The 56738-nt window shown below is 70.9% G+C and carries 54 protein-coding genes (1 of these 54 running past the window's edge); 36 read left to right on the top strand and 18 right to left on the bottom strand.

Features of this window, described 5'->3' with window-relative positions; genetic code table 11:
* The 6 genes from HG542_RS26450 to HG542_RS26425 form a co-directional block, all read left to right on the top strand.
* Window positions 1–770 carry the 3' portion of a redox-sensing transcriptional repressor Rex gene (locus HG542_RS26450; protein ID WP_171085661.1) on the top strand. It extends 10 nt beyond the left edge of the window, so the window shows 770 of its 780 coding nt (coding positions 11–780); its start codon lies beyond the left edge, outside the window; its stop codon occupies window positions 768–770.
* Window positions 767–2185, top strand: a complete 1419-nt coding sequence (locus HG542_RS26445) for a glutamyl-tRNA reductase (RefSeq protein WP_171085658.1) — start codon at window positions 767–769, stop codon at window positions 2183–2185. Before HG542_RS26450 ends, HG542_RS26445 begins: the two co-directional genes overlap by 4 nt.
* The gene (gene hemC / locus HG542_RS26440; protein ID WP_171085656.1) at window positions 2182–3147 is read left to right on the top strand and encodes a hydroxymethylbilane synthase; all 966 of its coding nucleotides are present in this window, start codon (window positions 2182–2184) and stop codon (window positions 3145–3147) included. Before HG542_RS26445 ends, hemC begins: the two co-directional genes overlap by 4 nt.
* Window positions 3144–4793: a bifunctional uroporphyrinogen-III C-methyltransferase/uroporphyrinogen-III synthase gene (locus tag HG542_RS26435; RefSeq protein ID WP_171085654.1), complete on the top strand. Its 1650-nt coding sequence runs from the start codon at window positions 3144–3146 to the stop codon at window positions 4791–4793. Before hemC ends, HG542_RS26435 begins: the two co-directional genes overlap by 4 nt.
* Entirely contained in the window at window positions 4790–5794 is a 1005-nt protein-coding gene (gene hemB / locus HG542_RS26430; RefSeq protein ID WP_171085652.1) for a porphobilinogen synthase, read from the top strand. Before HG542_RS26435 ends, hemB begins: the two co-directional genes overlap by 4 nt.
* A gap of 138 nt (window positions 5795–5932) precedes the next feature.
* Window positions 5933–6418, top strand: coding sequence for an ATP-binding protein (locus HG542_RS26425; protein ID WP_171085650.1), 486 nt, complete (start codon window positions 5933–5935; stop codon window positions 6416–6418).
* A 21-nt stretch (window positions 6419–6439) separates the two neighbouring features.
* Here the strand turns inward: HG542_RS26425 and argS are convergent, their stop codons facing one another.
* Complete coding sequence (gene argS, locus HG542_RS26420; protein ID WP_171085649.1) at window positions 6440–8197, bottom strand: arginine--tRNA ligase; 1758 nt, start codon at window positions 8195–8197, stop codon at window positions 6440–6442.
* Between the two features lie 161 nt (window positions 8198–8358).
* On the opposite strand from argS, the gene lysS reads away from it, so the two are divergent.
* The gene (lysS, locus tag HG542_RS26415) at window positions 8359–10095 is read left to right on the top strand and encodes a lysine--tRNA ligase (protein WP_171085647.1); all 1737 of its coding nucleotides are present in this window, start codon (window positions 8359–8361) and stop codon (window positions 10093–10095) included.
* A 63-nt stretch (window positions 10096–10158) separates the two neighbouring features.
* Here lysS and HG542_RS26410 read toward each other — a convergent pair whose 3' ends face one another.
* Complete coding sequence (locus HG542_RS26410) at window positions 10159–10878, bottom strand: hypothetical protein (RefSeq protein WP_171085645.1); 720 nt, start codon at window positions 10876–10878, stop codon at window positions 10159–10161.
* A 141-nt stretch (window positions 10879–11019) separates the two neighbouring features.
* Window positions 11020–11871 carry a hypothetical protein gene (locus HG542_RS26405; protein WP_171085643.1) on the bottom strand — a complete coding sequence of 284 codons (852 nt, stop codon included), beginning with the start codon at window positions 11869–11871 and terminating at the stop codon, window positions 11020–11022.
* Between the two features lie 159 nt (window positions 11872–12030).
* Here HG542_RS26405 and HG542_RS26400 point away from each other — a divergent pair, with 159 nt between their 5' ends.
* Window positions 12031–13224 carry an RtcB family protein gene (locus HG542_RS26400; protein ID WP_171085641.1) on the top strand — a complete coding sequence of 398 codons (1194 nt, stop codon included), beginning with the start codon at window positions 12031–12033 and terminating at the stop codon, window positions 13222–13224.
* Between the two features lie 161 nt (window positions 13225–13385).
* Window positions 13386–14819, top strand: a complete 1434-nt coding sequence (locus tag HG542_RS26395; protein ID WP_171085639.1) for an alkaline phosphatase family protein — start codon at window positions 13386–13388, stop codon at window positions 14817–14819.
* A gap of 10 nt (window positions 14820–14829) precedes the next feature.
* Here HG542_RS26395 and HG542_RS26390 read toward each other — a convergent pair whose 3' ends face one another.
* The 8 genes from HG542_RS26390 to hemL form a co-directional block, all read right to left on the bottom strand.
* Window positions 14830–15351, bottom strand: a complete 522-nt coding sequence (locus HG542_RS26390) for an SRPBCC domain-containing protein (protein WP_171085637.1) — start codon at window positions 15349–15351, stop codon at window positions 14830–14832.
* Window positions 15352–15387: 36 nt separating this feature from the next.
* A complete protein-coding gene (gene ccsB / locus HG542_RS26385; protein WP_171085635.1) occupies window positions 15388–16476 on the bottom strand; it encodes a c-type cytochrome biogenesis protein CcsB in 1089 nt (362 codons plus the stop codon).
* A complete protein-coding gene (gene resB / locus HG542_RS26380; RefSeq protein ID WP_229922869.1) occupies window positions 16473–18290 on the bottom strand; it encodes a cytochrome c biogenesis protein ResB in 1818 nt (605 codons plus the stop codon). The genes ccsB and resB overlap by 4 nt, the downstream gene beginning before the upstream one ends.
* A 23-nt stretch (window positions 18291–18313) precedes the next feature.
* A complete protein-coding gene (locus tag HG542_RS26375) occupies window positions 18314–19096 on the bottom strand; it encodes a cytochrome c biogenesis CcdA family protein (protein ID WP_373313213.1) in 783 nt (260 codons plus the stop codon).
* A gap of 4 nt (window positions 19097–19100) precedes the next feature.
* A complete protein-coding gene (locus tag HG542_RS26370; RefSeq protein ID WP_171085633.1) occupies window positions 19101–19727 on the bottom strand; it encodes a TlpA family protein disulfide reductase in 627 nt (208 codons plus the stop codon).
* Window positions 19728–19783: 56 nt separating this feature from the next.
* Window positions 19784–20977 carry a polysaccharide deacetylase family protein gene (locus tag HG542_RS26365; RefSeq protein WP_171085632.1) on the bottom strand — a complete coding sequence of 398 codons (1194 nt, stop codon included), beginning with the start codon at window positions 20975–20977 and terminating at the stop codon, window positions 19784–19786.
* A 151-nt stretch (window positions 20978–21128) separates the two neighbouring features.
* Window positions 21129–21776: a histidine phosphatase family protein gene (locus tag HG542_RS26360; protein ID WP_171085684.1), complete on the bottom strand. Its 648-nt coding sequence runs from the start codon at window positions 21774–21776 to the stop codon at window positions 21129–21131.
* 29 nt (window positions 21777–21805) lie between these two features.
* Window positions 21806–23137 carry a glutamate-1-semialdehyde 2,1-aminomutase gene (gene hemL, locus HG542_RS26355; RefSeq protein ID WP_171085630.1) on the bottom strand — a complete coding sequence of 444 codons (1332 nt, stop codon included), beginning with the start codon at window positions 23135–23137 and terminating at the stop codon, window positions 21806–21808.
* Window positions 23138–23264: 127 nt separating this feature from the next.
* Here hemL and HG542_RS26350 point away from each other — a divergent pair, with 127 nt between their 5' ends.
* Genes HG542_RS26350 through HG542_RS26335 form a run of 4 tightly spaced genes read left to right on the top strand, consistent with a single transcriptional unit; the run spans window position 23265 to window position 25488 of the window.
* On the top strand, window positions 23265–23873 hold the full coding sequence (locus tag HG542_RS26350; RefSeq protein ID WP_171085628.1) for a hypothetical protein: 609 nt from the start codon (window positions 23265–23267) through the stop codon (window positions 23871–23873).
* Window positions 23874–23923: 50 nt separating this feature from the next.
* Window positions 23924–24259 carry a YnfA family protein gene (locus tag HG542_RS26345; protein ID WP_171085626.1) on the top strand — a complete coding sequence of 112 codons (336 nt, stop codon included), beginning with the start codon at window positions 23924–23926 and terminating at the stop codon, window positions 24257–24259.
* Between the two features lie 59 nt (window positions 24260–24318).
* Window positions 24319–25062: an SDR family NAD(P)-dependent oxidoreductase gene (locus tag HG542_RS26340; RefSeq protein ID WP_373313212.1), complete on the top strand. Its 744-nt coding sequence runs from the start codon at window positions 24319–24321 to the stop codon at window positions 25060–25062.
* Window positions 25063–25101: 39 nt separating this feature from the next.
* Window positions 25102–25488, top strand: coding sequence for a VOC family protein (locus tag HG542_RS26335; RefSeq protein WP_171085623.1), 387 nt, complete (start codon window positions 25102–25104; stop codon window positions 25486–25488).
* A 10-nt stretch (window positions 25489–25498) separates the two neighbouring features.
* Here the strand turns inward: HG542_RS26335 and HG542_RS26330 are convergent, their stop codons facing one another.
* The gene (locus tag HG542_RS26330; RefSeq protein ID WP_171085621.1) at window positions 25499–25774 is read right to left on the bottom strand and encodes a PLD nuclease N-terminal domain-containing protein; all 276 of its coding nucleotides are present in this window, start codon (window positions 25772–25774) and stop codon (window positions 25499–25501) included.
* Between the two features lie 88 nt (window positions 25775–25862).
* Here HG542_RS26330 and HG542_RS26325 point away from each other — a divergent pair, with 88 nt between their 5' ends.
* The 3 genes from HG542_RS26325 to HG542_RS26315 all read left to right on the top strand — a co-directional run bounded on the left by HG542_RS26325 (window position 25863) and on the right by HG542_RS26315 (window position 29036).
* Window positions 25863–27314: a menaquinone biosynthesis decarboxylase gene (locus HG542_RS26325; protein ID WP_171085619.1), complete on the top strand. Its 1452-nt coding sequence runs from the start codon at window positions 25863–25865 to the stop codon at window positions 27312–27314.
* A gap of 79 nt (window positions 27315–27393) precedes the next feature.
* The gene (gene mqnP, locus HG542_RS26320; RefSeq protein ID WP_171085617.1) at window positions 27394–28296 is read left to right on the top strand and encodes a menaquinone biosynthesis prenyltransferase MqnP; all 903 of its coding nucleotides are present in this window, start codon (window positions 27394–27396) and stop codon (window positions 28294–28296) included.
* A 44-nt stretch (window positions 28297–28340) separates the two neighbouring features.
* A complete protein-coding gene (locus tag HG542_RS26315) occupies window positions 28341–29036 on the top strand; it encodes a UbiX family flavin prenyltransferase (protein WP_171085615.1) in 696 nt (231 codons plus the stop codon).
* Here HG542_RS26315 and HG542_RS26310 read toward each other — a convergent pair.
* Window positions 29033–29170, bottom strand: a complete 138-nt coding sequence (locus tag HG542_RS26310; protein WP_171085614.1) for a hypothetical protein — start codon at window positions 29168–29170, stop codon at window positions 29033–29035. The two genes, HG542_RS26315 and HG542_RS26310, sit on opposite strands and share 4 nt — an antisense overlap.
* Window positions 29171–29302: 132 nt before the next feature.
* Here HG542_RS26310 and HG542_RS26305 point away from each other — a divergent pair, with 132 nt between their 5' ends.
* From HG542_RS26305 to HG542_RS26280, 6 genes are all read left to right on the top strand, one after another.
* A complete protein-coding gene (locus HG542_RS26305) occupies window positions 29303–29758 on the top strand; it encodes an Lrp/AsnC family transcriptional regulator (protein ID WP_171085612.1) in 456 nt (151 codons plus the stop codon).
* A gap of 70 nt (window positions 29759–29828) precedes the next feature.
* Window positions 29829–30992: an aminofutalosine synthase MqnE gene (gene mqnE, locus HG542_RS26300; protein ID WP_171085611.1), complete on the top strand. Its 1164-nt coding sequence runs from the start codon at window positions 29829–29831 to the stop codon at window positions 30990–30992.
* A gap of 61 nt (window positions 30993–31053) precedes the next feature.
* Window positions 31054–31341: a DUF4229 domain-containing protein gene (locus tag HG542_RS26295; RefSeq protein WP_171085610.1), complete on the top strand. Its 288-nt coding sequence runs from the start codon at window positions 31054–31056 to the stop codon at window positions 31339–31341.
* Between the two features lie 169 nt (window positions 31342–31510).
* Window positions 31511–32818 carry a dicarboxylate/amino acid:cation symporter gene (locus tag HG542_RS26290; protein ID WP_171085609.1) on the top strand — a complete coding sequence of 436 codons (1308 nt, stop codon included), beginning with the start codon at window positions 31511–31513 and terminating at the stop codon, window positions 32816–32818.
* A 145-nt stretch (window positions 32819–32963) separates the two neighbouring features.
* A complete protein-coding gene (locus HG542_RS26285) occupies window positions 32964–33593 on the top strand; it encodes a TetR/AcrR family transcriptional regulator (protein WP_171085682.1) in 630 nt (209 codons plus the stop codon).
* A gap of 108 nt (window positions 33594–33701) precedes the next feature.
* A complete protein-coding gene (locus HG542_RS26280; protein ID WP_171085608.1) occupies window positions 33702–35606 on the top strand; it encodes an AMP-dependent synthetase/ligase in 1905 nt (634 codons plus the stop codon).
* Window positions 35607–35756: 150 nt separating this feature from the next.
* Here HG542_RS26280 and HG542_RS26275 read toward each other — a convergent pair whose 3' ends face one another.
* The 3 genes from HG542_RS26275 to HG542_RS26265 all read right to left on the bottom strand — a co-directional run bounded on the left by HG542_RS26275 (window position 35757) and on the right by HG542_RS26265 (window position 38579).
* The gene (locus tag HG542_RS26275) at window positions 35757–36923 is read right to left on the bottom strand and encodes a lipase family protein (RefSeq protein WP_171085607.1); all 1167 of its coding nucleotides are present in this window, start codon (window positions 36921–36923) and stop codon (window positions 35757–35759) included.
* Window positions 36924–37009: 86 nt separating this feature from the next.
* Window positions 37010–38035, bottom strand: a complete 1026-nt coding sequence (locus HG542_RS26270) for an AraC family transcriptional regulator (RefSeq protein ID WP_171085606.1) — start codon at window positions 38033–38035, stop codon at window positions 37010–37012.
* 337 nt (window positions 38036–38372) lie between these two features.
* Complete coding sequence (locus tag HG542_RS26265) at window positions 38373–38579, bottom strand: cold-shock protein (protein ID WP_171085604.1); 207 nt, start codon at window positions 38577–38579, stop codon at window positions 38373–38375.
* 311 nt (window positions 38580–38890) lie between these two features.
* Here HG542_RS26265 and HG542_RS26260 point away from each other — a divergent pair, with 311 nt between their 5' ends.
* The gene (locus HG542_RS26260) at window positions 38891–39763 is read left to right on the top strand and encodes a menaquinone biosynthetic enzyme MqnA/MqnD family protein (protein WP_171085680.1); all 873 of its coding nucleotides are present in this window, start codon (window positions 38891–38893) and stop codon (window positions 39761–39763) included.
* Between the two features lie 68 nt (window positions 39764–39831).
* Here HG542_RS26260 and HG542_RS26255 read toward each other — a convergent pair whose 3' ends face one another.
* Window positions 39832–40932, bottom strand: coding sequence for an alpha/beta hydrolase (locus HG542_RS26255; protein ID WP_171085602.1), 1101 nt, complete (start codon window positions 40930–40932; stop codon window positions 39832–39834).
* A 285-nt stretch (window positions 40933–41217) separates the two neighbouring features.
* Here HG542_RS26255 and mqnC point away from each other — a divergent pair, with 285 nt between their 5' ends.
* The 6 genes from mqnC (at window position 41218) to HG542_RS26225 (ending at window position 48457) form a co-directional block, all read left to right on the top strand.
* Window positions 41218–42414, top strand: coding sequence for a cyclic dehypoxanthinyl futalosine synthase (gene mqnC, locus HG542_RS26250; RefSeq protein ID WP_171085600.1), 1197 nt, complete (start codon window positions 41218–41220; stop codon window positions 42412–42414).
* Window positions 42415–42428: 14 nt separating this feature from the next.
* Entirely contained in the window at window positions 42429–43070 is a 642-nt protein-coding gene (locus HG542_RS26245) for an amidohydrolase family protein (RefSeq protein WP_171085598.1), read from the top strand.
* 373 nt (window positions 43071–43443) lie between these two features.
* Complete coding sequence (locus HG542_RS26240; protein ID WP_171085596.1) at window positions 43444–44139, top strand: demethylmenaquinone methyltransferase; 696 nt, start codon at window positions 43444–43446, stop codon at window positions 44137–44139.
* A gap of 104 nt (window positions 44140–44243) precedes the next feature.
* Window positions 44244–46232, top strand: coding sequence for a serine/threonine kinase C-terminal domain-containing protein (locus HG542_RS26235; RefSeq protein ID WP_171085594.1), 1989 nt, complete (start codon window positions 44244–44246; stop codon window positions 46230–46232).
* 76 nt (window positions 46233–46308) lie between these two features.
* The gene (locus HG542_RS26230; RefSeq protein WP_171085592.1) at window positions 46309–47592 is read left to right on the top strand and encodes a geranylgeranyl reductase family protein; all 1284 of its coding nucleotides are present in this window, start codon (window positions 46309–46311) and stop codon (window positions 47590–47592) included.
* A gap of 259 nt (window positions 47593–47851) precedes the next feature.
* Window positions 47852–48457: a hypothetical protein gene (locus HG542_RS26225; RefSeq protein ID WP_171085590.1), complete on the top strand. Its 606-nt coding sequence runs from the start codon at window positions 47852–47854 to the stop codon at window positions 48455–48457.
* Window positions 48458–48526: 69 nt separating this feature from the next.
* Here HG542_RS26225 and HG542_RS26220 read toward each other — a convergent pair whose 3' ends face one another.
* Complete coding sequence (locus HG542_RS26220; protein WP_171085589.1) at window positions 48527–49321, bottom strand: C40 family peptidase; 795 nt, start codon at window positions 49319–49321, stop codon at window positions 48527–48529.
* 730 nt (window positions 49322–50051) lie between these two features.
* On the opposite strand from HG542_RS26220, the gene HG542_RS26215 reads away from it, so the two are divergent.
* The 7 genes from HG542_RS26215 to HG542_RS26185 form a co-directional block, all read left to right on the top strand.
* Window positions 50052–50411, top strand: a complete 360-nt coding sequence (locus HG542_RS26215; protein ID WP_171085587.1) for an NADH-quinone oxidoreductase subunit A — start codon at window positions 50052–50054, stop codon at window positions 50409–50411.
* Window positions 50412–50421: 10 nt separating this feature from the next.
* On the top strand, window positions 50422–50976 hold the full coding sequence (locus HG542_RS26210; RefSeq protein WP_171085585.1) for a NuoB/complex I 20 kDa subunit family protein: 555 nt from the start codon (window positions 50422–50424) through the stop codon (window positions 50974–50976).
* A 23-nt stretch (window positions 50977–50999) separates the two neighbouring features.
* Window positions 51000–51701 carry an NADH-quinone oxidoreductase subunit C gene (locus HG542_RS26205; RefSeq protein ID WP_171085679.1) on the top strand — a complete coding sequence of 234 codons (702 nt, stop codon included), beginning with the start codon at window positions 51000–51002 and terminating at the stop codon, window positions 51699–51701.
* Entirely contained in the window at window positions 51701–53020 is a 1320-nt protein-coding gene (locus HG542_RS26200) for an NADH-quinone oxidoreductase subunit D (RefSeq protein WP_171085583.1), read from the top strand. Before HG542_RS26205 ends, HG542_RS26200 begins: the two co-directional genes overlap by 1 nt.
* Window positions 53021–53162: 142 nt before the next feature.
* On the top strand, window positions 53163–53888 hold the full coding sequence (nuoE, locus tag HG542_RS26195; RefSeq protein WP_171085677.1) for an NADH-quinone oxidoreductase subunit NuoE: 726 nt from the start codon (window positions 53163–53165) through the stop codon (window positions 53886–53888).
* Window positions 53885–55237 (top strand): NADH-quinone oxidoreductase subunit NuoF, encoded by a 1353-nt coding sequence (nuoF, locus tag HG542_RS26190; protein ID WP_171085581.1) that lies wholly within the window; start codon window positions 53885–53887, stop codon window positions 55235–55237. Before nuoE ends, nuoF begins: the two co-directional genes overlap by 4 nt.
* The coding region (locus tag HG542_RS26185) for an NADH-quinone oxidoreductase subunit G (RefSeq protein WP_171085579.1) at window positions 55234–56738 on the top strand (1505 nt) is incomplete at its 3' end. The genes nuoF and HG542_RS26185, both read left to right, overlap by 4 nt.

The following is a 56738-nucleotide window of genomic DNA, read 5'->3' as shown; positions in this document are numbered from 1 at the left end:
GCCGAACTCACCGACCGGCGACCCGAAGCCGAGGGATTCCCGAGGCCACCGTCGCCCGGCTACCGCTGTATCTGCGTGCGCTGACCGCGCTCTCCGAGCGCTCGGTCCCCACGGTCTCCTCCGAGGAGCTCGCGGCCGCGGCGGGCGTCAATTCCGCCAAGCTCCGCAAGGACTTCAGCTACCTCGGCTCCTACGGCACCCGCGGTGTCGGCTACGACGTCGAGTACCTCGTCTACCAGATCTCCCGCGAGCTCGGCCTCACCCAGGACTGGCCGGTCGTCATCGTCGGCATCGGCAACCTCGGCGCCGCCCTGGCCAACTACGGCGGCTTCGCCTCCCGCGGCTTCCGCGTCGCGGCCCTGATCGACGCCGACCCCGCCATGGCCGGCCGGCCGGTCGCCGGGCTGCCCGTGCGGCACACCGACGAACTCGAGTCGATCATCCGGGACAACGGCGTCTCCATCGGCGTCATCGCGACCCCCGCCGGTGCCGCGCAGCAGGTCTGCGACCGGCTCGTGGCGGCCGGGGTCACCTCGATCCTCAACTTCGCGCCCACCGTGCTGGCCGTGCCGGAGGGCGTGGACGTCCGCAAGGTCGACCTGTCGATCGAGCTGCAGATCCTCGCCTTCCACGAGCAGCGCAAGGCCGGCGAGGAGACCACCGCGCCGTCCGGTGCCGGGGCCGCCGCCGCGGCGGCCGTGGCCGCGCGCCCTGCCGCGGGCGGCAGAAAGGGACCGGAGGGGGACGTCCCCGCCGTGATGCCGGCATGAGCCTCCTGGTCGTCGGACTGAGCCACCGCAGCGCGCCCGTGAGCGTGCTGGAGCGGGCCGCGCTCGCGCGCGAGACGCAGGCGCGTCTGGTGCACGACACGCTGGCCGCCGAGCCCGCCACCGAGGCGGCCGTGCTCGCCACCTGCAACCGCATCGAGCTCTACGCCGACGTGGACAAGTTCCACGCCGGTGTGGCCGAGCTGTCCACGCTGCTCGCCCGGCACTCGGGCGTCGGCCTGGAGGAGCTCACCCCGTACCTGTACGTGCACTACGAGGACCGGGCCGTCCACCACCTCTTCTCGGTGGCGTGCGGGCTGGACTCGATGGTCGTCGGCGAGGGCCAGATCCTCGGCCAGATCAAGGACGCACTCGCCCTCGGCCAGGAGCTGCACACCGCCGGGCGGCTGCTGAACGACCTGTTCCAGCAGGCGCTGCGGGTGGGCAAGCGGGCCCACAGCGAGACGGGCATCGACAAGGCGGGCCAGTCCCTGGTCACCTTCGGCCTGGAGCGGCTCGCCCGCGACGTGCCGGTGGCCGACTGGGTCGCGGGCAGGCGCGCCCTGGTCATCGGCGCCGGCTCGATGTCCTCGCTCGCCGCCGCCACGCTCGCGCGCGCGGGCGTGGCCCATGTCGCCATCGCCAACCGCACGCTGGAGCGCGCCGAGCGACTCGCGCAGATCCTCACCGAACCGGGCGCCTCCGGCGGTTCCGGGGGCCTCACGGCCTCGGCAGTGGGGATGGCCGCCGTGGCCGGCGAACTGGCGCTCGCGGACATCGTGGTGAGCTGCACGGGTGCAACGGGCCTGGTGCTGACGGCGGACGACGTCCGGGACGCGCTGGCGGCCCGCGGGGCCGCAGACGCCTCCGCCGACGCGGAGGATCCGGGCCCGTCGGCCGCCCGCCAGGGCGACGGCACTGCTCTCGCCCTCCTCGACCTCGCCATGCCCCGCGACATCGACGCCGCCGTGCACCGCATCGGCGGCGCCCGGCTCGTCGACATCGAGACCCTGGCCGAGGCCTCCGCGGACGCGCCCATGGCCGCCGACGTCGACCAGGTGCGCGGCATCGTCTCCGACGAGGTCGCCGCCTTCGGCGCCGCGCAGCGGGCCGCGCACATCACGCCGACCGTGGTCGCCCTGCGCACCATGGCCGCCGGTGTCGTGGCCGGCGAGATGGCACGGCTCGACGGGCGGCTGCCCGGCCTGGACGACAAGCAGCGCGCGGAGATCACGCAGACCGTGCGCCGCGTCGTCGACAAGCTCCTCCACGCGCCCACCGTGCGGGTCAAGGAGCTCGCCTCCACCCCCGGCGGCGCCGGCTACGCCGACGCGCTGCGGGAACTCTTCGACCTCGATCCGCAGGCCGTGGCTGCCGTCAGCCGCGCCGACACGCGGACCTCACGGGAGCCGTCATGAACGACACCACCACACCGCTGCGCCTCGGCACCCGCCGCAGCAAGCTGGCCATGGCCCAGTCGGGGCAGGTCGCCGAGGCCGTGCAGCAGCTCACCGGCCGCCCCGTCGAGCTGGTCGAGATCACCACGTACGGCGACGTCTCGCGCGAGCACCTCGCGCAGATCGGCGGCACCGGCGTCTTCGTCTCCGCGCTGCGCGACGCGCTGCTCGCGGGCGAGATCGACTTCGCCGTGCACTCGCTGAAGGACCTGCCCACGCAGCAGCCGGACGACCTCGCGCTCGCCGCGATCCCGGCCCGGGTGGACCCGCGCGACGTGCTGGTGGCCCGGGACGGCCTCACCTTCGAGGAACTCCCGGACGGAGCGCGCATCGGCACCGGCTCGCCGCGCCGCATGGCGCAGCTCAACGCCTGGGCGCGCACGCTGGGCCGGCGGATCGAGACCGTGCCGATCCGCGGCAACATCGACACCCGGCTCGGCTATGTCGCCAAGGGCGAGCTGGACGCCGTCGTGCTCGCCGCCGCCGGGCTCACCCGGATCGGCAGGATCGACGAGGCCACCCAGTTCCTGGAGCCCGACGCAGTTTTGCCCGCCCCCGGCCAGGGGGCCCTGGCGATCGAGTGCGCCGCGACCAACGCACCCCTCGCCGCGACGCTCGCCGAGCTCGACGACCCGTACACGCGGGCCGCCGTGACCGCCGAGCGTTCCCTGCTCGCCGCCCTGGAGGCCGGCTGCAGTGCACCCGTGGGTGCACTGGCCGACCTTCTGGCCGTCGGGCAGGTTGTCACCGAAATGCGCCTGCGCGGCATCGTCGGCACCACCGACGGTTCCACGCTGGTGCAGCTGTCCACCACCGGTCCCGTGCCGGCGTCCAGCGAAGAGGCAGTTGCCATGGGGCAGTTGCTCGCCGCGGAGATGCTCGACAAGGGTGCGGCCGGTCTTATGGGGGAGCGAGCACTTTGAACCCCACCGCCCCGAACCACCCCACGCACGGGCACGTCACCTTCCTCGGTGCCGGACCCGGAGACCCGGGACTGCTGACGCTGCGCGCCGTGGAGGCGCTGGCGGCAGCGGACGTCCTGATCGCCGATCCGCAGGTGCTCGACGTGGTGCGCACGCATGCGCGCGCCCATGTGGACATGCCTGCGCAGACGGTTACTGACGAGGCATCAAAAACCGCGGACATCCCTGTACTCAGGGACACGGCCAATCTTGTCATGACGGCCGCGCGCAGCGGCAAGCGGGTCGTCCGTGCGGTTCTCGGCGACCCCGGGCTCGACGGCAACGCCGCCGACGAGATGCTGGCCTGCGCCGACAACGGCATCACCTTCGAGGTGGTGCCGGGCGTCGCCACGGCCGTCGGCGTGCCCGCGTACGCCGGTGTGCCGCTGCGCGACGGGCAGGGCGGCGACGTCCGGTTCGTCGACGCCCGCACCGCCACCGCCACCTGCTGGAGCGAGGTCGGCGCGAGCGAGACCACCGCGGTCGTCTCCACCACGCTCGACGCGGTCGTCGCGGCCGCCGGCGAGCTGGTCTCCGCCGGACGCAAGCCGGATACGCCGCTGAGCGTCACCGTCGCCGGCACCACCACCCGCCAGCGCACCTGGACCGCCACCCTCGGCACGGTCGCCCAGGTGCTCAAGGCCGCCAAGGTGCTGCCCTCGCCGGACGGCGGGCAGCCCGTCATAGCCGTGGTCGGCGAGCGCAGCGCGGCCGAACAGCGCGACCGGCTCTCGTGGTTCGAGTCCAAGCCGCTCTTCGGCTGGAACGTTCTCGTCCCGCGTACCAAGGAGCAGGCCGCCTCGCTCTCCGACCAGCTCCGCTCGTACGGCGCCGTGCCGCAGGAGGTGCCGACGATCGCCGTCGAACCGCCGCGCACCCCGCAGCAGATGGAGCGCGCGGTCAAGGGCCTGGTCACCGGCCGCTACGAGTGGATCGCCTTCACGTCCGTCAACGCCGTCAAGGCGGTGCGCGAGAAGTTCGAGGAGTACGGGCTCGACGCGCGCGCCTTCGCCGGCATCAAGGTCGCGGCCGTCGGCGAGCAGACCGCCAGGTCGCTGATCGAGTTCGGCGTCAAGCCGGACCTGGTGCCCAGCGGCGAGCAGTCGGCCGCCGGCCTGCTGGAGGACTGGCCGCCCTACGACCCGGTCTTCGACCCGATCGACCGCGTCTTCCTGCCGCGCGCCGACATCGCCACCGAGACCCTGGTGGCCGGCCTGATCGAGCTCGGCTGGGAGGTCGACGACGTCACGGCCTACCGGACCGTGCGCGCCTCGCCGCCGCCGGCCGAGACCCGCGAGGCGATCAAGGGCGGCGGTTTCGACGCCGTGCTGTTCACCTCGTCCTCCACCGTGCGGAACCTGGTCGGCATCGCCGGCAAGCCGCACAATGTCACCGTCATCGCCTGCATCGGACCGGCCACCGCGAAGACCGCGGAGGAACACGGCCTGCGGGTGGACGTGCTGTCGCCCGAGCCCTCGGTGCACAAACTCGCCGAGGCGCTCGCGGAGTTCGGCGCGGCCCGGCGCGACGCGGCCCTGGAGGCCGGCGACCCGGTCACCCGCCCGAGCGAGCGACGGCCCGGATCGCGCAGAAGGGCACGGAGTTGAGCACGACGTACGGAACCTTCCCCGGATCGCGGCCGCGGCGGCTGCGCACCACGCCCGCCATGCGGCGCATGGTCGCGGAGCACCGGCTGCACCCGGCCGACCTGATCCTTCCCGCCTTCGTGCGGGAGGGCATCTCCCAGCCGGTGCCGATCTCCGCCATGCCGGGGGTCGTCCAGCACACCCGCGACACGCTGCGCAAGGCCGCGGCCGAGGCGCTGGAGGCGGGCGTCGCCGGGATCATGCTCTTCGGCGTGCCCGAGGACGCGAAGAAGGACGCCCTCGGCACCGCCGGGACGGACCCCGACGGCATCCTCCAGGTCGCCATCCGCGACGTGAAGGCCGAGGTCGGCGACGAGCTCGTCATCATGTCCGACCTCTGCCTGGACGAGTACACCGACCACGGCCACTGCGGCGTGCTCGACGAGCAGGGCCGCGTGGACAACGACGCGACGCTCGAGCGCTACGCCGAGATGGCGCAGGTCCAGGCCGACGCGGGCGTCCATGTGGTGGGCCCCAGCGGCATGATGGACGGCCAGGTCGGCGTCATCCGCGACGCCCTCGACCAGACCGGGCACGAGGACGTCTCCGTCCTCGCCTACACGGCCAAGTACGCGTCCGCGTTCTACGGGCCCTTCCGCGAGGCCGTCGGCTCGTCCCTCAAGGGCGACCGCAAGACCTACCAGCAGGACCCGGCGAACGCCCGCGAGTCGCTCCGCGAGCTGGAGCTGGACCTCGCCGAGGGCGCCGACATGGTGATGGTCAAGCCGGCGCTGCCGTATCTGGACGTGCTCCAGCGGGTCGCGGACGCCGTGGACGTGCCGGTGGCGGCGTACCAGATCTCCGGCGAGTACGCGATGATCGAGGCCGCCGCCGCCAACGGGTGGATCGAGCGCGACCGCGCGATCCTGGAGGCCCTCACCGGCATCAAACGGGCCGGCGCGAACATGATCCTGACGTACTGGGCGACCGAGGTCGCCCAGGGGCTGAAGCAGGGCCTGTAGCAGGAGCCGTGGGGGATGGCGGGCCGAAAGTGCCCGTCACCCACACAGGTTGAGTCTCCGGGAATCGGGCTTGATCCGGCGTTCGCAAACCAACATGACTACTGTGCGTGTCAGGATGCTTACGCTACGGAGGCGTGCATGAGTCATGATCCCGAACTCACGGATGACTGGGAGTACACGCTCCAGGTCCCTCCCGACCCCATGGCGCCATGCATCGCACGGCGCACCCTGCGCACCATCTTCGAGGAACACGGATTCCTCGAACTGGCCGACACCGCCGAGCTGCTGACCTCCGAGCTCGTCACCAACGCCTACCGCTACAGCGACGGCCCCGCCTCCGTCCGCGTCAAACGCGAGGGCGACCGCGTACGCGTCGCCGTCTGGGACACCAACCCCCGCCTCCCCGCACTCGACACCGTCTCCCTCCCCGACGCCGAGACCGAGGCCGAACAGGGCCGCGGACTCGGGCTGGTGCAGTGGTGCGCCGACAGCTGGGGCGGATTTGCCCTCCGCGACCAGCCCCAGGGGCTCGTCGGCAAGCTCATCTGGTTCGAACTCGGAGCCGAAGTGGACGCCGGTGTGCGACAGGGCCCCTCCCGATCCGGGAAGGGCCCTGTCGTATAAGGAAGTTGAGCAGCGGTTCGCCTACAGGCGCTCGGGCGTCCGCAGGCCCAGCAGCGCCATACCCTGCCGCAGGGTGCGCGCCGTCAGGTCGCACAGGAACAGCCGGTTCTCCACGAGCTCCGCCGACTCCGCCTTCAGCACCGGGCACTGGTCGTAGAACGTCGTGTACGCCGACGCCAACTGGTACAGATACGCGGCCAGCTTGTGCGGCTCGTACGTCTCCGCGACACCGGTCAGGGTCTCCGCGAACTCGTCCAGGTGCAGCGCCAGCGCCCGCTCCGCCGGGGCCAGCGCCAGCTCCGGGTGCGCCTTCGGGGCGACCTCGCCCGCCTTGCGCAGGATCGACTGGATACGGGCGTACGCGTACTGGAGGTAGACGCTGGTGTCACCGTTGAGCGAGACCATCTGGTCCAGGTCGAACTTGTAGTCGCGGATCGCCGACGTCGACAGGTCCGCGTACTTCACCGCACCGATGCCCACCTGCGCGGCACGCTCGGCGATCTCCTCCTCGGACAGGTCCTGCGCCTTCTCGCGCACCACCGCCGCCGCACGCTCCACGGCCTCGTCCAGCAGGTCCTCCAGACGCACCGTCTCGCCCTCGCGGGTCTTGAACGGCTTGCCGTCCTTGCCCAGCACCGTGCCGAACGCCAGCTGCACGGCCTTCACTTCACCGTTCAGCCAGCCCGCCCGGCGGGCCGTCTCGAAGACCATCTTGAAGTGCAGCGACTGCCGTGCGTCCACCACGTAGACCAACGTGTCCGCGCCCAGCTCCTGAACCCGGTTGCGGATCGCCGACAGGTCCGTCGCCGCATAGCCGAAACCGCCGTCCGACTTCTGCACGATCAGCGGCACCGGGTTGCCGTCCGGGCCCTTGACGTCCTCGAAGAACACGCACAGCGCACCCTCCGAACGCACCGCCACGCCGGACTCCTCCAGCAGCCGGCACGTCTCCGCCAGCATGTGGTTGTAGCCGGACTCGCCGACCACATCCGCATCCTCGATCTTCATGTCCAGCTTGTCGAAGACCGAGTAGAAGTAGAGCTTCGACTCGTCGACGAACCGCTGCCACAGCGCGAGGGTCTCCTCGTCACCCGCCTGCAGAGCCACCACCCGGCGGCGCGCACGCTCCTTGAAGTCCGCATCCGCGTCGAACAGCGCACGCGAGGCCTTGTACAGACGGTTGAGGTTCGACATCGCCTCCTCGCCCGCGGCCTCCCGGCCCTCGTGGTCCAGCTCGTGCGGGTGCTCCAGCAGGTACTGGATGAGCATGCCGAACTGGGTGCCCCAGTCGCCGATGTGATGGCGGCTGACCACCTTCTCGCCCGCGAACTCCAGGATCTTCACGACCGCATCGCCGATCACCGCCGACCGCAGATGACCGACGTGCATCTCCTTCGCCACGTTCGGCTGCGCCCAGTCGATGACCGTCGTGCCCGGCTTCTCCTTCACCGGCACGCCCAGCCGCGCGTCCGCGACCCGCGCCGCCAGCGTCTCGACGATCGCCCGGTCCGAGAGCGTGATGTTCAGGAAGCCCGGACCCGAGACCTCGATCTCCTGGATCAGATCACCCGCCGGCAGACCTTCGACGACCTTCGCCGCCAGCTCCCGCGGGTTGCCCTTGAGCTTCTTCGCCAGCGCCAGCATGCCGTTGGCCTGGAAATCCGCCCGGTCGCTTCGTCGCAGCAGCGGGTCGGCGGAACCGGCCTCCGGCAGAGCGGCCGAGAGGGCGTCCGAGATGCGCTGCTGGAGCGTGGAAGCGAGAGAGGGAACCGAAGCCATGGGATGGGTGCCATTCCGGTAGACGGCATTGTGGTGATGGCACCGAGTATCCCATGCGCCCACCACGCCACCCCGGGAATTCCCGGCCCCCCGGGCAACCCCGGAACCCGTGCCGCCGTCTGGGACAATGGTCATGCCAGGACCGTCAGGAAGGAAGTGCCGTGGCTCAGGTGCAGAGCAATGAGGCCGACTGGGTCTCCCGATTCGCCGACGAGGTCATCGCCGAAGCGGAGCGCCGTGCCCCCGGCAAACCGATCGTCGTCGCCTCGGGCCTGTCGCCCTCCGGCCCGATCCACCTGGGCAACCTGCGCGAGGTCATGACCCCGCACCTGGTCGCCGACGAGATCCGCCGCCGCGGCCACCAGGTCCGTCACCTCATCTCCTGGGACGACTACGACCGCTACCGCAAGGTCCCGGCCGGCGTCCCCGGCATCGACGAGTCCTGGGCCGCCCACATCGGCAAGCCGCTCACCTCGGTGCCCGCCCCGGCCGGCTCCGAGTACCCCAACTGGGCCGAGCACTTCAAGGCCGCCATGGTCGCCTCGCTCGCCGAGCTCGGCATCGAGTACGACCCCATCAGCCAGACCGAGCAGTACACCTCGGGCGTCTACCGCGAGCAGATCCTGCACGCGATGAAGCACCGCGCCGACATCGACGCGATCCTCGACCAGTACCGGACCAAGGACAAGGCCACCGGGAAGCCGAAGCAGCAGCAGCAGAAGCCCGTCGACGAGGCCGAGCTGGAGGCCGCCGAGGGCTCCGGCGCCGCCGCCGAGGACGACGGCAGCGCGGGCACCGCGGGCTACTTCCCGTACAAGCCCTACTGCGGCGCCTGCGAGCGCGACCTCACCACCGTCACCGGCTACGACGACGAGACCACCGAACTCGCCTACACCTGCGTGTGCGGCCACTCCGAGACCGTCCTGCTCAGCGAGTTCAACCGCGGCAAGCTGGTCTGGAAGGTCGACTGGCCCATGCGCTGGGCCTACGAGGGCGTCGTCTTCGAGCCCTCCGGCGTCGACCACTCCTCGCCCGGCTCCTCCTTCGTCGTCGGCGGCCAGATCGTCCGCAAGGTCTTCGGCGGCGAACAGCCCATCGGCCCCATGTACGCCTTCGTCGGCATCAGCGGCATGGCCAAGATGTCCTCCTCCAAGGGCGGCGTCCCCACCCCCGGCGACGCACTGAAGATCATGGAAGCGCCGCTGCTGCGCTGGCTCTACGCCCGCCGCAAGCCCAACCAGTCCTTCAAGATCGCCTTCGACCAGGAGATCCAGCGGCTCTACGACGAGTGGGACAAGCTGGAGAGCAAGGTCGCCGACGGCACCGTCCTCCCCGCCGACGCCGCCGCCCACAGCCGCGCCGTCCGCACCGCCGCCGGCGAGCTGCCGCGCACCCCGCGCCCGCTCCCGTACCGCACGCTCGCCTCCGTCGCCGACATCACCGCCGGCCACGACGAGCAGACGCTGCGCATCCTCAGCGACCTCGACCCCGGGAACCCGGTCACCACTCTCGACGAGGTCCGCCCCCGGCTCGACCGCGCCGAGCACTGGATCAACACCCAGGTCCCGGCCGAATCCCGCACCATCGTCCGCGAGGAGCCCGACACCGAGCTCCTCGCCTCCCTCGACGACCAGGCCCGCGAATCGCTGCGGCTGCTGCTGGAGGGCCTCGACGACCACTGGTCGCTCGACGGGCTCACCACGCTCGTCTACGGCGTGCCCAAGGTCCAGGCCGGCCTGGAGCCCGACGCCAAGCCCACCCCCGAGCTCAAGGTCGCCCAGCGGTCCTTCTTCGCCCTGCTCTACCACCTGCTGGTGAGCCGGGACACCGGCCCGCGCCTGCCCACCCTGCTGCTCGCCGTGGGCGCCGACCGCGTGCGCAAGCTGCTCGCCGCGTAAGGCCGCCGCTCAGGCAACGGAGAAGGGCCGCCCCGAGGGGCGGCCCTTCTCCGTTGTCGCCTGCTACTTCTTGTTGGCGTTGCCCACCGCTGTCACGACCTGCTTGGCCGCGTCCTGGGCGTTCTTCGTCATGTCGCCGGCGTCCGGCGTCTTCGCGCCCTCGTAGCCCGCCCCGCTGTACTTCAGGGTGATGACGACGTTGGCCGTACGGGTCACCACCGTCTCGTTCTGGAAGTCGTTGTCGTCCTTCTTCGTCTGCGACGAGACGGTGGTGGCCTCGTCGCCGATGCCGGACGTCTTCTCCGACTTCGCGTCCTTGGCGCCGTCCGCCGTGGTCGCCGCCGTCGCCTGCTTCGCGGCGAAGTCCGCGGCACGCTTCTCGCCCGTGCCGAGGGTGGGGTCCGAGGCGAATCGCTTCAGCGAGACCGTCAGCGAACGGAACTGCTGGTTCTTGACGTCCTCGGAGTTCAGGCCGCTCCAGAAGCAGCTCGCCGAGTCGTTGACGTCACTGGAGGGCAGCGCCTTGCCCTCCTTCTTGTCCGCCTTCGGCACCAGGTTGTCGATGGCCTTCTCGTCGAGGGTCTTGCAGACCTCCGGCAGCTTGGCGAACGTCGCCGCCTTCACCGTCGGCGTGGCGTTGGGCGTCGCCGACTGGGACGGCTTGCCCGATTCCTTCTTCTCGCCACCGCCCCCGCCCGACGAGCAGCCGGTGGCGACGAGCATCACCGGTACTGCGGCGCAGGCGAGAATTCGGGCGAGTCGCGGGGCTGTACGTCGGTGCATGGGTCCTTCGCTCATTCGGTGGGAAGTTGTCGCGTGGAGTTGTCGCGTGGGAGATGTCGCGCTACGCGGCACGGTACGCGGCCCGCGCCCGGCACAGGCCCGATCGGGGCGGTACTCGCCGGGGCGGTGCGCCGAAGTGCGCTAATTGCCGAAGTGCCCCGCGTCGAGCTCGCGGGCCAGGCCGTGGGCCTTGCCCTGCAGGTCCTGGGCGGACGGCACGTGCTGCTTGTCCGTCGACCACTGGTCGTACGCGATCGTCACCAGCACATTGGACGACCGGAAGACGACCGTCACATCGCGGTGCACGCCCGAGGCCGCGGTGGCCAGCCGGTCGTCGATGAACGCGTCGTCCCCGAGATCGTCGAGCGTCCGGGGGGCCAGGGCCGGATCCGCGGAGGGGGAGGCGGAGGCCGAGGCCGAGGGGGACGCGGCGGGGGACGCCGACAGCTGCGGGCCGGGCGCGTTGCCGCTGCTCGCGCTTGTGCTCGGGGAGGGGGCGGAGGCGCTCGCGGAGGGCGAACCGGAGGCCGCCGGGATGTGCGCGGCGCCCGCCTGGCGCGCGTAGAGCTCCTGGGCGCGGGCCTCGTCGCTCACGCCCGGCTGGTACGACACCACGCGCTCGAAGTCGACCGACAGGTGCCGGGCGCCGTCCGGCGACTCCACCTTCCAGCGGCAGCCGACGCGGCGGTCGGTGTCGTAGGTGATCGTGGGCTGGCCCTTGTAGAGCTTGTCGGCGCCGGCATCGTCGTCGTCGGTCGCGGCCGCGCCGTCCGGCAGCATCCGGCGCAGCGTGTCCCGCCCGACGTAACTGCACGGCTCGGGGAGGCTGTGGTACTTGCCCGGCTGCCCGGCGGGCGCCGAGGCCCCCGAGTGACCCGGCCTGGCGTCGTCGGCCCCGCCCGTGGCACCCGACCGCGAGCTGCACCCCGCGAGCCCGGCCGCGAGCACGATCGCGGCCAGTGCGGCTGCCGGTGCATACGCCCTGTGCTGCACTGTCCGTGGCTCCCTTCGCCGAAAACTGGTTGCCCCCGCACGGCGGCGGCCGGGAACAATGTCTACCGCACGGGCCGCCGCGCCCGCCGGTTCGCTGTCGCGGATGAGCGGTTGGTCCGTCTTTTGCTTTATCGCCATTTTCGGGGGAATGAGGAAGGTATGTCGTACACCGAGGTGCCCGGCGCCCGGGTGCCCATCCGCATGTGGGCGGATCCCGCCACGGTCGAGCCGGTCGCCATGCAGCAGCTGCGCAACGTCTCCACCCTGCCGTGGATCGAGGGCCTGGCCGTCATGCCCGACGTCCACTTCGGCAAGGGGGCGACGGTCGGCTCCGTGATCGCCATGCGCGGAGCGGTGTGCCCGGCTGCGGTCGGCGTGGACATCGGCTGCGGCATGTCCGCGGTGAAGACGTCGCTGACGGCGAACGATCTCCCGGGCGACCTCTCCCGACTCCGGTCGCGGATCGAGGAGGCGATCCCGGTCGGCTTCGCGATGCACGACGACCCGGTCGACCCGCGCCGGCTGCACGGTCTGCCGACGGCGGGGTGGGACGACTTCTGGGGGCGGTTCGACGGGGTCGCGGAGGCGGTCAAGTTCCGTCAGGGGCGGGCGCTGAAGCAGATGGGGACGCTTGGCGGAGGAAATCACTTCTGCGAATTTTGCATCGATGGCCAGGGGTCGGTCTGGCTCATGCTGCACTCCGGCTCCCGGAACATCGGCAAGGAGCTGGCCGAGTATCACATTGGGCGGGCTCGGAAGCTGTCGCACAACCAGAATCTGGTTGATCGTGACCTCGCCGTCTTCCTGGCGGGCACCCCGGAGATGGCGGCCTACCGGCACGACCTGTTCTGGGCGCAGGAGTACGCGCGGCACAACCGCGAGATCATGATGGCCCTGTACAAGGATGTGGTCCGCAGGGAGTTCGCGAAGGCGAAGGTTACCTTCGAGCCGGTCATCTCCTGCCACCACAACTACGTGGCCGAGGAGACATACGAGGGTGTCGACCTGCTCGTGACCCGCAAGGGCGCGATTCGTGCGGGTGGCGGCGAGTACGGCATCATCCCGGGCTCGATGGGCACCGGCTCGTACATCGTGCGCGGCCTGGGCAACGAGGCGTCGTTCAACTCCGCGTCGCACGGCGCCGGTCGGCGGATGAGCCGCAATGCGGCGAAGAAGCGATTCTCCGAGCAGGACCTGGCGGAGCAGACGCGGGGCGTCGAGTGCCGCAAGGACCGCGGCGTGGTCGACGAGATCCCGGCTGCGTACAAGCCCATCGAGCAGGTCATGGAGCAGCAGCGGGACCTCGTCGAGGTCGTGGCGAAGCTCAAGCAGGTTGTGTGCGTGAAGGGTTGACGGACCCGGGCGGCCGGAAGGCTGCCCGGACGGCCAACACCTGCCCCGTTACGGTCAGTTGACACAACGTTCACTCCATCCCCCCTCCCCCCGACGCATACGCGCCCCCAGAGTCGGAATGGTCACTCTGTGGCTTCACCCGACTCCAGGGAGGGACGATCATGTCTGATCTGACCCGGCGCAGACTTCTCGGAACGGCGGCGGGCGTGGCCGGTGGCGGGGCGGCGGTGGCGTTGTTGCCGCCCAGTGTGCAGCGGGCCGTGGCGGCGGGGGCCGTTGCGGGCGGTTCGCTCAGGGACGTGAAGCATGTGGTCCTGCTGATGCAGGAGAACCGTTCGTTCGACCACTACTTCGGCACCCTCAAGGGCGTCCGCGGCTTCGCCGATCCGCATGCGCTGAAGCTGCCGAACGGGCGCAGTGTGTTCCATCAGCCCGACAAGGAGAATCCCAAGGGGTACCTGCTGCCCTTCCATCTCGACACGCGCAAGACGAGCGCGCAGGCGATCCCGTCCACGAGCCACGAGTGGGGTGTGCAGCACGAGGCGTGGAACGGCGGGAGGATGGACCGGTGGTTGCCGGCGCACCGCAGACCCGATGCGGACGGGAAGGACGCCCCGTATGTGATGGGGTACCACACGCGCGAGGACATCCCCTTCCAGTTCGCGCTCGCCGAGACGTTCACCGTCTGCGACAACTACTTCTGTTCGGTCTTCGGGCCGACCTGGCCGAACCGGCTGTACTGGATGACGGGCACGATCGATCCGGGCGGGACCCGGGGCGGTCCCGTCGTCGACAACACCGCGCCGTCGCCGTACCGCTGGACCACGTACGCGGAGCGGCTGCAGGCGGCGGGGGTCAGCTGGCGGGTGTACCAGCAGGAGGACAACTACGGCACGAACATGCTGGAGGAGTTCCGGCAGTTCAAGCACCTGAAGCCGGGCAATCCGCTGTACGAGCGGGGGGTGCGCAAGACGCCGGAGGGGACGTTCGAGGCGGATGCCCGTAACGACCGGCTGCCGACCGTGTCCTGGATCCTGCCCACGGGGCACCAGTCCGAGCACCCGGACTACCTGCCGGCGGCGGGTGCGGACTTCGTGGCGAAGAAGATCGAGGCCATCGCCGAGAATCCGGAGGTGTGGCGGAAGACGGTCTTCATCCTCAACTACGACGAGAACGACGGGCTGTTCGACCATGTGCCGCCGCCGGTGCCGCCGAAGGGGACGAAGGACGAGTATGTGAAGGGGCTGCCGATCGGCGGTGGGTTCCGGGTGCCGTGTCTGATCGTCTCGCCGTGGACGGTGGGCGGCTGGGCGGCGGGCGAGGCCTTCGACCACACCTCGACGCTGCGGTTCCTGGAGCGGGTGACGGGGGTGCGCGAGCCGAACATCAGCGCCTGGCGGCGGCGGACCTTCGGGGATCTGACGTCGGCGTTCGGGTTCGGGGCGCCGGCCGGGAAGGCGCCGGGCATTCCGGGCGACACCGCGGAGCAGTTGCGGCAGGCGGAGTGGGAGGTCTCGCATCTGCCGAAGCCGAAGCTGCCGGGGGCCGATCAGCACGAGCCGCGGCAGGAGCCGGGGACCCGGCCGCGGAGGTGAGGAACCCCGCTCAGCGGTCCCGCTGTTCGTAGTCCCGGCGGAGTTCCTTCCAGCGGTTCAGGGTCCAGCGGGACCAGTCGGCGGGGTGGCCCGCCAGCGCCTGCAGCAGGTATTCGAAGTGGTGGTGCCAGCCCGCGAGGCAGTCGAGGCGGTCGTCGGTGGTGCCGGTGCGCTCGTTGGTGAAGTGCAGCAGGGTGCCGCCGACGCTGGCGGGGGCGTGTTCGAGGTCGAAGCGGATGCGGCCGTGGACGGCGACGGTGTATTCGACGCACCGCGGCGGGTCCCAGACGGTGACGTGTCCGGGGGCCACCGTGACCGTGCCCTCGGTGTCGGTGTTGAGCCAGCGCAGCGTGACGGCGCCGCCTTCGCGCTGTTCGAAGGGTTCGGCGGCGGCGAGCCAGGCGGGCAGGCCCTCGGGGGTGGCGATGGCCTGCCAGACCTGGTCCAGGGGGTACGGGAGCGACAGTTCGTACCGCAGGGTGTGGCTGTCGCCCTCCGTCTCGGACGTCCCGTACGGGGAGGGGATCTCCATGGTCCAGACCTACCATGCAGGTCTGGACCGCGCCGCTCAGACTCCGGCGTAGGAGTGCTTGCCGCCGAGGAAGATGTTGACCCCGTAGTAGTTGAAGAGGTAGCAGGCGAAGGCCAGCAGGGCGAGGTAGGCGGCCTTGCGGCCCTTCCAGCCGGCGGTGGCCCGGGCGTGCAGGTAGCAGGCGTAGGCGACCCAGGTGATGAAGGCCCAGACCTCCTTGGGGTCCCAGCCCCAGTAGCGGCCCCAGGCGGCCTCGGCCCAGATGGCGCCCGCGATGATCGTGAACGTCCACAGCGGGAAGATCGTGGCGTTGATGCGGTACGCGAACTTGTCGAGCGTCGCGGCCGAGGGCAGGCGGGACATGATGTTGCCCCAGGCGCCGCCGTCGTTGCCCCGGACGAGCCTGGCCTCGTAGCTGTCGCGGAAGAGGTAGAAGAGCGAGGAGGCCGAACCGACCCACAGGGCCGCGCCGGAGACGATGGCGCAGGAGACGTGGATCCAGAGCCAGTACGAGTGCAGGGCCGGCACGAGCTGGTCGCTGGCGGTGTAGAGGACGGAGACGGCGAGGCCGAGGTCGAGCAGGATCGAGGTGACCAGCGGCAGGCCGAGCCAGCGGACGTTCTTCTTCGCGACGAGCAGCCCGAGGTAGACCGCGACGGCGACGGAGCCGAACGTGGTCGAGAACTCGTACATGTTGCCCCAGGGGGCACGCTGGACCGACATGGCGCGGGTGAGCACGCCGCCCACGTGGAGGGCCCAGGCGAGGACGGTGAGCGAGATCGCGATGCGGCCGTAGAGGTCGCCCTTCTCGCTGGTGCCGGCGGCGCCGGGGCCGTCGGGGATGTCCCGGCTGCCGGGGGCGGAGCGGGTGACGACCTTGGGGCGCTCCAGGACGGCGGTGCCGCCGCCCTGTTCGGCGCTGCGCGTGGTGACGGTGACCGTGCTGGTGGTCTCCTGCGCCTCGGCGGTGAGTGCGGCCGCGGTGCGGCCGACGGCGCTGCGGCTGCCGAAGACCCACTCGGTGATGTGCGCGAGGAAGGCCAGGGTGTAGACGGCCATGGCCGAATAGATCAGGTAGTTGCTGATATGGGCCAGGTTCTCGTTGGCCGCGGCGGCGAGGATCACGCGCGCGCTCCTTCGGACGGTTCGGCGGGGTCTGCAGAGTCGGGTGCGTCGGCCGCGGGCGGGGCGTCGGGCTGCAGGGCTGCGGCGATGCCGGCGAGTTCCTCGGGCAGCCTGGCGGACTCGCTGCGGCCGAGGCCGGCGAGTTCCACGACGGTGCGGCCGTCGGTGCCGGGCAGGGCCCGGATCCAGATGCGGCGGCGCTGGATGAACAGCGAGCCGGCCAGGCCGACGAGCGCGGCGACGGCGCCGACGAGGGCCCATGCGTCGCCGGGCTTCTGGGAGACCTGGAAGGTGGCCCACTGCTTGATGCCGTCGAAGTGCAGGGTGCCGGCGCCGTCGGGCAGCGTCATGGTGTCGCCGACCTTGAGCAGCTGGGCGAAGGGCGAGCCGTCCTTCGTCGTGTACTGCTTCATCTTCGACACGTCGAGCTGGTAGACGCTCTGCGGGACGCCGGAGTCGACGCCGAGGCTGCCCTTGTAGGCGGTGAGCACCAGGCCGGGGTTGTCCAGGGCGGGGAACTGGGACAGCATCGTGCCGGTCTTCAGGTCCAGGGTGGGGACGAAGTTGCCCTTGAAGCCGATCTGGACCTTGTTGCCGTCCTTGTCCCGCATGTCGGGGATCTTGGCGACGGTGGTCTCGGTGACGTTGCTGTCGAGGGGCAGGGCGGGCATGGGGCCCTTGAAGGCGATGTCGCCCTTGCCGTCGCGGAAGGTGACCATCGGGGCGTAGCCGTGGCCGATCAGGTAGACCTTGGAGCCGGCGGTCTCCAGCGGCTCGTTGACCTTGATGGTGGCCTTGCGGGTGCTGCCGTCGGAGCCGTCCGAGTACGTGATGTGGGCGGCGTAGTCGCGCGGGGTGCCCTTCTGCGGGCCGGTGCGCTCGTAGCTCCCGGAGAAGCTGTCGAGGCTGAAGCTGAAGGGGTCGAGGTCGTCGGCGCGGAAGAGCGAGCCGGACTTGAAGTCGTCGTACTGGGTGAGGGTGTTGGCGAAGCCGTCGCCCTCGACGATGAGCTTGCCGCCCTCGGACTTCCACAGCTGTCCGGCGGCGAAGGCGAGCAGCAGGACGATGAGGGAGATGTGGAAGAGGAGGTTGCCGGCCTCGCGCAGGTAGCCCTTCTCGGAGGCGACGGCGCTCCCGGAGCGCTCGACGCGGAAGCGGCGGCGGCGCAGCACCTTCTCGGCGGCGGCCAGCACCTGCTCGGGTGCGGCGTCGGTGCGCCAGGTGGCGTGCGCGGGCATGCGGGTCAGCAGGCGGGGGGCGGCCGGGGGCCGGCCGCGGAGCTGGCCGACGAACTGCCAGGTGCGCGGGATGATGCAGCCGATGAGCGAGACGAACAGCAGGATGTAGATCGCGGAGAACCACACCGAGCTGTAGACGTGGAAGAGCTGGAGCTTCTCGTAGATCGGCGTCAGCGTCTTGTGGCTGTCCTTCCACGCCTGGGCCTTGACCTCGTCGACGCTGCTCTGCGGGACGAGGGAGCCGGGGATGGTGGCGAGGGAGAGCAGGAAGAGCAGGATCAGGGCGACCCGCATGGAGGTGAGCTGCCGCCAGAACCAGCGGGCCCAGCCGAGGCCTTCGCGGGCGGCCCAGGCCGCGGCGCCGAGCGCGCCGGGTCTGCGGACGCCGCCGAAGGAGCCGGGGACGGCGGTGCCGCCGTCGGCGGGGTCCTCGACCGGGGCGGTCGACAGGGCGGCGCTTGCTGCGGTGTCGTCCGGTTCCACGGCCGTGCCGGCTGCCGGCTTCCCGGCATCCGGGGCCGCTTCGGGCGCGGCGTTCGCCGGGTCGTCGGTGCCTGCGGCGCCGCCGGCATCCATGGTGCTGTCGCTCTTGGCCATTGTCAGATTCCCGGGGTGAAGTTCGCGGTCCACGTCTGGAGCTCCTGGACCATGCTGTCCCACACCCCTGTCACGAGGAGCACGCCGACCGCGACGAGCATCCCGCCGCCCAGTCGCATGACCCAGGCGTAGTGGCGCTTGACCCAGCCGAAGGTGCCGAGTGCGCGGCGGAAGGCCACGGCGGCGAGTACGAAGGGCACGCCGAGTCCGGCGCAGTACGCGACGGTGAGCAGGGCTCCGCGTCCGGCGCTGGCCTGGTTCTGGGAGAGGGTGAGCACGGCGGCGAGCGTCGGGCCGATGCACGGTGTCCAACCGACGCCGAAGAGCACGCCCAGCAGCGGTGCCCCGGCGAGGCCCATGGTGGGCCTGGTGTGGAAGCGGAACTCGCGCTGTCCGAAGCGGTTGAGGACGCCCATGAAGGCGAGGCCCAGCACGATGGTCAGCGCGCCGAGGACCTGGCTGATCGTTTCCTTGTACTCCAGCAGCGTCTGCCCGAAGAAGCCGAAGGCGGCGCCGGAGGAGACGAAGACGGCCGTGAAACCGAGTACGAAGAGCGAGGCCCCGGCGACCATCCGGCCGCGCCGGGCCTCGGCGAGGTCGGTGCCGCTGACGCCGGTGACGTAGGAGAGGTAGCCCGGTACGAGCGGCAGCACGCACGGGGAGAAGAAGGAGATGAGGCCGCCGAGCACCGCGACCGGCAGGGCCAGCAGCAGGGCGCCGGACAGGACGGTGTGGTTGTACCCGTCGGAGGCGGCGAGGGTGAGCGCAGGAGCCACGGGGGTCACGGGGTCACTTCTCCGCGACCAGCGGGTCGAGCGTCTCGCGCAGCTCGTCCTCGCCGAGGGCCTTGAGCGCCCGGGCGGCGATCCTGCCGTTGCGGTCGATGAAGATCGTGGAGGGGATGGCCTGCGGGTTGAGGCTGCCCTTGGGGAAGCGCAGCAGCAGCTTGCCGGAGGAGTCCTGCAGGCTCGGGTACGGGACCTGGAACTCCTTCTCGAAGGCGATCGCGTTGGCGGGGTCGGAGTCGCGGGTGTCGATCCCGACGAACTGCACGCCCTTGTCCTTGTAGTCGTTGGCGACCTTCACGAGGTTCTTGGCCTCGGCCCGGCAGGGCGAGCACCACGAGCCCCAGACGTTGAGGACGACGATCTTGCCCTTGAACTCGGGGTCCTTGGAGACGTCGAGGTCCTTGCCGTCGAGGGTCTTGCCGGACAGTTCGGGGGCGTCCTGCCGGCTGTCCTTGTCCTTGACGAGTTCGACGCCGCCCGAGCCCTGCACGAACTGCGTCTGTCCGCCGCTCTTGGGGCCGCCCGACCCGCAGGCGGTGAGCACGAGGGCGGCGAGGGCGGAGCCGGCGGCCAGCAGGGTGGTACGACGGCGGGAAGGGTGGCGTCGAAGGGCGCGGCGGGCACTCATGTGAAAAGTTTCGCATGGGCGATTCGGGGATCTTCCGCGCCCCCCTCACCCGGTCTTCAGCGGCCCGCGGGGCTCCACTTCTCGCCGACCTCCAGCGTGCGCAGGTGCTTCATGACCTTCGGGTCCTGGACATCGAGCCAGTCGACGAACTGCCGGAAGGAGACCAGCCGCACATCCTTGTGCCGTTCGTCGGCGATGTGTTTGAGCGCCTCTTCCACGGCGTCCATGTAGATGCCGCCGTTCCAGTCCTCGAAGTGGTTGCCGATGAAATAGGGCGCCCGATTCGTTTCGTACGCCCGCTCGAAACCGGCGATGAAGGAATCCGTGGCCTGCTGCCGCCAGTGCGGATAGTGGTCGGTGCGGCCGTGCAGGGCGTTCTTCGACTGGTTGGCCAGGATGTTGTAGTCCATGGAAAGCACTTCGAAGGAGTGACCCGGGAAGGGGATCTGCTGCAGCGGCAGGTCCCAGATCCCGTGCCGTTTCCTCGGCCAGATCTGCTCGCCGCCGGGGTTGCTCGCGTCGTAGCGCCAGCCGAGCTTCCGGGCGACCGGCAGCAGGTTCTCCTGGTTGAGCAGGCAGGGGGTGCGGCCGCCGACGAGTTCTTCCCGGTAGTCGAAGGGCAGCGGTTCGACGTCGGTGAATCCGGTGTGGGTGCGCCATTCGGTGACGAAGGAGACCGCCTGTTCGATCTCCCATTCCCAGTCCTCGGGTTCCCAGTGGGCGACCGAGCCGCGGCCGGAGCAGAAGTGGCCGTTGAAGTGGGTGCCGATCTCGTGCCCCTCCAGCCAGGCCGCACGGATGTTGCGCAGGGTCTCCTTGACGTGTTCGTCGGAGAGATAGCCGATGTCGGAGGCGCCGCGGGGATTGTTCGGGGGGCGGTAGGCGTGCCTTCTGTCCTCGGGCAGGCAGTAGATGCCGGAGAGGAAGAAGGTCATCCGGGCACCGTGGTTCCGGGCGAGTTCCCGGAAGCGCGGGAAAAGGCCGTTGCCCACTTCTCCTGCGCCGTCCCATGAGAAGACGACGAACTGCGGCGGTTTCTCGCCCGGTTCCAGCTGTTCGGGCGGGGGCGGCTGATTGGGCTGTTCGGCGACGACGGCCGCGGAGCCGTCACCGATCCGCCGGGGTTTCGCGCGGGTGCTCGGTTTCGCGGCGGGACCGTCCGGCGTACCGGCCGTACATCCGGCGACCACCGGTGCAACGGCTGCGACCGCTCCCCATCCGAGGAGATCCCGCCGGCTGATCCCGCTCATGTCGCTCTCCCTCATTGCTCCCTGTGTCGCCCATACAAGACGACTTCGGGTGAGAGGGCGCGTCGGAATACGGCAAACGCCGGACGGTCTGCTATTGCAGTCCGTCCGGCGTCCGCCGATGAAAAGCCGCTGAAAGGCCGCTGAAAACGGCTCAGGCGCCGAACGCCTTGGCCCCGCCCTTCACCGGCTTGGCGCCGGCCAGGAGATGAGCGGGCACCAGATCGCGGGCCGGCTCGCTGTACCCCACCGAAACGATCTTGTCGCCGCGGTAGGTGAAGGTCGTCAGGCTCGCCAGGGTGCACTGCCGCTTGCGCGGGTCGTGCCACAGCCGCCGCTTCTCCACGAAGCTGCGCACGATCCAGATCGGCAGCTGGTGGCTCACGCACACCGCCTCGTGGCCGCGGGCCGCGTCGCGCGCCCGGTCCAGTGCGGCCATCATCCGCACCACCTGCTCGACGTACGGCTCGCCCCAGGACGGGCGGAACGGGTTCGTCAGGTGCCGCCAGTTGGCGGGCTTGCGCAGCGCGCCGTCGCCCACACCGAAGGTCTTGCCCTCGAAGACGTTCGCCGCCTCGATCAGCCGCTCGTCCGTGGCCAGGTCCAGGCCGTGCGCCTTGGCGATCGGCGTGGCCGTCTCCTGGGCGCGCTCCAGCGGGGAGGCCACCACATGCGTGACGTCCCGGTCGGCCAGGTGCTCGGCGACCCGGTCGGCCATCTGCCGGCCCAGCTCGGAGAGGTGGTAGCCGGCCCGGCGGCCGTAGAGCACGCCGTCGGGGTTGTGCACCTCGCCGTGCCGCATCAGGTGCACGACCGTGATGTCGTCGTTGCTCACTTCGCCTCCTCCGTCGCCTCGGCCGCGGCCCGGGCGGCGGCAGGCAGCGCCGCCGCGATCCGCTCGACCGCCGCGCTGTCGTGGGACGCCGAGACGAACCAGGACTCGAACGCCGACGGCGGCAGGTACACGCCGTTCGCCAGCATCGCGTGGAAGAAGGCCGTGAAGCGGAAGGACTCCTGCTCCCGGGCCTCGGCGTAGTTCGTCACCTCGTTCCCGGTGAAGAAGACCGAGAACATGTTCCCCGCGGTCTGCAGCCGGTGCGCCACACCCGCCTTGGTGAGCGCCTCGGTGACCAGGCCGCTGATCTCCGCCGAGACGGCGTCGACCTTCTCGTACGCCGCGTCGTCCAGCAGCCGCAGCTGCGCCAGGCCCGCGGCCGTGGCGACCGGGTTACCGGAGAGCGTGCCCGCCTGGTACACCGGGCCCGCCGGGGCCAGGTGGGCCATGACGTCCGCGCGGCCGCCGAAGGCCGCCGCCGGGAAGCCGCCGCCCATGACCTTGCCGAAGGTCATCAGGTCCGGCGCGACCCCGTCGATCCCGTACCAGCCGGCACGCGAGACGCGGAAACCGGTCATCACCTCGTCGGAGATGAACAGCGCACCGTTCTCCGCGCAGGCCGCCTTCAGGCCCGCGTTGAAGCCCGGCAGCGGCGGGACCACGCCCATGTTGCCCGGCGACGCCTCGGTGATCACACAGGCGATCTCGCCCGGGTGCGCCCGGAAGGCCGCGCGGACCGCGTCCAGATCGTTGTAGGGGAGCACGATGGTGTCCCCGGCCTGGGCGCCGGTGACGCCCGGGGTGTCGGGCAGGGCGAAGGTGGCCAGGCCCGAGCCGGCCGCGGCCAGCAGGGCGTCCACATGGCCGTGGTAGCAGCCCGCGAACTTGATGACCTTGGCGCGGCCGGTGAAGCCGCGCGCCAGCCGGATCGCCGACATGGTCGCCTCGGTGCCGGACGACACCAGGCGCACCTGCTCGACGGGCGCGATCCGGGCGACGATCTCCTCGGCCAGCGCCACCTCGCCCTCGCCGGGCGTGCCGAACGAGGTGCCGCGGGAGACGGCCTGCTGCACGGCCGCGAGCACCTCGGGGTGGGAATGGCCGAGAATCATCGGTCCCCACGAGCACACGAGGTCCACGTATTCCCGGCCGTCCGCGTCGGTCAGGTACGGGCCGCTGCCGGACACCATGAACCGGGGCGTACCGCCCACGGCGCGGAACGCGCGCACGGGAGAGTTCACGCCACCGGGCGTGACGGCCGCCGCACGGTCGAAGAGCGTCTGCGAGACTGGGGCTTGGTATGGGTACGGGTAGCTCACACCAGCCATGGTCTCAGAGCGGTACGAGCGGTTGCGTCCGGGCGTTTCGCACGTCGTCCACGGGGGAGGTCTCTGAGACGATGATCGGGTTGCGCGGCGGGGGCTGTGCTGGCTGAAAAAGCGGTCGGGTGGAGATATGCATCGCGGTGGCGGACTGGGCGAGGGCACCGATGACCTGGGGCCCGAGCGCGCCGAACAGACCCGCAGGGGCCGGCACCGGCGTGCCGGCGACCACGAGGAGCGGAGCCCGGAGCGCACCCCCGGGGGCACGGCAGGCACGGAGAGCACGGAAAGCAGGAGTGGCCGGGTGGGGGTGACCTACAAGTACTTCGGGGCCCCCAACGGAGCGACCGCTGCCCGCGTCCCCATCTCCATGCGCCCCGAGGAACTCGGCGGTGACGAGCTGGGCATGGGCGGCATGTTCACCAGGATCAAGCCGGAGACGGTGGCGGCCATGGTGCTCACCGGCATCGAGGGCATACCCCTGCACAAGGTTCCCCCGCTCGAACTGGTCGTCCTCCACCCCGACTACGCGGTGGTCAAGCTGCCGATGACCGTCGTCGACCCGCTGCGCGGCATCGGCGAGGAAGCGGTCGGCGCCGCCGCCTTCATCTGGTCCACCGTTCCCGACCGGGGCGGTCCGCGTGATGCGTTCACCGTCTACAAGCTGCTGCACGAGTGGCAGGACTTCTCGCACCGGCTGCACGAGGCCGGGCATCAGCCGTACTGTCTTGTCTGGCCGTAGCCGTTCGTGCCCCTACGGGGCACGGAATGGCACCGCATAGCCTGGCCGGCATGCTCGCCGTACGCTCCATCGCCCTCTTCGTCCTCGCCGCCCTCCTCGAGATCGGCGGAGCCTGGCTCGTCTGGCAAGGTGCCCGCGAGCATCGCGGCTGGGCGTGGATCGGGGCCGGCATCGTCGCCCTGGGCGCGTACGGGTTCGTCGCCACGCTCCAGCCCGACGCCCACTTCGGCCGCATCCTCGCCGCGTACGGCGGCGTGTTCGTCGCCGGCTCGCTGGCCTGGGGCATGGTTGCCGACGGGTACCGGCCCGACCGCTACGACGTGATCGGCGCCCTGGTCTGCCTGGCGGGCGTCGCAGTGATCATGTACGCGCCGAGGGGGCGCTGACCGCTTATCCTGCGAGCGATCACGCGCGTATGCGTCCCGCCGTCCCCAGGAGGCCCGTTGTGAGCACCCGTACCGCCGTCATCACCGGCGCCAGCAGCGGCATCGGCGCCGCCACCGCGCGGCAGCTGTCCGCCGCCGGATACCGGGTCGTCCTCACGGCGCGCCGCGAGGACCGGATCCGGGCGCTGGCCGAGGAACTGCCGGAGGCCGTGGCGCAGGTGCTGGACGTCACCGACCGGGCCGCGGTCGACGCCTTCGCGGCCTCGCTGGACCGGGTCGACGTGCTGGTCAACAACGCGGGCGGGGCGCTCGGTGCGGAGCGGGTGGCCGACGCCGATCCGGCCGACTGGCGCACGATGTACGAGACCAATGTGCTCGGCGTGCTCCACATGACGCAGGCGCTGCTGCCCGCGCTGCGGGCGAGCGGCGACGGGACGGTGCTCGTCGTCTCCTCGACGGCGGGGCTCGCCACCTACGAGGGCGGGGGCGGGTACGTCGCCGCGAAGCACGGGGCCCATGTGCTCGCCGAGACGCTGCGGCTGGAGCTGTGCGGGGAACCGGTGCGGGTGATCGAGATCGCGCCCGGGATGGTGAAGACCGGCGAGTTCGCCCTGACCCGCTACCGCGGGGACGAGGAGAAGGCGGCCGCGGTCTACGCGGGGGTCGCCGAACCGTTGACGGCCGAGGACGTTGCGGAGACGATCACCTGGGCGATCACTCGCCCGTCCCATGTGAACATCGATCTGCTCGTCGTCCGTCCCCGTGCCCAGGCGTCCAACTACAAGGTGCACCGCGAGGGCTGAGGGCCGGCGCGGGCCGCACGACCGAGGAGCTGTTCCGCCATGCGCGTCATCGACTTCGACCACCTCGTCCTCAACGTCTCGGACGCCGAGCGCTCCCTGGCCTTCTACTGCGGCCCGCTCGGGCTGGAGCCGGTGCGGGTGGAGGAGTGGCGCGCGGGGCAGGTGCCGTTCCCGTCGGTGCGGGTGAGCCCGACGACGATCATCGACCTGGTGGAGGGGCCTCGCGGGGAGTCCAACGTGGACCACCTGTGCCTGGTCGTGGAGCCGCTGGACTGGCAGGCCGTGATCGACGCGGGGACGTTCGACGTCGTGCGCGGGCCGAGCCGCAACTTCGGTGCGCGGGGCATGGCGGAGTCCCTCTACATCCGGGACCCGGACAACAACACCGTCGAGCTCCGCTGGTACCCGCAGGACGAGCAGGGCTAGGCGCTCGGACTCAGTCCTTGTCCCGGTTCAAGGACCTGAGGAAGTCCGGGTTGTCGTCCGGCGCGACCCAGCGGCCCTCCCGCTGCGCCGTCACGGCGCGGCGGCGCGGGCGGCCCGCGATCAGCCAGGCCACCGGGCCCACCAGCACCTCGCCGAAGAGCAGGATCACAAACACCCAGGCGAGCTTCGGCAGTCCCCGCACCTCGTTCTCGGGGGTGTTGAGGCAGTCCACGAAGGTGTAGATCCACAGCGCCAGGACCAGCAGGAACGGCAGATACCTGAGCATGGCGGCGGCCCCCGGAGTGCGGTGCTGCGGGGCCGCGCGGCAGCCCCAGTGACGGGTCCAGGGTAGTGCGTGCTCGATACTGGAACGCATGGCTTACGACGATCTGCGCTCGTTCCTCAGGGCGCTGGAGCGCGACGGTGACCTCAAGCGCATCAAGGCCGAAGTCGATCCGTACCTGGAAGTCGGGGAGATCGTCGACAGGGTGAACAAGGCCGGCGGGCCCGCCCTGCTCTTCGAGAACGTCAAGGGCTCGGCCATGCCGCTCGCGATGAACGTCTTCGGCACGGACCGGCGGCTGCTCAAGGCGCTCGGCCTGGCGTCCTACGACGAGATCTCCGAGAAGATCGGCGGACTGCTCAGGCCCGAGCTGCCGCACGGCTTCACCGGTGTCCGGGAGGCGTTCGGCAAGCTCGGTGCGATGGCGCACGTCCCGCCGAGGAAGGTGAAGGAGGCGCCCGTCCAGGAGGTCGTCCTCACCGGTGACGACGTCGACCTCGACCGGCTGCCCGCGCTGTTCACCTGGCCCGAGGACGGCGGCTCCTTCTTCAACCTCGGCCTCACGCACACCAAGGACCCCGAGTCGGGCGTCCGCAACCTGGGTCTGTACCGCCTGCAGCGGCACGACAAGCGCACCATCGGGATGCACTGGCAGATCCACAAGGACAGCCGCAACCACTACCAGGTGGCGGCCCGGCGCGGGGAGCGGCTGCCGGTCGCCATCGCCTTCGGCTGCCCGCCCGCGGTGACGTACGCGTCCACCGCGCCGCTGCCCGGTGACATCGACGAGTACCTGTTCGCCGGGTTCATCCAGGGCAAGCGGATCGAGATGGTCGACTGCAAGACCGTTCCGCTGCAGGTCCCGGCCAACGCCGAGGTCGTCCTGGAGGGCTGGCTGGAGCCCGGGAAGATGCTGCCCGAGGGCCCGTTCGGCGACCACACCGGCTTCTACACGCCGCAGGAGGACTTCCCGGCGCTGACCATCGACTGCGTGACGATGCGGAAGCGTCCGCTGCTGCAGTCGATCGTGGTCGGCCGGCCGCCGACGGAGGACGGCCCGCTGGGGCGGGCCACCGAGCGGTTCTTCCTGCCGCTGCTGAAGGTGATCGTGCCGGACATCGTGGACTACCACCTGCCGGAGTCGGGCGGTTTCCACAACTGCGCGATCGTCTCGATCGACAAGAAGTACCCCAAGCACGCGCAGAAGGTGATGCACGCCGTCTGGGGTGCGCACATGATGTCGCTGACCAAGCTGATCATCGTGGTCGACGCCGACTGCGACGTCCACGATCTGCACGAGGTGTCCTGGCGGGCGCTGGGCAACACCGACTACGCCCGTGACCTCACCGTCGTCGAGGGCCCGGTCGACCACCTCGACCACGCCTCCTACCAGCAGTTCTGGGGCGGCAAGGCGGGCATCGACGCGACCGCGAAGTGGCCCGAGGAGGGCTACACGCGCGACGGGGGCTGGCCGCGGATGGTCGAGTCGGACCCGGAAGTCGCCGAGCGCGTGACCAAGCGCTGGAAGGAGTACGGCCTGTGAGCCGCGAGTCCACAATGGTGGCCAGCAGCGCGAAGACGGAGTTTCTCCGCCTTCGCGGAGGTGAACCGGAGTACGGCCTGTGACCGCCCCCGCCGCCGCAGTGCCCCAGCCGGGGCGCACCAGGGCGTTCCTGCGCCTGGTGATGATCGAGCACTCCGTCTTCGCGCTGCCCTTCGCGTACATCGCCGCGCTGACGGCGATGTTCCAGAAGAACGGCGCGGTCGACTGGTGGAAGCTCTTCCTCGTCACCGTCGCGATGGTCGGCCTGCGCACGTTCGCCATGGCGTGCAACCGCATCATCGACCGCGAGATCGACGCCCGTAACCCGCGCACCGCGAACCGCGAACTGGTCACCGGTGCGGTGTCGGTGCGGTCGGCGTGGACGGGTGCGCTGGTCGCCGTGGTGTTCTTCCTCGGCGCGGCCGGGCTGCTGAACCCGCTGTGCCTGGCGCTGGCGCCGATCGCCGTGATCCCGATGGTGGTCTATCCGTACGGCAAGCGGTTCACCGACTTCCCGCACGCCATCCTCGGTCTCGCCCAGGCGATGGGCCCGGTCGGCGCCTGGCTGGCGGTGACGGGGTCGTGGTCCTGGGAGGCGGTGATCCTCGGACTCGCGGTGGGCGTCTGGATCGGCGGCTTCGACCTGATCTTCGCGTGCCAGGACGTGGCCGCGGACCGCGCGCACGGGGTGAAGTCCACCCCGGCCCGCTTCGGCATCCCGGCCGCGCTGCACGGTGCGCGGGTCTGCCACGTGATCACCACGGCGCTGCTCGTCTGGTACGGCGTGGCCGTCCACGCGGGCATCTTCTGGTGGACCGGCCTGGTGGTGGTCGCGGCGGCGTTCGGCTACGAGCACACGATCGTGCGGCCGCACGACCTGTCGCGGCTGAACAGGGCGTTCTTCACGGTGAACGGGTTCGTCGGGATCAGCTTGTTCCTCTTCGCCCTGCTGGACCTGCTCGTCCGCGGCCTGGGCCGGTAGTACACCGGCCGCGGGTCCCGCGGCCGGACGGTTAGGCTCATCGCGTGGAGCCGTACGAACACACAACGCAACGTCAGGAACGCCGGCCCTGGGTGGTCGGCGTGTCCGGCGCGTCCGGTACGCCCTATGCGGCGGCCGTGCTGCGCGGACTGCTGGCGGCCGGGGAGGCCGTGGACCTGGTGGTCAGCCGGGCCTCGCGGCTGACGTTGCTGGACGAGACCGGGATCGGGTTCCGGGATGCGCACTGGCGGGACGATCTGCGCGAGTGGCTGTCGCGGGGGGCCGACGGCAAGCCGTTCCCGTTCGAGGGCGACCTGTCGGACGTGCGCCACTGGGCGGCCGGTGATCTGGCGGCCGGACCGTCGTCCGGCTCGTACCCGGCGAAGGGGATGCTGATCGTCCCGGCAAGCACGGCCTGTGTGGCCGGAGTGGCGCTGGGACTGTCGAAGGATCTGCTGCAGCGCACCGCGAGCGTGACCCTGAAGGAGCGTCGGCCGTTGATCGTCGCGGTGCGGGAGACGCCGCTGAGCGGTCAGACGCTCAAGCAGCTGGTGGCCCTGGACGAGGCGGGCGCTGTGGTGCTGCCCGCCTCTCCGGCGTTCTATGCGGGGGCGACGCACATCCAGGATCTGGTGGATTTCGTCGCCGGGCGGGTGCTGGACGCGGCAGGGGTGCCGCACCGGCTGTACCGCAGGTGGAAGGGAGAGCTCGGTGGCTCACGGACCCTCGGGGAGGGTTAGCCCTTCTTGGCGCGCAGGGTGCGGAACTTCGACCCGGTGCGGCGCTCGGTCGTTGCGGACTTGTGGGCACGCGAGCGGTTGGCCAGGTCCTGCAGCTCGCGCATGCGGGCGTAGGCCACCTCGATCGAGTACACGGGGACTCCACTCCTGAAGGATCGACGTTGATTCTCTGAGCTGATGAAAGATTTACGGGGTGTTGAGCCCCGTACGCCTTAGATTCTACACGCAAGACGGCAAGTTCGCTGATTATTGAAAGGTGCCAGGCTATGGACGCGGTGGACAGGCAGCTCATCCAGGCCCTGCGGGAGAACGGCCGGGCCTCGTATGCGGAGCTGGGCCGGCTGGTCGGCCTCTCCGGGCCGAGCGTCACGGACCGGATCAACCGCCTGGAGGCGGCCGGCGTCATCACGGGCTACCGCGCGACCGTCAACGCCGCGTCGCTCGGTCTCGGGGTCACGGCCCTCATCGGCATCCAGCTCTCGGACGCCGCGGACCACGAGGACGTGGCGCGCCGGCTGCGCGACCTCGAGGAGATCGAGGACTGCTGGTTCATCGCGGGCGACGACTCGTACATGCTCAAGGTCCGCGTCGGGGACGTGGACGGCCTGGAGCGCACCATCCGGCGGCTGTCGGGCACCAAGGGCGTCGCCCGGACCCGTACCACGATCGTGCTCTCCACCAAGTGGGAGAACCGGGTGGGCGAGCTGCCCGAAGAGGTCTGAAAACGGGGGAGTAGTCTCGACGGGGTTGCGCATCGGAAGTGACCCGGAAAGACATCGGAGAGGCGGACGCATGGACGTGGGGCTCAAGCGCGAGCTGGAGGAGAAGGTCCGTGCGGGCGAGCGGCTGACCCGCGAGGACGGCATCGCCCTCTACGCGTCCGACGACCTGGCCTGGCTGGGCGGCCTCGCCCACGAGGTGCGTACGCGCAAGAACGGTGACGTCGTCCACTTCAACGTCAACCGGCACCTCAACATGACCAACGTGTGCACCGCGTCGTGCGCGTACTGCTCGTTCCAGCGCAAGCCGGGCGAGAAGGACGCGTACACCATGCGCATCGAGGAGGCCGTCCGCCTCGCCAAGGCGATGGAGAACGACAACCTCACCGAGCTGCACATCGTCAACGGCCTGCACCCGACGCTGCCTTGGCGCTACTACCCCCGCTCGCTGAAGGCGCTCAAGGAGGCCCTGCCGCAGGTCTCCCTGAAGGCGTTCACCGCGACCGAGATCCACCACTTCGAGAAGATCTCCGGCCTGTCCGCCTCCGAGATCCTCGACGAACTGATCGACGCCGGGCTGGAGTCGCTGACCGGCGGCGGTGCCGAGATCTTCGACTGGGAGGTCCGGCAGCACATCGTCGACCACGACACCCATTGGGAGGACTGGTCGCGCATCCACCGCCTCGCGCACGAGAAGGGTCTCAAGACCCCGTGCACGATGCTCTACGGGCACATCGAGGAGCCCCGCCACCGCGTGGACCACGTGCTGCGGCTGCGTGAACTGCAGGACGAGACCGGCGGGTTCCAGGTCTTCATCCCGCTGCGCTACCAGCACGACTTCGTGGACATGAAGGACGGCAAGGTCCGCAACCGGCTCCAGGCCCGGACCACCATGGCCACCGGTGCCGAGGCGCTGAAGACCTTCGCCGTCTCCCGGCTGCTCTTCGACAACGTGCCGCACGTCAAGGTCTTCTGGGTCATGCACGGCGTGCAGACGGCCCAGCTCGCGCTGCAGCACGGTGCGGACGACATGGACGGCTCGGTCGTCGAGTACAAGATCACGCACGACGCGGACAACTACGGCACGCCCAACAAGCTGACCAGGGACGACCTGCTGGAGCTGATCCGCGACGCCGGCTTCCGCCCCGTCGAGCGCAACACGCGCTACGAGATCATCCGCGAGTACCCGGGCCCCGACGCGGAGCGCCGCGAGTCGCCGCAGCCGATGCGGGTCTGAGACGGCTTGTGTTTGACTGGAACAGACCGTTCCCTATGAGCCCGAGAAGAAGGTCCCGTCCGTGAGCAGCAACAAGTTCGCATCGCTCCGCTACACCGCGCTGCGCGCGGCCCTGCTCATCGCCTGTTTCGCGTTCGTGTGGGTGCTCTGCTACTTCCGCATCGTCCCGCTGGGCGTGGGCGGTTCGAACGTGTTCTGGATGGTGCTCCTCGCGCTCGTGCTCTCCGCACCGCTGAGCTTCGTGCTGCTGCGCAAGCAGCGGGACGCGATGTCGGTGCAGATCAGCGAGCGGGTGGACCGCGCCAAGGCCCGCCTGGAGGCCAACGCGGGCCAGGAGGACGGGGCGTAGGCCCCCGATGTAAGCCTCGTCACATCGCACGCGCGCATGCCGCGCCCGGAGTTTCCCAACTCCGGGCGCGGCATGCGGCGTTTCGGGGTGTTCACGCGGTGTTCGCGAGGCCCCCGATGTCAAAGTAATGCTTTGGGGCAGTCAAAGACTCGGTGTTAGCGTGTTCGGCATGAAGACAGCAGTTGCGCAACGGTCCGCCCTGCGCGGCCGCATACCCAAGGTCCCGTTCTGGGCCCAGATCCTGCTCGCCCTGGTGCTGGGCGCCCTGCTCGGCTGGGTCGCCAAGAGCGGTGACGTGCACTGGCTCCAGGTGACCCTCGACAAGATCGGCAGCCTGTTCGTCCAGCTGCTGATGGTCGTGGTCGCCCCGCTGGTCTTCTTCGCCATCCTGGTGTCCATCACCAACCTGCGGAACGTCGCCAACGCCGCCCGGCTGGCCACCCGCACCCTGATGTGGTTCATGATCACATCGCTGATCGCGGTCAGCATCGGCCTGGCGATCGGCCTGCTCACCGACCCCGGCTCCGGCACCGGCCTGACCGCCGCCGACGGTGCCGCGCCCAAGAAGCACGGCTCCTGGCTGGACTTCCTCACCGGCATCATCCCGACCGACGTCGTCACGCCGTTCACGCAACTGAACGTGCTGCAGATCGTCTTCATGGCCGCCGTCGCCGGCGTCGCCGTCCTGCAGATCGGTGAGAAGGCGCAGCCGCTGCTCACCTTCTCCGAGTCCGTGCTGGAACTCCTGCAGAAGGTCCTGTGGTGGGTCATCCGGCTCGCCCCGCTGGGCAGCCTCGGCCTGGTCGGCAGGGCGATCTACAAGTACGGCTGGGACCTGATCGGCAAGTACGCGACGTTCACCGCCGACATCTACGTCGGCTGCGCCATCGTCCTCTTCGGCGTCTACCCGCTCCTGCTCGCCACCGTCGCCAAGGTCAACCCGCTGCAGTTCTTCAAGGGCGCCTGGCCGGCCATCCAGCTCGCCTTCGTCTCCCGCTCCTCCGTGGGCACGATGCCGCTGACGCAGAAGGTGACGGAGCGCCTCGGGGTGCCGAAGGAGTACACCTCCTTCGCGGTGCCGTTCGGCGCGACGACCAAGATGGACGGCTGCGCCTCCATCTACCCGGCCATCGCCGCGATCTTCGTGGCACAGGTCTTCGGCGTCCCGCTGCAGCTGCGCGACTACCTCCTGATCGCCTTCGTCTCGGTCATCGGCTCCGCGGCGACGGCCGGCCTGACCGGCGCGACGGTGATGCTGACGCTGACCCTGTCGACGCTGGGCCTGCCGATGGCGGGTGTGGGCCTGCTGCTGGCGATCGACCCGATCGTGGACATGATGAGGACGGCCACGAACGTGGCGGGCCAGTCGGTCATCCCGATCATCGTCGCCGCGCGCGAGAACATCCTGGACCGGCGGGCGTTCGAGACGGCCGACGGTGCCCACCTGGAGGCGGAGGCCCAGCCGGTCGCCGCGTAGTCATTGCGCTACGGCTTGATCTCCACCCTTGACGTCCCTCCGCTCCGTGACATTACCTGTCGGTAATGTAGCGGGGGCGGAGGGACGTTTTGTCGTGACTACTGCACAGAAGGCCAGGCCCGTGACCGCGGCCAAGGTCAAGCGCATGCCCCGGGCCGTGCGTGAGCGCCAGATGCTCGACGCCGCCGTGGAGGTCTTCGCCCGGCGCGGCTACAGCGCGGCCTCGATGGACGAGATCGCCGAACTGGCCGGGGCCTCCAAGCCGTTGGTGTATCTCTATCTGAACTCCAAGGAGGAGCTGTACGGCGCCTGTATCCGGCGCGAGTCGCGGGCGCTGCTGGACGCCGTGCAGTCCGCGGCGGACCCCGAGGACTCCGCCGACCGGCGGCTCTGGTGCGGGCTGCGGGCCTTCTTCGCGCACACCGCCGCGCATCCCTCGGCCTGGGCGATGCTCAGCTGCCAGGCGCGCATCCACGGCGAGCCGTTCGCCCAGGCCCTGGCCGAATTGCGTCAGGAGATCGTCGACTTCGTGGCCCAGCTGATCGCGGCCGCCGGACGCGATCAGGAGCGGGCGGGCGCCGCCCTGGACGCCGAGGAGGTCTCCGGCCTCGCGCATGCCCTCGTCGGCGCCGCCGAGTCGCTGGCCGGGTGGGCCAACACCCGCGCGGACGCCGCCCCTCCGGCGAAGGAGACGGCGGCGACCCTGATGAACGTGACGTGGGCGGGGCTGGAGAACCTGCTGAACGGGCAGCGCTGGGCGCCCGTTCGCCCGTGACCCTTCAGGACGGGGGCGGGGTGGAGGAGGTGGGCCTTCCGGCGTACATTCACCAGGAAATTACCGCTGAGTAAGGCAAGTTGTGGGTCTCTGGAACAGGAGCCGCACGTGTCCGTATCGCACAGCGTCCCCACCGCACCGCCCGCGCTCGTCCCGCCGCGCACGACGGCCGTCGACGGCACCGTCCGCGAGGCGCACGCCCCCTCCCTCGCCCCGCCCGTCCGCCAGGGCTCGCTCGGCGACCTGCCCTTCCTCAACGCCGCCGAGGCGCCGCTGGACGTCGTCCTCGGCCGCAGACAGCACGACGGCACCTGGCGCGACGTGACCGCCGCCGCCTTCGCGGCCGAGGTCGCCTGCGTGGCCAAGGGCCTGATCGCCCAGGGGCTGCAGGCCGGCGACCGGCTCGCCATCATGGCCCGCACCCGGTACGAGTGGACCCTGCTGGACTGCGCGGCCTGGGCCGCGGGCCTGGTCACCGTCCCCGTCTACCCGACCTCCTCCGCCCTGCAGGTGCGCTGGATCCTCCAGGACTCGGGCGCGGCCGCCATCGCCGTCGAGGGCGCCGAACAGGCCGCGCTCGTCGAGGGCGAGCGCGCGCAGCTGCCCCGGCTCGCCCATGTGTGGCAGTTCGACGACGGGTGCATCCCGCACCTCATGGCCACCGGGCGCCCGTTGCCGGACGCCGCCGTCACCGAACGGCGCGCCGCCCGCCGCCCCGAGGACCTCGCCACCCTCGTCTACACCTCCGGCACCACCGGGCGCCCCAAGGGCTGCGTCCTCACCCACGCCAACTTCTTCGCCGAGGTCGACAACACGACCGAACTGCTGCACCCGGTCTTCAAGTCCGTGACCAAGGAACCGGCCTCCACCCTCCTCTTCCTGCCGCTCTCGCACATCTTCGGGCGGATGGTCGCCGTGGGCTGCCTGCGCGCCCGTGTCCGGCTGGGCCACACGCCGTCCCTGCGGACCGAGGAACTGCGCGCCGATCTCGAAGGGTTCAGACCGACGTTCCTGCCCGCCATCCCCTACGTTTTGGAGAAGATCTACAACAACGGCAGAGCCACCGCCGAACGGCTCGGCCGCGCCGCCGCGTACGACCGTGCGGCCGCCGTGGCACGGGAGTACGGCGAGGCCGTGGAGGCCGGCCGGCACGGCACCGGCCCCGGGCCCGGAGTGCGGCTGCGCGCCGAGCGGGCGCTCTACGACCCCCTGGTCTACCGCAAGTTGCGCGCCGCACTCGGCGGGCGTGTGCGCTACGTGCTGACCGGCGGTTCGCCGCTCGGCCGACGGCTCGGGGCGTTCTACACGGGCGCCGGCATGGAGGTCTTCGAGGGCTACGGCCTGACGGAGACCACGGCCGCCGCGACGGTCACCCCGCCGCTGCGGCCCAAACTCGGCACGGTGGGCTGGCCGTTGCCGGGGAGCCGGGTGCGCATCGCCGACGACGGCGAGGTGCTGCTGGCCGGCGGGCACATCTTCCAGGGCTACTGGGACGCGGAGCGCGGCGCGGCGGTGCCGCCCGCCGCGGGGGAGTGGTTCGCCACGGGCGACCTCGGGGCGCTCGACGCCGAGGGGTACCTGACGATCACGGGCCGGAAGAAGGAGCTGCTCATCACGAGCGGCGGCAAGAACGTGGCCCCGGCGCCGCTGGAGGACCGGTTGCGGGCGCATCCGCTGGTGGGCCAGGCGATCGTCGTCGGCGACGACCGGCCGTATGTGGCCGCGCTGTTGACGCTGGAGCCGGAGGGGCTCGCGCACTGGCAGAAGATGCGAGGGATGGAGGGGGTGCCGGTGGAGGAGCTCGTCTGCGACGCGGGGTTGCGGGCGGACGTCCAGGAGGCCGTCGACGAGGCGAACCGCCTTGTGTCGCGGGCCGAGTCGATACGACGGTTCGCCGTGCTGCCGGTTGATTTCACGGAGGAGGCGGGACACCTGACGCCTTCGCTGAAGCTCAGGCGGGCCGTCATCGCGCGGGACTTCGCCGAGCAGATCGAGGAACTGTACGAGCGCTGACGGCCGCGGATCGCTCGTGGCTGCTCGCGCAGTTCCCCGCGCCCCTTAAGGGGCGCGGGGAACCGGCCGGGCCTCATCGTGCCCCGTAAGGGGCGCGGGGAACTGCGCGACCGGCCACCGGCGGCCCGCAGTCGAAGAACCGCGCCCCGCTCAGCAGTTGCCCTCCGCAGGAGCCCCGGCAAAGCGGGCCGCAAGCCAGTCCGCCGCCGGTACCGACCCCGTGATCGCGCCCGTCACATGCCCCGTCAGCGGCAGCGACGTCCAGCGCACCGTCGCGCCCTCGGCGCACCAGTCGGCTCGCAGCTGTTTGCCCACCGCGTACGGGATCAGCTCGTCGATCGTCCCGTGGTAGAGGTACACGGGGCGGTCCGGCGCGTGCGTCCCCAGGTTCGACGAGCGCAGCACGCGCTGCCAGTCCGGCTCGTACAGCGGGTTCTCGACCGTCACGTCCGAGATGCGCTTGAAGAGCCCCGCCGCCGTGTTGATCACGACGCAGTGGTTCTTCAGGTAGTCCACGTAGAAACGGCCGCGGTCGTTGAGGTACCGCTCCAGGTGGAGTTCGGGGTAGGCCGCGTTCTGGCCGACGGCCGCCATCAGGATCAGGCCGGCTCCGATGTTGCCGTTGTTGAAGTCCGCGGTCTTGAGCAGGTCGGCGGGGACGCCGCCGGTGGCCGTGCCCTTGACGTTCAGCTCGGGCGCGTACGAGTCGTGCAGCTCCGCGGCCCAGCTGCCGGCCTGGCCGCCCTGCGAGTAGCCCATGATCCCGACGGGTGTGTCCGGCCCGAGCCCGGCGCCGGGCAGCCGCAGTGCCGCCCGGGCCGCGTCCAGGACGGCGTGGCCTTCCGACCGGCCGACCGTGTAGGTGTGGTCGCCGGGGGTTCCCAGGCCCTCGTAGTCGGTGACGGCAACGGCCCAGCCGCGCCAGGTGAGTTGCTGGATCAGGTTGGCCTCGGCCGTCGTCCCGTGGGGGAAGCCCGCCGACGGGGCGCAGGAGTCGGCCATGCCGACCGTCCCGACGGCGTATGTGACCAGCGGGCGGGGGCCCGTGCGGCCGTCGAGGGGGACGATCACCGTGCCCGACACGACGTCCGGCGTGCCCTTGGCCGTGGTCGAGCGGTAGGTGATGTGCCAGGCCCGGGTGTTGGTCGGCTGGCCGGGCAGCGGATGGAAGGAGGTGGGAGCGGAGGTGACGATGTCACCGGGTGCGCCGCCGGTGCCGGCGGCGTCTGCTCTCGCCGGCAGGGCCGCGGGCAGGACCAGTGAGACGGTCAGTGCGGCGACGGCGGCGATGGTGGTGCGCAAGCGGGGCAGGGGCATGCGGCTCTCCCAACTGTCCTGTGGCGCAAGGATGGATGGGGGTGACCGTACGGTCCGGCGCACGGGACCCGCGCTGGTCGGAACGCTCAGATTTGCTGACCCCGGTACCCGCGGTACGCGCCCGGCGTGGTGCCCGTCCAGCGGCGGAACGCCCGGTGGAAGGCGGTGTCCTCGGAGAACCCGAGCCGCACCGCGAGTTCCGCGATCGGCTCCCGCCCCTCCGCGAGCCCCGCGAGGGCCGCCTCGCGGCGCACCTGGTCCACCAGCCGCCGGTACGAGGTGCCCTCGGCCTGCAGCCGGCGCCGCAGCGTCGCCGGGCTCACCGCCAGCCGCTCCGCGATCTGCGCCACTTCCGGCAGCCGGGCCGGCCGTCCCTCGCGCAGCGCCCGCAGGAACGAGCGCCGCACCTGTTCGGCGACGGTCGTGCCGTACTCGCGGCGGCTGAGCAGCTCGGCCGGGGCCCGGCGCAGCAGCTCGGTCACCCCCGCCTCGTCCCGCACCACGGGCGCCGACAGCCACCGCGCGTCGAACCCCGCACCGGTGCGCTCCGCCCCGAACCGCACCGGGCAGCCGAACATCGGCCCGTGGTCCGCCGCGTAGGGCGGGGCGGCGTGCGCGAAGGCGGTCCAGTGCAGGGCGATCCGGCGGCCGATCAGCCAGCTCGCCAGCCGGTGCCAGACGACCATCAGGCACTCCGCGAGGAACCGGCCCTCCGCCCGCTCCCGCAGGTCGCTGCGCAGCGCGAAGACCGCCTCCCCGCCGTGGCGTTCCAGCACCAGGTCCGGCCCGCCGGGGAAGAGCCCGTAGAACCGCGCGGCCCGCTCCAGCGCCGCGCCCAGGTCCCGGCAGCCGATGCAGGCGTGGCACATCATGGCGAACGTCCCGGGCCGGCTCGGCGCCGTCCCGAGGCCGAGGAACTCGTCGCCGGTCGCCCGGTGCAGCCCCCGCACCAGCCGGGCGAACTGCTCGGGCGTCACCCGCGCCTGCTCGTCCCCCAGCAGCAGCGGCGCGATCCGCGCCTCCTGCAGCAGGGGAACGGTGTCGATCCCGAGCCGCTGCGCCCCGCCCAGCGCGGCCCGTACACAGTGCACGGTGACCGTCCGCCCGCTCATGCGGGCACGGTAGCGCCGTTGAGCGTTCACGTCAGTGGCGCCGGTGGTTCCGTGCATCCGGGCGCGGACGTGCGCCTCCGAAACTCCGCCGGGCGGCGATCACGGAACGCCATGTGGCCGAAATCGATGTGTTGTGCGAACGTACGGGGAATGGGTGCACAAAAGAGGGTACAAAAACGTCCGGTGAAACGGGTGAATGGAGTGACCCGGGTGGGTGAATAACCGGGAAATCCGCCGCCCGCCCCGCACGGGAAAAGGCAGGAGCCCCGCCCTCGCCGAAGCGGGGGCAGGGCTCCTTGGGTGCTGCACACAGACCGCGCGAACGGTCCGCAGGGGGTCAGCCCTGCGGGGTCACGTTCTCCGCCTGCGGGCCCTTCGGGCCCTGCGTGACGTCGAAGCTGACCAGCTGGTTCTCCTCGAGGGAGCGGAAGCCGGCGGCGTTGATCGCGGAGTAGTGGACGAAGACGTCGGGGCCCCCGCCGTCCTGGGCGATGAAGCCAAAGCCCTTTTCAGCGTTGAACCACTTCACGGTTCCGGTAGCCATAAGCCCTCCTATGGGCCAAAGGGTTGCCCTGCTCCAGAACCTGCGAGAAGTCTGAAAACTACAAAAGCCTGCGGGTCACATGCTCCGCAGGCTCTGTACTGCAAGGGAAACCAAACTGCAACTTGCGGCGAGCCTAGCACGCGGGCTTCTCGCGGGGAAAGAGTTGAAGATCACGCCCAAGGTGGGTTTTCGGCGTCCTCCGGCCGGAAAGGATCCGTCTTCAGTCCGGTGCGCGGTGGGACCCCGGCACAGCGCCCGCCAGGGGGCGGGGCTAGCCTCCGGATGTGGACAATTCAGCCTCGGATGTAGCGATCGCGGCGGACCCGCAGGACGGGCCCCGGAGCCTCCGCAGCCGCCCGCGCGTCGGCCACATCCAGTTTCTCAACTGCCTGCCCCTCTACTGGGGCCTCGCCCGGACCGGCACGCTGCTCGATCTGGATCTGACCAAGGACACCCCCGAGAAGCTCAGTGAGCAGCTCGTGAACGGCGACCTGGACATCGGGCCGATCACGCTCGTGGAGTTCCTGAGAAACGCGGACGACCTCGTCGCGCTGCCGGACATCGCCGTGGGCTGCGACGGGCCCGTGATGTCCTGCGTCATCGTCTCCCAGCTCCCCCTGGAGCAGCTGGACGGGGCGCGCGTCGCCCTCGGCTCCACCTCGCGCACCTCCGTGCGCCTGGCCGAGCTGCTGCTCGCCGAGCGGTACGGCGTACAGCCCGACTACTACACCTGTCCGCCGGACCTCAGCCTGATGATGCAGGAGGCGGACGCCGCCGTCCTCATCGGCGACGCCGCGCTGCGGGCCTCGCTGCACGACGCGCCGCGGCTCGGGCTGGAGGTGCACGACCTCGGGCAGATGTGGAAGGACTGGACGGGCCTGCCGTTCGTCTTCGCCGTGTGGGCCGCGCGCCGCGACTACCTGGCCCGCGAGCCGGGCATCGTCGCCAAGGTGCACCAGGCCTTCCTGGAGTCCCGGGACGTGTCCCTGGAGGAGGTCGCCAAGGTGGCCGAGCAGGCGGCGCGCTGGGAGGCCTTCGACGCCGAGCTGCTGGAGCGGTACTTCACCACGCTGGACTTCCGCTTCGGCCCGGACCAGCTGGCCGGCGTGACGGAGTTCGCGCGCCGCACGGGACCCACGACGGGCTTCCCGGCGGACGTGCGGGTGCAGCTGCTGGACCGCTGACCGCCACCGGCAGCACAAGAGCCCCCGGGGACGTTCCCGGGGGCTCTTGTGCTGTGTCCTCGTGAGGATCAGGAGGAGGGCGTCGGCCCCTCCATGTGGTCGCTGATCCACTTCATGGAGCTGTCGCCCATGCCCTTCACATAGGTCTTGGCGTTGTGCTCGCCGCCCTGGATGACCTGCAGATGGGTGTGGATCGGGCCCTTGCCGTAGGTGGCGATGAACTTGTCCACCTTCGGGATCACCGACGTCTCCTTGGTGCCGTACTGGAAGGCGAGGTAGACCTCGGGACCCTTGGTGTCGATCAGCTTCTGGGCCAGCAGCTCGGGGTTGTTGGCGGCCTTCTCCTGGTCGTGGCCGGCCCACAGCGGGGAGTCCGGGACGATGTCCGGGCCGGAGGCGATCACGGCCTTGAACTTGTCGGGCTTCTGCAGAACGGCCTTCAGGCCGGAGAAGCCGCCGGAGGAGGAGCCCATGAACGCCCAGCCGTCACGCGACTTCAGCGTGCGGAAGTTCTCCCGCACCAGGTCGGGGACGTCCTCGGAGAGCCAGGTGCCCATCTTGGGCTGGTTCGGGATGTCACTGCCGTCGTAGTAGTACTTGTTGTCCGGGTTCAGCACCGGCATCACGACGATGAAGGGCTGCGACTTGCCCTCCTGCGACCACTGGGCGATCGACGACTCGAGCTTGAGGTCGGTGCCCATCCAGTAGTTCATCGGGTAGCCGTTGCCGCCGGGGAGCGCGACGAGGACCGGGAAGCCGCTGTTCTTGTACTTCGGGTCGTTGTACTGCTTCGGGGCCCAGACCCACACCTTGCCGGTGAAGCCGGACTTCTTGCCGGTGTAGGTGGTGACGGCGATCTTGGTGCCGTCCTCCACGGTGTTGGCGACCTTGAAGTCGGCCTGCGGGCCGGTGGGCATCTGCGTCTTGGAGTCGGCCGGAGCACCGTTGTTGCCGCCCGCCTGCCCGCCGCCGCCCGCCGGGCCCCCGGCCGCACTCTGGCCGAAGGAGACGGACTCGCCCTTGTCCGAGAAGACGTCGAAGTAGTTGAGGACGGGGTAGGCGATCGCGCCGAGCACGGCTATGCACGCCACGACGAGGATCCATCGTTTCGCGCGGGAGGCCCGGCGGTGGCCCTGGGACTGGTAGGCCCCGTTGGCTGAGTGCGTCATCGCGTCGCTCCGGACGATTTGCTGCCCCGAAGGACATGACGGTGGGTGTTCCGACCTAGGTGATGGGCAAACCTCGAGCCCGGGTTCCCGATCGGCCGGTGAATTGCGTCATAGGCTAATCGGGGGGCGCACAGCCTCTTCCGGGGGGCGGCGGAGAGCCCGGATGCAACCGCTTTTGCCGGAAGATCCGCGGGTTGCCGGGACTTGTCCGGCCGCCAGGAGTGCCGTCGGACCCCTGGCGTAGGGTGGTTCGTCGTACACAACACCCTCCGGAAGGGACGCCCGGTGACCGAGAACGCCGACCTTCAGTCCGTCCTCGACCGCGCCGCCGCAGGCGGCCGGATCACCCCGGAGGAGGCCCTCGAGCTGTACCGCTCGGCGCCGCTGCACGCGCTCGGCGCGGCCGCGGACGCCGTCCGCCGCCGGCGCTACGCGGGCACCGAGCACATCGCGACGTACATCATCGAGCGCAACATCAACTACACGAACTCGTGTGTCACCGCATGCAAGTTCTGCGCCTTCTACGCCCCGCCGAAGAGCGACAAGGTCTGGACCCGCCCGCTGGACGACATCCTGCGCCGCTGCGCGGAGACGGTCGAACTGGGCGGCACGCAGATCATGTTCCAGGGCGGGCACCACCCCGACTACGGCGTGGAGTACTACGAGGAGCACTTCGCGGCGATCAAGAAGGAGTTCCCGCAGCTCGTCATCCACTCCCTCGGCGCGTCCGAGGTCGAGCACATGGCGCGGATCTCCGGCGTGAGCGCCGAGGAGGCGATCCGCCGGATCCACGCCGCCGGCCTCGACTCCTTCGCGGGCGCGGGCGCCGAACTGCTGCCGGAGCGGCCGCGCAAGGCCATCGCGCCGCTGAAGGAGTCCGGCGAGCGCTGGCTGGAGATCATGGAGCTCGCCCACACGCTGGGCGTGGAGTCGACCTCCACCATGCTGATGGGCACGGGCGAGACCAACGCCGAGCGCATCGAGCACCTGCGGATGATCCGCGACGTCCAGGACCGCACCGGCGGCTTCCGCGCGTTCATCCCGTACACCTACCAGCCGCAGAACAACGCCCTGAAGGGCCGCACGCAGGCGACGATCTTCGAGTACCTGCGGATGATCGCCGTCGCGCGGCTCTTCCTGGACAACGTGGCCCACATCCAGGGCTCCTGGCTGACCACCGGCAAGGAGATCGGCCAGCTGTCGCTGCACTACGGCGCCGACGACCTGGGCTCGATCATGCTCGAGGAGAACGTGGTCTCCTCGGCCGGTGCCAAGCACCGCTCCAACCGCATGGAGATCATCGATCTCATCCGCAAGGCCGGCCGTGTCCCGGCGCAGCGCGCCACGACGTACGAGCACCTGCTCGTGCACGACGACCCGGCGAACGACCCGGTGGACGACCGCGTCGTCTCGCATCTGTCGTCGACGGCGATCGAGGGCGGCACGGCCCACCCCGAGCTGCAGATCATCGACGCCCGCTGACGGCCGGGCCGTTCGTGCTGACGATCCATGCGGCGGACCTGCTGCTGACGGCCGTCCCCGGTGCGGAGCCCGTGCCCGGCGGGGCCGTGGCCGTGGCAGGCGACAGGGTCGCGGCGCTCGGCCCGTACGAGGAGCTCGCCGCGGCGCACCCCGGTGCCCGTGTGCGCCGCTGGCCGGGCGTGCTGGCGCCCGGGCTGCGGCAGGAGCGTGCGGCGTGGCTGCTGGAGCACGCCTACCACCCCGATCCCCGCGAGTACGCCGAGCTCGGGGACGCGATGCTGACCGGTGACCGGCTGGCGGCCCTGGAGCTGTCGGAGACCCGGCGCTCGGGCAGCGTGCGGCGCGGACTGCAGCTGATGCTGCGGCACGGGACGACGGCGGTCACGGGTCCCTTCGGCGACCCGGTGCTCTCGACGGCGGTGGCGCGCTCCGGTCTGCGGGTGCTCCCGGGCCCGGCGGCGCCCGGCGCGCCGGACCTCGATCCCCTGTGCGGCGTGCGGGAGTTGGCGGCCGCCGTCGCGGCGCCCCTGTCCGTCGGCGCCCGCGCCGACCTCGCCGCCTTCGACGTTCCGGACGAGGCCGGGCTGCTCGCGCGGGGTGCGGGCGGCTGCGTGGCGACGGTGCTGGCGGGACGGCTGGTGTTCCGGGGGCGGTGAGCGCGGCGGCGGGCCCGGCCGGGCCGTCAACGACCCGTAAGGACGCCGACCCCCCACGTCAGGACCCCGTCAACGCGGACGCTCCCGGTCCGCTTCCCCGGCAGGATGATCACTGCGGGGACGGCCGCCGAGGCTGTCCCGCGGTGCGAAGTGTGGAGGACCCGGCCGACAAGGACACAGCGGCGGGTCGCAAGGACGCGCGCCGCCGGCAGGACGCCTGGTTGCCGAGGGGGCGACAGGCGGGGGGACCGGCGGTCCCGTGGGTGCGGGGGCCCCATGGGAAGGCGCAGTCGGCACCGCGGCGCGGTCCGTCCTTCCCGGGCGAGCCGTCCCCGTCCAAGAGCGCCGTGGGGCCGTGGTGAACAATGGGTGCGTGACCCGAGCATCCCTGGACAAGCAGCCGCACGAAGTCGCCGCGATGTTCGACGACGTGGCGGCGAAGTACGACCTGACCAACGACGTGCTCTCGCTCGGCCAGGCGCGGCTGTGGCGCAAGGCCGTGGCGCAGGCCGTGGGCGGGCGGCCGGGGGAGAAGGTGCTGGACCTCGCGGCCGGCACGGGCACCTCCTCGATCCCCTTCACCGCCGACGGCGCGTACGTCGTGCCGTGCGACTTCTCGACCGGCATGCTGCGCGAGGGCAAGAAGCGCCACCCCTGGCTCCCGCTGACCGCCGGTGACGCGACGCGGCTGCCGTTCGCGGACGGTGTCTTCGACGCGGTCACCATCTCCTTCGGGCTGCGCAACGTGCAGGACACGGACGCGGCGCTGCGCGAGCTGCTGCGGGTGACGAAGCCGGGCGGCCGCGTGGTGATCTGCGAGTTCAGCACGCCGGTCTGGGGCCCCTTCCGCACGGTCTACACCGAGTACCTGATGCGCGCGCTGCCGCCGGTCGCGCGGGCCGTCAGCAGCAACCCGGACGCCTATGTGTACCTGGCCGAGTCGATCCGTTCCTGGCCGGACCAGCCCGCCCTCGCGGCGCGGCTGCAGGAGGCCGGCTGGTCGAAGGTCGCGTGGCGCAACCTGACGGGCGGCGTCGTTGCGCTGCACCGGGGAACCAAGCCTGCATAAGGGGTAAATGCCCCGGGCGGGGCGTGGGTTGGCCGTTTGTCATGGGCAGGCAGGCTCGGTCGGTACGATCTTGATCACCTCCCGCCCGAGCCCGGAGCGCCCCTATGCCGCCGCCGTCGTCGTCCGAGCCGCCGAGGCCGTCCGTACCGCCCCTGCCCCCTGCGCCGCCCCTGCCCCCGTACGCGCCGGGCGCGCACCCCGCCGCGTCCGCCCCGCCGTCACCCGCCGCGCTGTTCGTGCGCCGCACCTTCGGCGCCGGCTGGGCGGGGTCGGCCGGGGCCGCGCTGGGGCCGGCGGCCCTGCTGCTGGTGCTCGCGCTCGCCCTCTCGGTCCCGTCCTACGGGAAGTACGACCGCGGCCAGTTCGGCCACTGGTCCGACCGCTTCCAGGCCGCCCTCGCACTGCTCGTGCAGGGCCTCGGCGGCAGCCTCGACGTCGAGACCCGCAGCAGCGGCGGGCTGCTCTCGCTGCTCGTGCGGGGCCACGGCTCGCTGTCCGTCTGGCCGTTGACCGTGACCGTCCTGTGGGCCGGCGCCGTGGCCCTCGGGGCCCGGCGGCTGCGCCGTGCGCAGGGCGGCGGCCCGGAGGCCGCGGTGCGGATCGCGCTGCTGTCGGGCGCGGCCGTGCTGGCGCTCGGTCTGTACGGGCGGCCGGAGGTGCCGCTGCTCTCCGTCGACAGCGGGCCGGTGACGGCGGCGCTGTTCGCGTGCGCGGCCGCGGGTGCGGTGAGCGGGACGGTGCTGTGCCGTGAACGCCTGCGCGCGCGGCTCGGACCGGGCGCCCTGCGCCTCGCACGGGCGTGGGGCACCGCCCTGCGCGCCCTCGGGCTCTCGGTGGCGCTGTGTGCCGTCGTCGTGTTCGCGGTGCTGGCCACGCACGAGCGTCAGGCCGGCGGCGGCACGGGCCTGCTCGCCTCGCTCCTGGTGCTGGTCAACCTGGGACTGATGGGGCTGGGGCTGGCCTGGGGTGCGGCGGTCGAGGGCTCCGTCACCACCCGCGGCCGTGAGGAGGGCGGCGCCTTCGGTCTCTCCGAGCTCGGTCACGCGGCCGGTTCCGCGGGCGGCTGGGCCCAGGCCGGAGCGCTGTCGGTGGGCGCGGTGAGCGCATTGCTCCTCGCCGTCCTGGCGGCCCGGCGCTCGGCCGACCGCCGCGAACAGGCCCTGGCCGGTGTCTTCTTCCTGGCCGCGCTGTGGCTGCTGTCCTTCGCCGCCGGCGCGTCGCTGCACATGTCGGCCGGCACCCGTTTCGCGCTCGGGGCGCACACCAGCGTGGACGCGCGCGTGGCGACGAACGCGGGCGAACTGCTGCTGTTCGGGACGCTGTGGACGGCGGGGGCGGTGCTGCTGGCCGGTGTGCTGTCGGGGACCCTGGGGCGGGCCGTGCGGCCCGCCCGGATGCCGGTACCGGGCCGCCGGACGGCCCTGTTCGCGGCCGCGGGCCTCGCCGCCTTCGTCGTCGTCGGCGCCGCGGCGGCGGGGCTGGTGCTGCACCGGCACGAGAACGCCGCGCGGGGCGCGGAGACCGCCCGGCACGACGACAAGCGCGTCGTCATCGGTCCGTCGGACGACACCGCGAGCCCGTCGGACGAGCCCGCCCCCACGACCCCGCCGGTCACCGCCGCCCCGCAGGCCGGCGCCCCCGCCGGCTACGTCATGCAGCACGATCCGCTCGGTTTCAGCCTCGCCGTCCCCGACCGCTGGATCCGTACGGAGTCCGGCGACCACCAGATCGACTACTCGGCCCCGACCGGCGGTTCGTACCTCCGCGTCGGCCTGCTGCTCAAGTCCCGGCAGTCCGCGTACGACCACTTCACCGACCTCGAAAAGGCCCTGCAGCAGCGCACCGGCAGCTACCGGCGCGTCGCCCTGACCGCCAACTCCTTCCAGGGACACCCCGGCGCCCGCTGGGAGTTCACCTGGACCGACAGGGCGACGGGCCGCACGATGCACGCCGTCGACCAGGCGTACGTGAACGAGGCGGGCACCGAGTACGCGGTGTACTTCCAGGGCCGTGACGACTACTGGACCGGCTCGCCGCAGGTCTTCGAGACGGCGCTGGGCACGTGGTCGACGATGCCGGTCGATTTCGGCTGAACCGGCCGGAGGAGGCCGGGGGCACCCCCCTAGACTGCACAAGTCAGCCCCAATCGAGCCTTCGGGAGAGCCCTCCGTGACCGAGTCGCGTACCGAACACACTGCCGATGTGATCGTCGTCGGTGCGGGCCCGGCGGGCTCCACCACCGCGTACTACCTGGCCAAGGCGGGTCTCGACGTCCTCCTCCTGGAGAAGACCGCGTTCCCGCGCGAGAAGGTCTGCGGCGACGGCCTCACCCCGCGCGCCACCAAGCAGCTCGTGGGGATGGGCATCGACATCTCCGAGGAGGCGGGCTGGCTGCGCAACAAGGGCCTGCGCATCATCGGCGGCGGCGTCCGCCTCCAGCTCGACTGGCCGGACCTCGCGTCCTTCCCCGACTACGGTCTCGTCCGCAAGCGCGACGACTTCGACGAGCAGCTCGCCCGCCATGCGGTGAAGGCCGGCGCCCGGCTGTACGAGCGCTGCAACGTCGGCGCGCCGCTCGTCGACGACCGCACGGGCCGGATCACCGGCGTCGAGGCGAAGCTGGGCGAGGAGAAGACGCCCGTCACCTTCCACGCCCCGCTCGTCGTCGCGGCCGACGGCAACTCCACGCGGCTCTCGCTGGCGATGGGCCTGCACCGCCGCGAGGACCGCCCGATGGGCGTCGCCGTGCGCACCTACTTCACCTCCCCCCGCCACGACGACGACTACCTCGAGTCCTGGCTCGAGCTCTGGGACCGCCGCGGCCCGGAGCACCGCCTCCTGCCCGGCTACGGCTGGATCTTCGGCATGGGCGACGGCACCAGCAACGTGGGCCTCGGCGTGCTCAACACCTCCGCCGCCTTCAAGGAGCTCGACTGGCGCGAGATCCTCAAGGCCTGGTGCGCCTCGATGCCGGAGGACTGGGGTTACACCCCCGACAACATGACGGGCCCGATCCGGGGCGCCGCCCTTCCCATGGCGTTCAACCGCCAGCCGCACTACACCCGTGGCCTGCTCCTCGTCGGTGACGCGGGCGGTCTGGTCAACCCGTTCAACGGCGAGGGCATCGCCTACGCGATGGAGTCGGGCCAGCTCGCCGCGGACGTCATCGTCCAGGCCCACGCCCGCTCCTCGTATGCCCAGCGCGAACTCGCCCTGCAGCGCTACCCGAAGATCCTCAAGGACACCTACGGCGGCTACTACACGCTGGGGCGCGCCTTCGTGAAGCTGATCGGCAACCCGAAGATCATGAAGCTGGCGGCGGAACGGGGGCTGACGCACCCGCTGTTGATGAAGTTCACGCTCAAGATGCTGGCGAATCTGACGGATCCGACCGGGGGTGATGCGATGGATCGCATCATCAACGGCCTGACAAAGGTGGCCCCGCGCTCGTAGGGCGAGCCCCGTCTGCGGTCCGTCTGCGCTCGGCCTGCGCCCCGTCAGGGGCGCGGGGAACTGCGCGACCAGCCCCCACCGGGCCGCAGTCGACGTACCACCCCAGGGGTCCGGGCGCGCAGACGGGGCGTACCCCGCGATGAGAGCGGGGCGCCGAGCCCCGAATCACCCCTTCGTGTCCCCTAACTCCCGCTTTGCGGGCCGTATTTCGGGGGAGATACCGCAATAGTCCGGTTCATCCCGAAGGGGGAGCGCACCTGTGGATCTCAGCCGTACCGCCCGTCTCGCCGCCCGTGCCGTCAGTGCTCGTACCGCGCGGATCGCCGTCGTCGCGACGGCCGTCATACTTCCCGCCGCCGCGCTCGCGGCGACGCCCGCGCACGCGGTGACGGACTGCACGGTCAACGGGGTGCACCGGTCGGGGCGGCTGATCGAGGGGACACCGGGGGACGACACGATCGTCTGCTCCCGCGTCGAACCCGGCACCGTCGTCGACGCGAAGGGCGGGAACGACACCATCACCGTCACCGGGGAGATGGACGGCGACATCCGCGCCGGCGGCGGCGAGGACGCCGTCACCGTCACGCGGTCGGGCCGGGTCGGGGAGGGCGGGTCCGTCGACGGGCAGGGCGGCCACGATCGCATCGACATCGACGGCATCGTCGACGGACGGATCCGCGGCGGCCAGGGCGGCGGCGACACCATCCACCTCACCCGGCACTCCAAGATGACCGGCCACGCCGGCATCACCGGTGTCAGGGAGACCGACACGATCGTCGCCGACGCCGGGTGCGACATCGCGCGGGCGGTCCGGGACGACACGGAGGGGGTTGCCGACGCCGTCAAAGCGGCCTGCATGGCGTGACGTACGCGAAGGGCCGCCGCTCCCGAGCGGGAGAGCGGCGGCCCTTGCGGAATGCTTCGGATGTTCTGTTTACAGAACGCGCACCGCGCCGGTGGGCGGCGAGTAGCTCAGGTCGCGCTCGACGACGCCCGAGCTCGGGTTCTGCGCACCGATGAACTTGCCCCCGCCGATGTAGACGGCGACGTGGTACGCGCTGCCCGCGGAGCCCCAGTACAGGATGTCGCCCGGCTGCAGGTTGCCGAGGCCCACCTGGGTGCCGGCCGTCGACTGGTCCTCGGAGACGCGCGGCAGGCTGATGCCGATGTTGTTGTACGCGGCCTGCACCAGACCGGAGCAGTCGTACGCGGAGGAGCCGGTGGCGCCCATGACGTACGCCTTGCCGACCTGGGCCTCCAGGAAGCTGATCAGGGTGGCGGTGCTGCCCGTGGCGGAGGACGAGGACTCCGACTTCGTGCTCAGCGAACCGCGGTCCGAGGAGCGCGAGGCACGCGCCTCGGCGTCGCGCTGCTCCTGCTCGGCGGCCTTGCGCTCGGCCTCGGCCTTGCGGTCCGCCTCCTCCTTGGCCTTCTTGGCGTCGGCCTTGGCGTGGTCGATCGCGTCTTCCACCTGTGCGCGGACCTGGTAGTCCACAGCGGCCTGCTGCGTGGCGACCGCGCTCTGCGCGATGGAGGTGGAGATCTCGGCGTTGAACGCCGGCATCTCCATGGTCGCCTCGGAGGGCTTCTCGACGGCGGTGGCGGAACCCGCGCCGGCGACGGCCAGGGTGCTGAGGACGCCACCGGCAACACCCGTGCGGACGACCCACGACTGCGTCGCGGGACGACGGGGCTTCCGGTGGCTGGTTATATGCGCGTTCGGGGACATGGGACAACGGACTATCAGTCCGCACAGGTTGAGTTCAAGAAGCGTGACGTGCGCCACAATTGGCGTGTACGCGCCTAGAATTGGACCTTATGGATCACGAGAGGGTCACGGCGCACGACCCCGCCGCACCCCCGATCCGGCGCCTCAGCACGGCGTTTGGGCCCGCCGGCCGGCCGGCGGCCGCCCTACCACCTTTTCCGGTCCCCCGTCGAGGCTGTCCGAAAAGTCCGGCCACCAAACCCCCCGGCGCGTGGCGGAGCTCACGCCCCCACCGCCCCTGCTGGAACTTTGTGCACCGAACGTGAGGGCGGGCGCGGAGCGTGACGGAGGGGCGCCGCCGACCCCCTTCGCCCCATCGGGTCGGGCTCTCTTATCAGTTGACGGCCCATGAGGCCAATTTGCCCGCAGCGGCCTCCGCTTGATAAAGGATCACCTCTGTCACCAGCGCCGACGCGGCCGAATGTCACCTGTCGTGATCACTCGCGTGCTTCGTGTGTGTAGATCACCGCTCATCCGACTTGATGATCGTTCGTCAGGTGGTGAAGATCACAAACACGGTTGCGTACCCCGTGTCGCAGATCACAGACCGGCGGGCATAGGATGCACGCGACCCGGGCTTGTGAACTGCCTCACATGCGGCCGATCTTCGGGCGGCCCAGGGAGCGCGGTGAGCCCGCCGGGTCCGGTCAGCCAGCAGTCAGCGTCGACAGACTGGAAGGAGCGAGGAGCGGTGAACGCGTACGCGCCCATCCTCGTACTGGGAGCCCTCGGTGCCGGCTTCGCGGTCTTCTCCGTGGTCATGGCATCGCTCATCGGGCCCAAGCGGTACAACCGCGCCAAGCTCGAGGCCTATGAATGCGGCATCGAACCGACCCCGCACCCGGCCGGAGGCGGGCGCTTTCCGATCAAGTACTACCTGACGGCGATGCTCTTCATCGTCTTCGACATCGAGATCGTCTTCCTCTACCCCTGGGCCGTCACCTTCGACTCCCTGGGGCTGTTCGGGCTCGTGGAGATGCTCCTCTTCGTGCTCACCGTCTTCGTCGCCTACGCCTATGTATGGCGGCGCGGCGGCCTGGAATGGGACTAGGGGGCGCGTCATGGGACTCGAGGAGAAGCTGCCCAGCGGCTTTCTGCTGACCACCGTCGAACAGGCCGCGGGCTGGGTGCGCAAGGCGTCCGTCTTCCCGGCCACCTTCGGCCTCGCCTGCTGCGCCATCGAGATGATGACGGCGGGCGCCGGCCGCTACGACATGGCCCGCTTCGGCATGGAGGTCTTCCGCGGCTCGCCCCGGCAGGCCGACCTGATGATCGTGGCCGGGCGGGTCAGCCAGAAGATGGCGCCCGTGCTGCGGCAGGTCTACGACCAGATGCCCAACCCCAAGTGGGTGATCTCCATGGGCGTCTGCGCCTCCAGCGGCGGCATGTTCAACAACTACGCGATCGTCCAGGGCGTCGACCACATCGTCCCCGTCGACATCTATCTGCCCGGCTGCCCGCCGCGCCCCGAGATGCTGCTCGACTCGATCCTCAAGCTGCACCGGAAGATCCAGAACGAGAAGCTCGGCGCCCACCGCGAGGAGGCGGAGCAGCAGGCGGAGGAGAAGGCACTGAAGGCCCTGCCGCTCATCGAGATGAAGGGGCTGCTGCAGTGAGCGAGACCCCCAGCCGGAAGGGAATGCCCCCGGAGGAGCGGCTCCCGGCCCAGCGCGACGACTCCGGCGAGGTCATCGGCGTCCGCCGCGGCATGTTCGGCGCCGCCAACGGCGGTGACACCAGCGGCTACGGCGGGCTCGTCCGCACCGTCCGGATGCCCGGCCAGGCCGGCCGGCCCTACGGCGGATGGTTCGACGAGGTGGCCGACGAGCTCGAAGGCGCCCTGGAGGAACAGGGACTCGTCCCGGAGAACGCCATCGAGAAGACGGTCGTCGACCGCGGCGAACTCACCTTCCACATCGCCCGCGAGCACCTGCCGCGCGTCGCCCGCACCCTGCGCGACGACCCGGCGCTGCGCTTCGAACTCTGCACCGGCGTCAGCGGTGTGCACTTCCCCGGGGACAAGGGGCGTGAACTGCACGCCGTCTACCACCTGCGCTCGATCACCCACAACCGGCTGATCCGGCTGGAGGTGGGCGTCCCCGACGCCGATCCGCATCTCCCGTCGCTCGTCGCGGTCTATCCGACGAACGACTGGCACGAGCGCGAGGCCTACGACTTCTTCGGCCTCGTCTTCGACGGCCACCCGGCCCTCACGCGGATCATGATGCCCGACGACTGGCAGGGCTTCCCGCAGCGCAAGGACTACCCCCTCGGCGGGATCCCCGTCGAGTACAAGGGCGCCCAGATCCCGGCTCCGGACCAGCGGAGGTCGTACTCCTGATGTCCACACCGACCAGCCCCCGCGAGACCACCGAGGGCACCGTCTACACGGTCACCGGCGGCGACTGGGACGAGATCGCCGACGCCGCCCGGAAAGGCGACGACGAGCGCATCGTCGTCAACATGGGTCCCCAGCACCCCTCCACCCACGGAGTGCTCCGGCTGATCCTGGAGATCGACGGCGAGACCGTCACCGAGGCCCGCTGCGGTATCGGCTATCTCCACACCGGCATCGAGAAGAACCTCGAGTACCGGAACTGGACCCAGGGCACCACGTTCGTGACGCGCATGGACTATCTGACGCCGTTCTTCAACGAGACGGCGTACTGCCTGGGCGTCGAGAAGCTGCTCGGCATCGAGGAGCAGATCCCCGAACGGGCCTCCGTCATCCGCGTCATGCTCATGGAGCTGAACCGAATCTCCTCCCATCTGGTGGCCATCGCCACCGGTGGCATGGAACTCGGCGCCACCACGATCATGATCTACGGGTTCCGGGACCGCGAGCTCGTCCTCGACGTCTTCGAGCTGATCACCGGCCTGCGGATGAACCACGCCTACGTCCGCCCCGGCGGGCTCGCCCAGGACCTGCCGCCCGGCGCGGTGGACCAGGTGCGCGAGTTCGTGAAGAAGATGCGCCGGAACCTGCCCGAGTACGACAAGCTCGCCACCGGCAACCCCATCTTCAAGGCCCGTCTGCAGGACGTCGGTTACCTGGACCTGGCCGGCTGCATGGCCCTCGGCGTGACCGGCCCCATACTGCGGGCCACCGGCCTGCCGCACGACCTGCGCAAGGCCCAGCCCTACTGCGGCTACGAGACCTACGACTTCGAGGTCGCCACCGCCGACACCTGCGACGCCTACGGGCGCTTCCTGATCCGCCTCGCGGAGATGCACCAGTCGCTGCGGATCATCGAGCAGTGCCTGGACCGGCTCGCGCCCGGGCCCGTGATGGTCGCGGACAGGAAGATCGCCTGGCCGGCCCAGCTGGCCCTGGGGCCGGACGGGCTCGGCAACTCCCTCGACCACATCAAGAAGATCATGGGCACCTCCATGGAGGCCCTGATCCACCACTTCAAGCTGGTGACCGAGGGCTTCCGGGTCCCGCCGGGCCAGGTGTACGCGACCGTGGAGTCGCCCAAGGGGGAGCTGGGCGTGCACGTCGTCAGCGACGGCGGCACCCGGCCCTACCGGGTCCACTTCCGCGACCCCTCCTTCACCAACCTCCAGTCCGTGGCGGCCATGTGCGAGGGCGGCCAAGTCGCCGACGTCATCGTGGCCGTGGCGTCCATCGACCCCGTGATGGGAGGGGTCGATCGGTGAGCGACGTGCACGCGGCTGCCGGGCCGCAGCCGACGACGATGCCCGCACCTCTGCGCCGCGTGGGCGGAGATGGGGGTACCGCCCAGGCGTCAGCTCTGGGGGCGAACAGGAGGATGCGTTGAAACACGAAGTTCGGCTGGGCATGCCGCAGCTGCCCGCGCCCGACTATCCCGCCGAGGTGCGGGCCCGGCTGGAGGCCGATGCCGCGCAACTCGTCGGCCGTTACCCGGACCGGCGCAGCGCGCTGCTGCCGCTGCTGCACCTGGTGCAGGCCGAGGAGGGGTACGTCACCCGCACCGGCATCCGCTTCTGCGCCGAGCAACTCGGGCTCACCACGGCCGAGGTGACCGCGGTGTCGACCTTCTACACGATGTACCGGCGCGAGCAGGGCGGCGACTACCAGGTCGGGGTCTGCACCAACACCCTGTGCGCGGTGCTCGGCGGCGACGCCATCTTCGGCGCGCTGCAGCAGCACCTGGGCGTGGGCAACGGGGAGACCACCGAGGACGGCAAGGTCACCCTGGAGCACATCGAGTGCAACGCGGCCTGCGACTACGCGCCCGTGGTGATGGTCAACTGGGAGTTCTTCGACAACCAGACCGTCGAGAGCGCCAAGAAGCTCGTCGACGACCTCCGCGCCGGACGCACCGTCGAGCCCACCCGCGGCGCCCCGCTCTGCACCTACCGCGAGACCGAACGCATCCTCGCCGGCTTCCCCGACGAACGCCCGGGCGCGGTCGAGGCGAGCGGCGGCGCCGGACCGGCCACGCTGGCGGGCCTGCGGCTGGCCAGGGGCGAGGGCGCCCACCGCGTCGGCCCCCCGCGCCCCGCACCGCCCGCGCAGACGTCCGAGGAGGGGGAGGGATGACCGTGGCACCCGAGATCCACGACGCGAGTCCGGAGAAACTGCTCGCGCCCGTGCTGAGCGCCTTCTGGGACGAGCCCCGCTCGTGGACCCTGGAGACCTATCTGCGGCATGAGGGGTACGAGGGCGCGCGCAAGGCCTTCGCCATGCAGCCCGACGAAGTGATCGCGTACGTCAAGGACTCCGGGCTGCGCGGCCGCGGCGGCGCCGGCTTCCCGACCGGGATGAAATGGCAGTTCATCCCGCAGGGCGACGGCAAGCCGCACTACCTCGTCGTCAACGCCGACGAGTCCGAGCCCGGCACCTGCAAGGACATCCCCCTCCTCTTCGCCAACCCGCACTCCCTCGTCGAGGGGATGCTGATCGCCAGTTACGCGATCCGCTGCAGCCACGCGTTCGTCTATCTGCGCGGCGAGACCGTCCCCGTGCTGCGGCGGCTGCACGAGGCCGTGCGCGAGGCGTACGCGGCGGGCTATCTCGGCCGCAACATCCTCGGCAGCGGACTCGACCTCGACATCACCGTGCACGCCGGGGCGGGCGCGTACATCTGCGGCGAGGAGACCGCCCTGCTGGACTCCCTCGAAGGCCGCCGCGGCCAGCCCCGGCTCCGGCCCCCCTTCCCGGCGGTCGCCGGCCTGTACGCGTGCCCCACTGTGGTGAACAACGTCGAATCCATCGCTTCGGTTCCGGCGATCCTCAACCGAGGCAAGGAATGGTTCCGTTCGATGGGCAGCGAGAAGTCCCCGGGCTTCACGCTGTACTCGTTGAGCGGCCACGTCGCCAACCCCGGCCAGTACGAGGCCCCGTTGGGCATCACGCTGCGCCAGCTGCTCGGCATGAGCGGCGGGATGAGGCCGGGCCACACGCTCAAGTTCTGGACGCCGGGCGGCTCTTCGACGCCGCTGCTCACCGACGAGCACCTCGACGTGCCGCTGGACTACGAGGCCGTGGGCGCCGCCGGGTCGATGCTCGGCACCAAGGCGCTGCAGTGCTTCGACGAGACGACGTGCGTGGTGCGCGCGGTCACCCGGTGGACGGAGTTCTACGCGCACGAGTCGTGCGGCAAGTGCACGCCCTGCCGTGAAGGAACGTACTGGCTGGTGCAGTTGCTGCGCGACATCGAGGCCGGCAAGGGCCGCATGGCGGACCTCGACAAGCTCGCCGACATCGCGGACAACATCAACGGCAAGTCCTTCTGCGCCCTCGGCGACGGCGCCGCGAGCCCGATCTTCTCCTCGCTGCAGTACTTCCGCGGCGAATACGAGCAGCACATCAAGGGCAAGGGCTGCCCCTTCGATCCCTCCAAGTCCACTGTGTGGGCCGACCAGCCGCACCCGGAGGTGCCTGCATGACCGTGACTGAACAGACGTCCAGCGCGCCTCCCGCGGACGATCTGGTGTCCGTCACCATCGACGGGATCGCCCTGTCGGTGCCCAAGGGCACGTTGGTGATCAGGGCGGCGGAGATGATCGGGATCGAGATCCCGCGGTTCTGCGACCACCCGCTGCTGGCGCCGGTCGGCGCCTGCCGGCAGTGCATCGTCGAGGTCGAGGGCCAGCGCAAGCCCATGGCCTCCTGCACGATCACCTGCACGGACGGCATGGTCGTCAAGACGCAACTGACCTCGCCCGTCGCCGAGAAGGCACAGCGCGGTGTGATGGAGCTGCTGCTCATCAACCACCCGCTCGACTGCCCGGTGTGCGACAAGGGCGGCGAGTGCCCGCTGCAGAACCAGGCGATGACGGCCGGGCAGGCCGACTCCCGCTTCGAGCACCGCAAGCGGACGTACGAGAAGCCGGTCCCGATCTCCGCGCAGGTGCTGCTGGACCGCGAGCGGTGCGTGCTGTGCGCGCGCTGCACCCGCTTCTCCAACGAGATCGCGGGCGACCCGATGATCGAGCTGCTGGAGCGCGGGGCGCTGGAGCAGGTCGGCATCGGCGAGGGCGACCCGTTCGAGTCGTACTTCTCCGGCAACACCATCCAGATCTGCCCGGTGGGCGCGCTCACCTCGGCGGCGTACCGGTTCCGCGCGCGGCCGTTCGACCTGGTCTCCTCGCCGTCCGTGTGCGAGCACTGCGCGGGCGGCTGCGCCCTGCGCACGGACCACCGGCGCGGCAAGGTGATGCGCCGGCTCGCCTCGCCCGACCCCGAGGTCAACGAGGAGTGGGTGTGCGACAAGGGCCGCTTCGCGTTCCGTTACGCGCAGCGGCCGGACCGGCTGGGTACCCCGCTCGTCCGGGACGCGAACGGTGAGCTGCAGAAGGCAAGTTGGCCGGACGCGCTGGAGGCGGCGGCCCGCGGACTGGCCGCGGCGCGCGGCCGGGCGGGCGTGCTGACGGGCGGGCGGCTGACGCTCGAAGACGCCTACGCCTACGCGAAGTTCGCGCGCGTCGCGCTCGACACCAACGACATCGACTTCCGGGCGCGGGTGCACAGCGGCGAGGAGGCCGACTTCCTCGCGTCCCGGGTCGCCGGGCGCGGCCGCGACCTCGACGGCAGTGGCGTGACGTACACGGCGCTGGAGAAGGCGCCCGCGGTCCTGCTCGTCGGGCTGGAGGCGGAGGAGGAGGCGCCCGGCGTCTTCCTGCGGCTGCGCAAGGCGTGGCGCAAGCACGGGCTGCGGGTGTTCGCGCTCGCCACGCACGCCACGCGCGGCCTGGAGAAGGCGGGCGGCACGCTGCTGCCCGCGGCGCCCGGCACGGAGACCGAGTGGCTGCAGGCCCTCGCCGACACGGCGGGGCTGTCGGCCGGGCTGGACACGGCGGGCCGCGCGGCCGCCGAGGCGCTGCGCACCGAGGGCGCGGTGATCGCCGTGGGCGAGCGGCTGGCGGGCGTGCCGGGCGCGCTGACCGC

It is taken from the genome of Streptomyces morookaense (genome assembly GCF_013030945.1).
Classification (GTDB): Bacteria; Actinomycetota; Actinomycetes; order Streptomycetales; family Streptomycetaceae; genus Streptomyces; species Streptomyces morookaensis.
This window is presented reverse-complemented; position numbering and strand designations above follow the sequence as displayed.

Bases quoted from the DNA above. Each gene is read 5' to 3' on its own strand.
- HG542_RS26445 (WP_171085658.1), top strand. From the start codon at position 767: ATGAGCCTCCTGGTCGTCGGACTGAGCCACCGCAGCGCGCCCGTGAGC.
- hemC (WP_171085656.1), top strand. From the start codon at position 2,182: ATGAACGACACCACCACACCGCTGCGCCTCGGCACCCGCCGCAGCAAG.
- HG542_RS26425 (WP_171085650.1), top strand. From the start codon at position 5,933: ATGAGTCATGATCCCGAACTCACGGATGACTGGGAGTACACGCTCCAG.
- argS (WP_171085649.1), bottom strand. From the start codon at position 8,197: ATGGCTTCGGTTCCCTCTCTCGCTTCCACGCTCCAGCAGCGCATCTCG.
- HG542_RS26410 (WP_171085645.1), bottom strand. From the start codon at position 10,878: ATGCACCGACGTACAGCCCCGCGACTCGCCCGAATTCTCGCCTGCGCC.
- HG542_RS26400 (WP_171085641.1), top strand. From the start codon at position 12,031: ATGTCGTACACCGAGGTGCCCGGCGCCCGGGTGCCCATCCGCATGTGG.
- HG542_RS26395 (WP_171085639.1), top strand. From the start codon at position 13,386: ATGTCTGATCTGACCCGGCGCAGACTTCTCGGAACGGCGGCGGGCGTG.
- HG542_RS26390 (WP_171085637.1), bottom strand. From the start codon at position 15,351: ATGGAGATCCCCTCCCCGTACGGGACGTCCGAGACGGAGGGCGACAGC.
- resB (WP_229922869.1), bottom strand. From the start codon at position 18,290: ATGGATGCCGGCGGCGCCGCAGGCACCGACGACCCGGCGAACGCCGCG.
- HG542_RS26370 (WP_171085633.1), bottom strand. From the start codon at position 19,727: ATGAGTGCCCGCCGCGCCCTTCGACGCCACCCTTCCCGCCGTCGTACC.
- HG542_RS26365 (WP_171085632.1), bottom strand. From the start codon at position 20,977: ATGAGCGGGATCAGCCGGCGGGATCTCCTCGGATGGGGAGCGGTCGCA.
- HG542_RS26360 (WP_171085684.1), bottom strand. From the start codon at position 21,776: ATGCGGCACGGCGAGGTGCACAACCCCGACGGCGTGCTCTACGGCCGC.
- hemL (WP_171085630.1), bottom strand. From the start codon at position 23,137: ATGGCTGGTGTGAGCTACCCGTACCCATACCAAGCCCCAGTCTCGCAG.
- HG542_RS26350 (WP_171085628.1), top strand. From the start codon at position 23,265: ATGCATCGCGGTGGCGGACTGGGCGAGGGCACCGATGACCTGGGGCCC.
- HG542_RS26345 (WP_171085626.1), top strand. From the start codon at position 23,924: ATGCTCGCCGTACGCTCCATCGCCCTCTTCGTCCTCGCCGCCCTCCTC.
- HG542_RS26335 (WP_171085623.1), top strand. From the start codon at position 25,102: ATGCGCGTCATCGACTTCGACCACCTCGTCCTCAACGTCTCGGACGCC.
- HG542_RS26330 (WP_171085621.1), bottom strand. From the start codon at position 25,774: ATGCTCAGGTATCTGCCGTTCCTGCTGGTCCTGGCGCTGTGGATCTAC.
- HG542_RS26325 (WP_171085619.1), top strand. From the start codon at position 25,863: ATGGCTTACGACGATCTGCGCTCGTTCCTCAGGGCGCTGGAGCGCGAC.
- HG542_RS26305 (WP_171085612.1), top strand. From the start codon at position 29,303: ATGGACGCGGTGGACAGGCAGCTCATCCAGGCCCTGCGGGAGAACGGC.
- mqnE (WP_171085611.1), top strand. From the start codon at position 29,829: ATGGACGTGGGGCTCAAGCGCGAGCTGGAGGAGAAGGTCCGTGCGGGC.
- HG542_RS26290 (WP_171085609.1), top strand. From the start codon at position 31,511: ATGAAGACAGCAGTTGCGCAACGGTCCGCCCTGCGCGGCCGCATACCC.
- HG542_RS26285 (WP_171085682.1), top strand. From the start codon at position 32,964: ATGCCCCGGGCCGTGCGTGAGCGCCAGATGCTCGACGCCGCCGTGGAG.
- HG542_RS26275 (WP_171085607.1), bottom strand. From the start codon at position 36,923: ATGCCCCTGCCCCGCTTGCGCACCACCATCGCCGCCGTCGCCGCACTG.
- HG542_RS26270 (WP_171085606.1), bottom strand. From the start codon at position 38,035: ATGAGCGGGCGGACGGTCACCGTGCACTGTGTACGGGCCGCGCTGGGC.
- HG542_RS26265 (WP_171085604.1), bottom strand. From the start codon at position 38,579: ATGGCTACCGGAACCGTGAAGTGGTTCAACGCTGAAAAGGGCTTTGGC.
- HG542_RS26255 (WP_171085602.1), bottom strand. From the start codon at position 40,932: ATGACGCACTCAGCCAACGGGGCCTACCAGTCCCAGGGCCACCGCCGG.
- HG542_RS26235 (WP_171085594.1), top strand. From the start codon at position 44,244: ATGCCGCCGCCGTCGTCGTCCGAGCCGCCGAGGCCGTCCGTACCGCCC.
- HG542_RS26220 (WP_171085589.1), bottom strand. From the start codon at position 49,321: ATGTCCCCGAACGCGCATATAACCAGCCACCGGAAGCCCCGTCGTCCC.
- HG542_RS26210 (WP_171085585.1), top strand. From the start codon at position 50,422: ATGGGACTCGAGGAGAAGCTGCCCAGCGGCTTTCTGCTGACCACCGTC.
- HG542_RS26205 (WP_171085679.1), top strand. From the start codon at position 51,000: ATGCCCCCGGAGGAGCGGCTCCCGGCCCAGCGCGACGACTCCGGCGAG.
- HG542_RS26200 (WP_171085583.1), top strand. From the start codon at position 51,701: ATGTCCACACCGACCAGCCCCCGCGAGACCACCGAGGGCACCGTCTAC.
- nuoE (WP_171085677.1), top strand. From the start codon at position 53,163: ATGCCGCAGCTGCCCGCGCCCGACTATCCCGCCGAGGTGCGGGCCCGG.
- nuoF (WP_171085581.1), top strand. From the start codon at position 53,885: ATGACCGTGGCACCCGAGATCCACGACGCGAGTCCGGAGAAACTGCTC.